The sequence below is a fragment of the Butyrivibrio sp. ob235 genome, from assembly GCF_900109475.1.
Lineage (GTDB): Bacteria > Bacillota > Clostridia > Lachnospirales > Lachnospiraceae > Butyrivibrio.
Window position 1 is genome coordinate 1 of the sequence record NZ_FOBE01000036.1, and the last position, 41,589, is coordinate 41,589.

Here is a 41,589-nt window from a genome sequence, read left to right on the forward strand (position 1 = left end):
TTATTGTTGCCCTTACTGCAGGGCCATCCACTCCCACAGGCATATTCACAACCGGCATATCCACTGCGTTTCCATCGATATCTACGCCATATCCCATCTGCTTTATCTGAGGTGCAACTTCTGAAAGCATCTTGGCAGCCTTACTGCTACCGGGCACAATGGTTGGCATATTCCCTGGTCCTATCCCCGACATCGAATGAAGCTCAAGCGGTTTAAATCCCCTGTTCACTACCATTCTTGTATTATTCATGCACATCATGAATAAGTTGATCGCTTTTTCAGCCTGACCATCCTCATTGAAATCAAGCTGATCCAGCAGCCATTGAAGATTCTCGTGATAATCGTCAATTGTGGAAATATTATCCCACAGCTCATTCACTATATCTTCAGCATACTCTGGATCCATAAACAACTCGTCTTTCAGGAACCTGGCCAAATCACGATAACTCTTCTCTGAGGCAAGTGCCAGTGTTCTATAAAGTTCCTCAACCTCATCCTTTGTCGGTAAATAGTATGGTTTGTCCCCCTGAGTAATTCGTAAGTTCTTAAGTTCATCAAGATCATCTGCATAAACATCCGAAACTATAAGCTCTCCAATCCTAGACGACCAGAGCTGATCATAGGGAAACTTGTCAAATATTTCAATAAGCTCCTCAGTATCCATACGCATGCCTTTTTTTATATTAACAACATCAAGAAGCTTTTCCACTGGACAGAAACCATAAAGTTCCTCGACAAAATACAAGCACTTCCACACCCAAGATGATCTTTTTCTGTATTTATCATAGGTATCAGTGCGAAGTTTTTTCCATGCCTCCACAACATCACATGGCACAATAAACTCCCTTCTGCTAACTGCCACATAATCTATCTCATTAAAAAGGCATATCGTGTCATACGCGTCATCATCACCACTTACATCACCCTTGCCATTAAAGCCGCGTTCGAATATTTTAATAGCTTCATCATCAAATATAGACATTCTGGAAGCCATAACTTCCGGCTCAAGCAGCTTATTGGCTAACAGCTCTGCCAACTCATCCTTCTTGAGCTTGGATATTCCTGCTATGTTATAGCCCTTCGCATATCTTTTAAGTGTTTCTTTATCATATTCCAGTATTCTTTCTTTTAAGGTCAAATCCTTAGTAAATAAAACCATGCGTCGCTTCCTTTCACATTAATCAGGCGCCATTTATTATGTCTCTACTCCCGGTTAAACTGCTTCAAAAGAATTATCATCGCACCATTCTCTGGCAATCTCCTTATAGGCCTCGTCCTTATAGTCATACCAATTCTGCAAAAGTCCCATTCTTTCTATGTTATCCCTGAATCTCCTAAAGGCTCCGCTTCCCCTAATCGCTCTTTCTAATCTGTCCTGGTCTTCTCCTGCAGGCAGGTCATATACAAAATGCTCCATAATCCTATATTCATGAATATCAAATTTAGTGGGAAGTCTGAAGAAGCGCTCATTAAATCCTTCTTCTATAAGCTCAGAGAGCTCCTCATCATCTTCATCAAAATCTCCAAAGTATGATCCATCCGGAATACTGACAATCTCCATCTTTTCCAAATCAAGAAACTGATCCCATTCATCGCAGGCCATTTCTACTGCATCCACTATAAGCTTAATCGGAACTTTTGCCTTGTATGCTTTCTTCTCGTCTTCTTCGTTATGCATATCTTTCTCAGGATCCTCAAGATATCTTACCTTCTTGCCCTTGGCAATGGCATAATCTATCTCAGACCTTGTACTTTCACCAATGTAGCCATCAACGTTAATAACAAAAATCTCATCTGCCATATCAATCTTACGTTTATGCATATCATCCAGCATTTCCTTGGTCTTGGTAAGCGTTCCTTCATCCATGTTTTCCCAGACTTCTGAATCACCGGAATGCCCAAACAATCCAACGCTGATGACTATATTCCCTTCTAAAGTCAGTTTTTTCTGTACTTCCATGAACTGATCCTTAAATCTTGTACTTCCGCATAAAGTAATAACCGGATAATTACCCTGCATCTATGCCAATCTCCTCTCCATCTTTAAATTAGAAATTAAAAAACCATCAGTTGTCTCGCAATCCAAGCTCCGTACACAGAGCATCATATCTTTTCTGTTCTTTCTCCTTTACAGGCTTGGAAGCATCCTTAAAACAGTGGTCAATAACATCTGCGTCCTTCAGAAGTTCATCCATCGGACCATCTATAGTAGCCTTATCATCGTGATGATAGATTGCTGAACAGATGATATCTGTCTCCTCTGGAGTCGTAAGACCAAGTTCTCCAAGTATCTCTTTTGCGAGATCAGCTCCGAGATGAGCATGATCATCATATGATCCTGTCTTGTAAGCATGCATGTCATGAAGCATCCCAGCCATAGCTGCAAGTTCCTGATCAAGATATCTCTTCTTTGCCAGCATCTGCGCAGCCAGAGACACACCATACAAGTGAGCTGTAGCGCTTATACGCTTATCCTCATCTTCGATTTTGTTTAATTTCTTGTCTATATATGTGCGCAATTCCTTCAATCTACCCGTTTGCTAAACCTCCTTCATGGCTGTTTGATGTTCTTCGTTCCCCTTTTTATGTTTGCTCATTACTCCGCATCCTCTTCCATAGTTTCAAGTAAAAAGCTCACCGGCCTGAAGCCATCATTGCATGATATCATTGCCGACTTAGGATTTTTCATCCATCCGTCATAGAAATTCTGTCCCCCATGGGCAAGTGTCATAACAAAAGAAGACATGGTGTCCCAGGCACTATCGCAGAATCCTTCCGGCTTAGCCCAGCCATTAGCAATAAATGTCTGTCCAACCTTCATATGACATGCGTGTTCTATAGGATTTTCATATTTCTCCATGAGATCTTCATAGGTCGTTATCTTCATTACAGATATTTTTACTTTTTTCATCAGATAAATACTCCTGTTGCAGGCTCGGACTTCTGTCGTAAAAAGAACTGATCTCTGACTATCTTCTTAACCATTCTCGTTCGCCTTATCCTTTCCCTCATGTATCATATAAAGATTATATCCCACATGTTGTCCGTATTATAGATAAACAGCAAAAATTCACATCAAAAAAAGCTCTCCCCTCCGCATATTTACGAAGAAGAGAGCCAACCCCCAAATGATTTGCCAGCCTCTATCAGCATAGCCTCTCATACTATTTATTCGGCAGATCTAAAACAGCTTTCTGCCAATCCAGATGCAGATGCATGCACCAATTACCGGCACAATCAAGCTTCCAATCCATCCTGTAGCTGTAAACCCAATAAGTCTAAACAGATAATGCCCAATTACGCTACCAAGTACACCAAGAATCATATTCTTAAGTGTTCCTGACTTTTCGCCCATTATCTTACTTGCAATAAATCCTGCAAGCATTCCCCAAAGCAAACTCAAAATCAAAAGAATCAACATACCACTTTCCTCCACGTCTTTCTTAGTTTTCCTGCACTATTACGATGCCACCATATATAATAGTTTTTTTCCATCCAGATCAAACCTCCCAGACGTCTGCTTATATGTTCAAGTCATTTTGAACCATTCCGCAAACAACTGTCTGTTGATGATATTAGTATATTGCCGGTTCATGTCATAATACATATTCATGGTTGCAATATCGATAACCATATTCTCCATAAGTGGTAAAATATAGAAAAAGATTTCTTATGCGAGCTAGTGAAAATGACAAATGAGAATAATAATCACGATAATAATACGGAAAAGAAAGATAATAAGGACATGCTGATCGGTGCTGGTGCTCTACTTTCAGTAATAGCAGTACCATTCACCATTCTTGCTGGGCTTCTCTTGAATGACAGGCGGAAGAAATAGCCCTTTTATGTTCGCTTAAGTTTCGGATGTTAATATACATCCATCGGGAGATGAAAATCTTCTGGAAATTGAAAGCAACACACTTTTCTTCATTTACTATACGCCCGGAACTTACCCCAGTTCCGGGCAACTCCAAAAACAATGCCGTGGAATTTGCTAATAATACAAGTTCCACGGCTTTACTTTCTTACCAATCAATATGCCCCAAGATAGATATGACTTTTCAGCAACATCTTCAGCTTATTATTATGAAAATTGATTCTAGCCCGCTTCTTCATATTTTCTCGACACAGAGTCCACAATATACAATTTCTGGTTACCATATGGATCCCCATTAGAATGAGTCGAAAAAAGATCTAACGAAAGCACCCCGCACGAATCAAGCGGCTCTTCAACAAGAGTATGTCCCACAACCTGATAAAAAACGTCGTCCCTGAACATCCGATAAAAGTCCTGCTGTGGCCTTGCCCATATAGGCGAACTATTTTTCCATAGTTCCTGCTTTCCCATGCGATTGACTCTTGCAAGTATTTCATCGATATCCTTTACATGATATCCACAAGAATGAAGAGTAAAAGTCTCCGTCAATCCAGCGTGGCTAAAGAGAGTATCATCAATTCTATGAACAAACTTGTATCTTTCCTCAAGAATACGCTCAAGCTTCGTTACCCCTTCTATAACTGTTATTCTTGCCTGAATTGAATAGCCTGATTCCATAGCGTCCCAAAGATATGAAACATCATGATTCCCATAACACCATAATGACCGGTCATAATCTTTTGCGAACTTGGCAGCTCTGTCCAAAGTCTCCTTGTATAAATCAAGCTCATTACTTTTTCCCCAGTCATCAACCAGATCGCCCAAGATAACGATATCATCATATCGTTGTTTATCAACCTCTTCAGCTTTATCAAATATCCAGGGTTTTAAGTGCACATCTGGAATTACCAACACTTTGCTCATACATTTATCTCACTAAAGACTTATATTTTCCTTAAATTATCTCTCTATATTGTAATAATAATCGCTTTAGCTGTCATTTAACTAACACTTGAAAAAAGGAGGCGTAATCCGCGCCTCCGCATATTTTTCGTTATAGCTCATTCGGAAAAACACTAACTACTTCAACTTCTCTAAATGAGTTCCAATCCTCAGGATCATCCAAAGAGTCATCTCTGACTTCCCCTACTGACACCTCATGATTTTTAAGATAATCCTCTGACATATCCGCCAACTTATTTACAGCCATCTGATCCGCTTCTTCTCTTGTATCATAAAACCCAAGAGATTCTGATTCATTCATCTCTCCATCCTTAAGAGTATCTAATAAAACTACATACTTAAGAAGGTTCAAAACAGGTTTTATGAAAAGTATAAGGATACACTTATTGCAGAAATTGCCCCTAGGCATCCCAGCAATAAAAATCAGCGTAAAACAGCTTTTTCCTGGTATCAGCTATCACATTTCCGCAGCATGCGGCGTGTCTCTTATTATTTTGCTGACCTTGGAATCAAGGACCTGTATACTCTGTGCGAGGAAAATTGCGGTTTGGAACTCAAAGCACCTCCCGATAGCCAACAGTTGGTAAGGATTAAGCTTTTAGAAGAGGTTGCTCAGAAGTTCTTTTCCCATATCTACTGCTACGATAAGTTGCCAACCTGCAACGTTCTTGTGAATAAAAGTACAGCTGCGCTAGGTGAGGCATATACTCATAAAACAGACAAGAACATTAGGAATTCACTGGGAGTAAAGATAGCCAGCGATATCAGCGAGATTTATCTGGCAAAAGAAACTTTGGACAGCATGTCTTTTTACAGTGCTCTTCCTATATATATCCATGAGTTGCTTCATCAATTCGGAGGGGACTCCAGTACGGTGTTTCACTCCATGCTTTTTGAGATGAACAGAATAATATTGGAAAACAGAAGGGAACTAAGTGAATATGCAAAACAATGGTAAAAGCTGTGTGGATATCCCTTTGGAGCTAGTAGCTGACTACCCCATAAAATGGGATTTTAAGAAGGTTTTGAGGGATTTTATCCAAAATTTCTATGATGCTCTGGATCCCGACAAATTCGGCACAGAATTTGGTTATGACTATGACAGAGATGAGTATTTTTACACGCTAGTCATGAGAGTTAAAGGTCAGCCCTTTTCCCATGAACTACTGTCCTATATCGGAAGCAGCACCAAGTCCAATGACGGCAATACCATCGGGAAGTATGGCGAGGGCTTTAAAATGGCATGTCTAAGTGCGTACAAGATGGGCATAAGAATTTCCATGCATTCCGAGGATTGGGAAATAGTCCCTGCAACATATACTGAAACTATAGATGGCCGCGAGATTGAGATGTTTGGCTATATGCTAAATCATGTAGAGGCTGATGGGATCACCTCTCTGACAATGAAGCATATCCCACCTAAATATTATAGTGAACTGGAGCAAGGATTACTTGACTTCTTTTACCCTGAAAATCCGCTATTTGGTGAATTGATTGGCAAAGGAGACAACTACACCATTTACTCACGTAGTTCCATGGCTATTCCCTGCTATCAGTTTGCACCAAAACTTAAAGGCATTCTATACATAAACAATTTGGCCAGAGGACGTCTGCCTTTTCCACTTATTGTAAACTTCAAGACTAAGTGTTACAGCGATTTAAGAAGCAGACCCACCTTGGACGAATTGGATACATACCGTGAGGTTTATGAATGTATGGAGGAATGGACTCCAGAGCAGTCAGCAACAGTGCTCAGGATGCTGCAAAACAGCTGGGGAGACGTTGCTTCAATGGAATACAGTGACAATACAAATTACTACTATGTTTGTCAGCTTGTTAGAAATGTATCGAGGGATAACGAATTGATCAAGACCTTTGCTGAAGACATGAAGAACTACTGCTATTATGAGAAAAAGACTGGGGATACCATTCGCAACACTTACATCAATGAAGCTCAGCGTTGGTGGAAAAGCAATCCAAATGGCAAGAAGATAATAAACCCCATTTTCAGGCTGCTTGGCGCTGAAAACATGGTTGAAACTTATCTGCAGTCCAATTCAGGTAGCTTTCGAAAACCCACAAAGCAGGAACAGGACAAGTATAATATTTTATCTGCATGCATAACTTCCATTATTCCGTTTCTGTCTGATAAAGATGTACCCCCTGTGGAAATTGATTCGGAGGGAAAAAATGTGTATTCGCCTTTACAATTTGCTTCCAGGGTTTATAAGAAGAAGTCCTATGGCAAACGTTACAAGATAGACAAGCTTATACTACGGGAGCAGGATTTTGACGAAACTGCCTTCTCTTCGACTCTTTTGAAGCTTTCTGAATACATACTTCAAATCTACGGAAGTAACAGAAGCGCAAAATACAATGCTGTTTTTACCAATCTTGGAGCGTATCTGCTTAGAAGAAGCGACATAGTTGACATGGCGCAGCGCGCCTGGGAAGAAAGGTCCAAATATGCTTGAATATGATGAACAAACCGAACAGAGAAGCAATAGCTTTTATAGCCAAAGTTTCGCTTTAGGATACGCGGAATCGAATTTATTTGCTAAATTCCATTTGCTAAAGATCCTAACAAAGGAATATACAGATGATCAGATCAGAAGCACTGAGCCTCCCGAAGGCGAACATTCTACATTACTTAAAATGTGGGATAATTCCGATCTTTGCAATATACTGGATTTCTATCGCAAATACGAGAATCTTAGTGAGAAGAGGCTAGTCAATCGGTATATAGCGGAGAGCGAGTATTTGCCTTGGAGATCATTTTGACCCCCTCTACGAAGGTAATGTATTCAGTCCCCAACTTGGGGACTCGATAATAAAAAAAGTGGTTTTGTAAGGACATGATAATTGGCTACACATGTGTAGCCAATTCATCTGACGAATGGCATCATAATTTATGCATCACTTCATATATTTTCTTTGCCTCTTTCAAGTACTTAAGGCGACCTATATTCACGTCAAACATTTTATTAATGACGTCAGCGATTATTCCTGATATTTCCTCAATGCTAGTGCCTGCCTTTATCTGTTCAACAATCATTTCTGCCTCTGTGTCAAATTCATCATCAGAGGCACCATGCTCTATCAGACTGTACATGTCAATTTCCTTAAGTACATTCTTCACAGCGTCAAGAACATCCTTAGATACAACTCGTCTAATTTTTATTTCTTCATCCATTTTCTCTTCCCAATTCGTAGGAGATGCCCAGCTCATCCAAATCTTTTGCCTGTGTTCCTCGTCTCTAGCCAATCTCGCAATAATGTCCTCACATGCCATCCAAATATATTCATAATCATACTCTTTAGGGTTATACAGGACTTTTCCTTTCACCTCAGCAACTAACAATTTACCATCTTTCTCAAAAATACAAGTTTTCCCATTTCTTTTCTGGCCAACGCAATAGCCACGAACTCTGTGGGATTTAAACGCATTTCTCAAATAATCGAAATACACCTTTGCCGGTACCATCACTGTTTTCTCCTATATTTTTTCTCATGTACTATTTGATCTATAGAAGAGAGCAAAAAAACTTGCATTGCTGCAAGGCTTTTCGCAACTCGGCCGCTTAACTCGAGTAATAGAGGCGTTTCATATGATAAAATCCTTTTACTATTATGTGCCTACAACACAGCCATAGTAATTTTCTTACCTAGCGGATTATATAGGTTTAAGATTGTCCCCATAAAAATCGAATTCAACCGATGTCCATGTATGTACAACAGAAAACCAATCTACTATTTCGTTTTGGTGTATCAAGTCATCCGTATAATAAACAGGAATCTCAAAATATCCCATTAAAACAACCTCCGAGAATCATTCCCAACACCGTTTAGGTTTGCATCTATATTTCCACTATAATTATCTTACCTCGCACACAATAATACCAATAAAAATATAATAAAAATTGGCCAGACATTGTCTGACCAATCCGATAATATTATTTCTTTGTTCTACTTCTCTTCTTGACTTCCTTTTCCACACCTCTAATGCTCTTTAAATACTCTTCCTCTACTGGAGACAACGTTATCTCTTGATACTTGCGATATTCTGCCTTTGCTTTCTGCAAAGCCAGATCATGGCTTACACTTCCAGCCCCCACAAGTAGCTTTCTGTTTCCTGAAGACAAGACAGAATCTAGTTGTTCCACATAATCGCTCATATACATGGGCTTGTGCTCAATAGCATTAATCTCTGCAAGATCAAAATAACCTGATACAAGATTGTTAAGAATCTTCAGTTCATCTTCTTTCAAATAATTTTTCGCAACACCAATATCTTTAAGCGCTGGAAGTTCACCTGAAAAAGAGGTAAGCCCCATAAATGGTTTTTCTGCATCTGCTCTTTCATATATGACTTCGGCTGCGGTATGTCCATGAGCAGCATAATGCAGCTTATTTTGAACAATCTTGAAGAATTTTATAGATTCCTCACTTTTGGGATTATAGTCAACACTCGTAGCATATAAGTCTAGAACCTGACGATATAGCACCTTCTCAGATGAGCGGATGTCCCTAATTCGATCCAGAAGTTCTTTCCAGTAGTTTCCGCCGCCATTCCCCTTTAGCCTATCATCATCCATTGCAAAGCCTTTGATGATATATTCCTTTAAAACAGAATTTGCCCATATACGGAACTGAGTTCCGCGGATAGATTTCACACGATATCCGACAGAAATAATTACATCTAAATTATAAAAGTCTACATCATAGACTTTTCCATCAGCGGCAGTGTAGGCAAATTTTGCCCACACTGAATCTTTCACCAACTCTCCTTCTTTAAAGATATTACGAACATGCTTACCTATAACACTTCGGTCTCTTTGAAACAGCTCCGCCATCTGATCGATTGAAAGCCATACTGTTTCATTTTTTAAGTTGACCTCAATTTTGGAAAGTCCATCATCCGTCTGATATATAATAATCTCACCAAATTCATCCATATCTTTCGCACTCTCCTCAAAACCCAAAACTTTTTTCTTTACCATTTATTTACAATTCTATTTTATCATTTTTCAGCTTCTTCCAACGAAATGATTATGACTGGTTAAGTCCTTGTAATAGTTCCACCCGTTTACAATCTCCTCTGGCGAATGTGCATCATAACCGAATATGACTAAGTCCTTTGGTACCTCTTCCCAAAATTCTTCCTTGAAATAGCCCGGTTCAATACGTGAAGCATAATTGTATTCAAGTCTTATGGGATAGTTACTTTTCTTTACAGCGGTAATCAGCTTATCTGCATACTCTCTTTCAATTGCTCCAAACTCAGGTCTCTTTCTATATGAACGATCTGGATGTGCAACCACATCAAATAGTCCGCTTTCAACACCCTGTACCATTGCATCAAGCTGTCCCATAAACTCATTTGATCTGTCCTGATCATAAATACTCAGGCTTCCGTCAGTATGTTCAAAAAGATGCTGACCAAGGAGCATCACATCCAAGCCTTTCATGTCTCTAAGCTCTTTATAGTATTCAATATAGCTCGGGAAGTATTCAACCTCTAATCCACACTGAATATCGATTCGGCCCTTATACTCTTCTCTTAGCTGATTTATTGCTCCAATATATTCCGGCAACTGCTCATATGGCATTCTATTGCCAAGAGGATTTCCCGGAAAAGGAGCATGATCAGTAAAAACAATTCTGGTAACCCCTAAAGCTATCGCTGTCTCAACATATTCCCTATCCTCATAATTCCCTGCATGCCCACATCTTTTTGTATGAACATGGAACACTTCTTTTTCTATTGGTACATACATTATAATATCCTCTGTTTCTCAGCCTTTTGCAGATCATCAAACGAACATGTATAGACCTGATTATCATCTAATCTATAGATTATTCCGCCTCTAATCTTCTTATTTTTGCCATCATGACGAGCACATCCTCCATCAATATCTATAATGTTTTCTGTAATGAATGAAGAAAGTTCTTTAAATTCTTTATTTGCATACCAAACCGGAACATGTCCAACAATAAAGGTCCAATCCTTCAATGAAGTGTATTCCTGTTTATCCACGTATAAGTCACGCCTAAATGGTGTGAGCCATACTGTACTCCAAGCCGTTTGATAATCAATCTCATTATATGGAACATCAATTTTATCCAAATCAAAGAATGAATGCGTCAGAAAAAACTTCTTTCCATTTACTTCAACAAGCTTTGTTAATGATCGAGTTTTAAGCCATTCAAGTAATTCTACGCGTTCCTCAATCTTATAACGTCTATATCTAAAGTAAGTCTTGTTCCCACCGTTTCCGAAAATCCATAGCTCTCCATCCCTTCCAGGAAGCTTTTCATAATCATTGGTCGTGGTCCCATCTAAAGCAACGGCGTTAAGCATCATAAACTCATGATTCCCTATCAGCATATCCATATTAGTAGCATTCTTCACGTGCTGAAGAATATTTAAACCTTCAGGGCCTCTATCGATTGCATCGCCAAGCATATAAAGCTGATCATTTTCAGAAAAATCCACCATCTCAAGCAGCTTTAAAAATATTCTATACTGCCCATGTAAGTCTGATACGACATATGTTGCCATAGCTATTCTTCCTCCTTAGTTAAGTCCATTATTCCACGTTAAAAGTATATGGCTATACATTAGTGCTGTCATTAAACGGACAGTTCAAAGTGCAAGCTATTCCAGTTCCCCATCTCTGTGACAAATCTCATAATATTCGCACATAACGCAAAAGTGCTTACAAAACTTATTCTTCCCCAATAAGCATTTTCTAACCCAATACAACAGTCTCTTCATACACAGTTCCTCCTTACCAGCCCATATCATCTTCAAAATCGAGCCATGCTTCCAGGCGATCATCTTCTCTGTCTCGCCTAAACTCTTTCTGTTTCCGCTCAAAATCCTTGCGCTCTTTCTTAGACATTCCGCCTACAAGACTCTTATACTGAGATTCTGTAATTCTTACATCTTTATCCTTTTCTCTTTTTCCAAAAAACATATTTGGTACCGCCTTTCTATGAATCAATTTGAAGTTCCACCCACAAATCACTTTGTTTCATCTCTCCTGATGATAGAATTGTCTCACTCGACATATCCTATAAAAAGGACAGTTCGCCGAGTCAACATCCATACGGGTTACAGGAGTTTTTCAGATCGTTTTCAGAGATCCAACCAGAGATTCAAATGCAAATAGACATAGATATGTGCTATGATCATTTACAAAAACGTTAACCACAGGAGTTCTAACATTATGAAGAGCATCACAAAAGCTGATTGGAAATTGTTCATGGAGAAGGTTCCTGAATGGCAGGAAGCCTACATGGAAAGACTTTTAAAAGAATATGTTAAGATGCTTCAGAGCAAGAAGCCTGCATCTACCAAGTTCTGGGATCTCGATAAACGAATCAAGAAGGACAAAAAGAATCCCGGCGTGCAGATGCAGCTTGATAAAGGTGAAGCCATTTTTGATATTGTGACCATGATAAATTTTGAAATTATCACACAGGAAGATCTCGCCGACTTCAGCAATGATCTGAAAGAATCGGTCCAAGAACTGATAGACCGTAATTATGGGAAGTGGTAAAAAGTTAGAGCTATTGATGTGGTGTAAAGCCACTTCAATAGCTCTTTTTCCAATTGCTTAGCAAGTATAACTTTGCATATTTTGCGGATTACGGCTGGTTCCTACTATCTTCATTTACCTCTTTTACCGGATATTTTCGTAAGCAGCACAAATACTGCAGCTCCACCGGCTATGAATGGTAGTAACGGCTTATCATTGTACTCACCATTTTTGAGAAGCGAACGGACTGTATCACCATGCCTCTTCTCATCATTCTTTACGACTTCGACTTCAGGATATTTCTCCATCATCTTTTCATACTTTGGAATTGCATTGTACTCAAGCCTTGTAATAAAAGGATAGAGGATTCTCTTTCCAAGAATGCGATAGAGAATGGCCACAGCATTTGCCATAAGCTTCCCCGGAGTCAGCACTTTTTTTGTATACTCCTTGAAGACATTGACATGTCTTCCCTCATCAGCTGCCAGTTCCTTGAATATCCTGGCATCAGTCTCATTACTTGTAACATCTGCCAATTTAAGGTATGTTTCTACTCCATCAAGTTCTGACTGCTGCGACTGCAAAAGTTGCTGGCGCTCCTCAGTGGTCATTATTGCTTTCCGAGCCTCAGATCCGCCTTTTGTGAGTTCCTCACTGTATTCAAAAAGTTCTTTTGCCAAATTCTCATCCTCTGCACTCTTGGAAGTCTTTGCTATCTTGCATCTGTAGAAATACTCCCCGGTTATGTCTTTTACTGATTCATCTGTAGCAAGAAAGATTGCTGTCCTTGCTCCATCCTCTGGAGTTAAGAAAAATGGCTTCAGCATTCCAGTGATAGTCTTTCCAAATCCGGTAGTTCTGTCCACACCCATATTTGTGGCAACAGCTCCCGGGTGGCAACAGTTCACAGTTATTCCGCGATCTTTAAGGCGTCTTGCAAGCTCTTTTGTAAACAGAACATTTGCAAGCTTACTCTGGGAATATGCTTTTACAACATTGAATCCCTTACGCAGGTTTATATCCTCGAAATGGATCTTGCCAACTTTATGTGCACCGGAAGCCACGTTTACAATCCTCGAGCCTTCACCCATGATATCAAGCAGTTCCATAGTCAGAAGAAAATGCCCAAGGTGGTTGATTCCAAACTGCATTTCCATTCCTTCTTTTGTTTCCTGTCTGTCTAGAGCTATGAATCCTGCATTGTTCACAAGGATATCCAGATGATCATATTTACGTTTTACCTCTGCAGCAAAGGCTCTTATAGAAGAATAATCCCCCAGGTCACATAGGATGAGATTAAGGCTGTAATCTCCCTGATCCTTCAGCTTATCCAGTGCTGCTTTTCCTCTCTCGCTGCTCCTGCACAGCATTATCACATGTGCACCAACTTCAGCCAGTGCCTTAACTGTTGCAAGGCCCATTCCGGAATTAGCTCCGGTAACTATCGCAGTTTTTCCATTAAGTTTAGTCATCGTATTACTCCAATCCTAGACTTTGAAAGTAGACTAAAAGTAGACTTTAGCATATTCTGATACTTGTAATAATCGCAAGTTATACAAAAATAGAAAAAACCGATTACCCTAAAACTTAAGGTAATCAGCCATTCTTTTATCATCCAAACTATTCAAATATAATGTTCCCATCGGCCACAATTCCCATTATAGCCTTTTTGTTTTTCTCATGAAGATACACTTCATTCAGCTTTGATTTTCTATACTGCAAATATGTACCCTCAGTCTTAGTCCTGAGATAATACTCAAAGAATCGTTCCCAGCTGAAGTACTCCTCCGATGATATGTTGTCTTCAGGATGGTCAAGAACATCCGTTACATCATTTCCTTCAATAATTCCTGATTTCAGGATCAGCCATTCAAACGACTCCGGCAAATAGAGCTTAACATTATCATGTTTCAGCAAAAGCTCATATAGCCTGTTCATTTCAGGTCCTATGGCTGCTCCATCTGCGATCACGCAGATTTCATCGCCCTTATTTTCCAAACTAATTTTGGAAAAAATATTTGATTTACCGCCTGCTGATTGGCACTGTATCCCACATTCTTCTCCAACCGATTTAAAAAACTCATATCCCGAATTGGAGTCCTCAGTAATCAGTATCTTCGGCTTTACAGACAAACTTCCTTCAAGATCCTTAGCATATACCTGATACATTTGCTGATATATCCGGTTTGTATTCTGATACTTGCCCGAAGACCTTATTCCGTAGATTTCCTCAACGCTATATGGGAGATCATATAAATTCTCTCGGGTAATAAGTACAAAATAATTATCGGATTCTTTTACCTGCCCTGCGAATTCTTTTGTATGGATAAAAGCATTTTCCTCATCAATAAAGATTATGTTCTCATGCACAGAAGACAAGATCACTTTCCAATCAGTCCCGGCAAGTGTGCGACAAGTCACATCGCAAATAAGTTCAATTCCACTGGACATGCCGAGATTCTGGTACTGGTTTATCATCTCGATAAGAGTTGTTTTTCCTGTGGCACTATCGCCTTGTATTATAGTGATATTTCTCTTTATCTCGAACTCATAATGAAGTTTATTGTTTTTTACAATAACTCTGTGCTTTCCCCTCATTGATCAGACATACTCCCCTGCAATCTCCACATATTCTTTCATGCTGTTCACAACGATGCCATTATTTAGGATTCTGGCTTTAAAATCCCCATCTCCAAAGTCCATCACATGTCGAAGATTGATAGTTAGATCCTTGCTCTCTGCAATTTTCAAAATCCATTTTGCGCAGTTATTTCCACAGGCAGAAGCATTAAATACTTTGCCGGTTTCGTCAAATGCCATGAGTATCAGAGTTTTTACACCACCCGACAGTTCCTTGGTTGAAATAGGTCCAAGGACTGGACTCTGGATAAGGTGAGGACCAACCACCTCAGACTTATCCACATCCTTTATCATCTCAACTGACAATGGAGCTGTAATCCAGTTATCTTCATAGGTATTGTCAAAATATGTCGGTGGATGATATATAGTATTGTCCGCGTTTCCAAAAAAAATGCTTAACATACGTCCACCTCCCGACTATTGATATAGTAATTATACCATAACGAAAATACGATATAAAAAAAGACAATATACTTCGAAACCACATATATTGTGGTTTCAAAATATATTGTTTTTTATATTTATTTATCTAAACTCTTCAAGGTCGGGATCGCTTTACGCATTTCCCCTACCTCATCCGATTTCGGTCTCATACATACCCTCTAATCTGATGCCTGTTCCCGTCAAAGTCCTACGATAGTACTCCTTTTGGATAGCTTTTGATGTCAGAATACTGTCATTTCGATTTTCTTGCTGTCAAATGATACTGTCTTAGAATTCTCATAAAAAATGAGTCATTCTTTCCAATAACTTTTCTGCGAGAATTGTTTCTTCTATATTATACTCATTAAAACAAATCCGCAAGAGCCTCCGAAAGCATTTCAAATACTTCCTTATTCTTATCACCGGTTGCCTCAGCGTAGACATCCATCGTAGTCTCTATAGACTTGTGACCCATGATATATTGGATGACCTTGAGGTTGGTGCATGCACGACAGAGACGCGTTGCAAATGTGTGTCTCAGAACGTGACATGAAAAATGCGGAAGCAATACAGGATCTCTGCCTTCCTTGGAAGCCTGAAGATCTTCCTCATAATTATAGTAATCGAGGATTCTCTTTATCGCGCGGTTCACTGAACCCTGTCCGAGCACATCACCAAACTTGTTAAGGAAAACAAATCCTGTCATCCCATCAACAACCGGCTGCTCGACTCCTTCATATTTCTGCTCATCCTTTGCCATCGCCAGAGCTTCACTTACCACATCAAGCATCGGAATAATTCTTATTCCACTCTCAGTCTTTGGAAGGTGAATTCTGAAAGAAAACTTTCCAGTCTCTTCGTCTTTATAGTAAACCAGCGAATGATTTATTGAGATTGTCTTTCCCTCAAAATCTACATCTTCCCAACGAAGTCCAAGTATTTCTCCAATTCTTCCGCCTGTCCCAAGAAGCACTGTAAACAACGGCCACCAATGACAAAATATCGGATGGTTAGCTATATATCCCATGAATGACTTCTGCTGTTCTTCTGTAAGAGCGTGCCTGGATCCTCTGTGCTTATCAGTAAGCTTGGTCACTTCAGCAACAACACCATCAGAAGGATTATTTCTCAGAATGTCATCTCGTACTGCAAGCTGAAATGTAGGATGCAAAACACTGTGAACTGAATCAAGTGTACCGATAGCCAGCTTCCTTTCAGTTACAAGATGAAGGTAAAACTGAAGTACATCTGAATACTTAATCTCTGCAATCCTTTTCATACCAAAGGTATCTCGCACAAAATGATCATAGGTGTATATATAACCGCTTTTGGTTGTACCGCGTAAGTTACACTTCAATGAAATGTAACGATCGAATGTTGAATTAAGTGTTGCCTGAGCTCTTGCTATAGTATCCAGTCCATCAAGCTGATCTCTCAAAAGGAGTGCTTCCTTCTTCCTAAGCCCGGGCAGATCTTGATCATAAATAAACTTTCTTCTACCCAATGGATCAGTGTAACTGTACACATATCGCCCATCACTCTTTCTGACGAACTCACCTGTTTTCAACATTCGTCCCCTGCTGTCTTTTCTACTACTTGCCATGTTATCTCCTTTACGTAGAACACGACATGCTTAGAACTGCAAGGAATCATCCTCTTTTATTATGAAGGATTATTCTGTCCCCATCAATAATATTCTAATCATGCCGTGTCTTATTCATTTTTCATATTCTTATTTCACATACTGAAAGCTTTCAATGTACTCACTGAAAATCTTTCTGTTTATGAGAACCATCGATCTCACTTTTCTTTTGGCTCCACATTCCTCCGCCAACTTGTCTATCGTGTCGTCACCTATCTGGAAAAAATAGGAAGCATCTTCCCTTCTGATATATTCCGGTAACCCTTCATATTTTTGTCTCTTTGGTGTTGCCATATTTCATATCCTCCTTATGCGCACATCGCTTCATCTTCTATGAAATTAAGTGCTCTGTTTCTTAGCTCTGACCTGAACCTACAAATTCTGGCCCTTAAAGCATTTGTTGTAATGTTTGCAGTATCAGCCAGCTCATCATTTTTCATCTCACCATTAAGATATCTGTGAAAAAGATTGTCCTCATCCTTGATTCCCTTGAGCTGCGATCTGACAATGCTGTAATCATCTTTCATGAGTTGGAGCGTCTCAATGGCATGTCGGTACGTGGCGCAGTGCTTAGTTCCTTTCGCTGCCAGCTTCCAATCACCATTTTTGATTCCCATACTCACATCTGCATTTGCTGTAGCAGTGTCTCCGGTAATATCACTGATGTTTGAAGTCTGTACTCTCACTCCAAGATCATCACGCTTTCTTCTGAGCTCTTGCTGCTCTCTACGGATCTTCACATACAGACATTCTTCTTCGCCTTCAATCATCTGCTCAAAGACTGAATAGTTGTCCATAATAAAATCCACCCGCTTCGCTGCAGATTTCTTGCTGTAAGTCATAACAACGTTCTCTTTTGCCATCTCCCCTCCTTTGAAATGATGCTTATTGAATATTCATTTTTGTCTTAAGACATTTCTTATTTTAATGTTGCATTGTGCATATCAGCCACAACTGTATTGTTAAGTCTCTTATCTAATTTGTTAACTCTTGAAGTCTTATCAACACACTTAATTGTTCTACAGCTGCATCTCTAAAGCACATTTTTTCTATAGAAGAGAACTTCTGCAACATTTCATCACATCTATATCCTTTCAAAACTCCTACGCTTTTACAGTTATTCCCTTTAAGAATCCAATCTGTTGAAACCATAAATAATTCTGAGTACTTCAGGATTATTTCCGTTGTCGGAATCCGATTTTCTTTTTCATACATAGAGATAACATTTGGATTAGAGATGTGAAATAACTTTGCCAAGTCCACTTGTCTGAGTTTCTTATCCTCTCTCAGTTTTCTCAGTCTATCACCTAATGAATTATCCTCCTTCATAACGTTAAACTCCTTCTGCCATGGCAAAGGAAGAATACCAAAAATTAAACTTTAAAATAAGGGCCATAGTGGTCCTTGTCTTTTAAATCAAATACACGAAAAAAGCACCCAGCTCACCGCCGGATGCCCTTGGTCATTTTTCTTTCCCTAAGCTTATATCCATATTCTTCGCAGCACCTTTCCAACTCATCGAGTCGTTTTTCAGCACTCCAATTTACTATGTCATCAAGCCTAAAGAGTATTTTGTTCAGTGGGTCATAGGCACGTGATTGGGCAGGTATCCCATTATACCAAAACAGGATAAGTGCTTCTTCATATGAAAACCCTAAACCAAATGATACTCTCAAGAGCACATTAGCTTCACTGAACCCTCCTTTTCTCTTTTTGCCCACCAATCTTTTGTATTGTTCTTCATCCATGAGCGTCAAATCACAGAACTCACGGCATGACAGTACCTTTCCAAAATGATCAATGAGCAAAATGTTTAAAATTATCCTGCCGACTGAAAGTCCTTCTACATCGATATCGAATTCATTCAATCGGCATTCTGCGCCAGATACCCAGTGCGGTAACTCATCTTTATGATGAGAAATCGGCATTAACCTATACTACCACACCAGTTCAGACCGGAGGTAACATAATAATGGGTTTATAGATACGTTCAAAACTACAAAAGATACTGAATTCGTTCTTCCCATATTCTGACCTCCTATGAATTGAAATAAACAGTTAACAGTTACCAAAACCGTTACCTCAGTCTTATATCAGGCCTATTACCTCCTTTTACACATATCCAATGCAACTATTGGATATGAGACGATAGCCGTCCAAATTTCATTTTCAGACCTATTCACAGATCTTTACTTATTACACACACAGCGTGATTGCTGCCACTCCTGTTTCTGCAAAGGAACTACTCCTCTGCTTTTTTTAACATGACCGTATTGAAGTCTATCACTTTTAAATAACAATATCAAATGAACTGTCATTATAAGATGCTTAACAATGCTGTAAGCTGTATCATGGCAATTTCTTTATATTTTGAATGTCGTATTTTCTTCATAATGAGATCAAATTCATCTTCGTATTCCTTACTGATATCTCCTTTTAATATCCAATCAGTCGAGACATTAAATTTCTCAGAATACTTTACCAGAACATCTATAGGTAGTGCTCTTTTCTCTGATTCATACATTGATATAACTGGATTGTAATATATGTTGAACTCTTCTGCTAATTGTTTTTGCGTGAGTCCAGCATTTTCCCTTAACATACGTAATCGACCTCCAATTGAATTTGATATTGATTTTTCCATCTCTACTCCTTTTCCGGAGTCTGAAAACGGAAAACTCCACCTGCCCAGTGCTGTATGTTTTTGGCAACAAAAAAGAGAAGCCTGCAAAACGTTAACGAAAACAGACCATAAATAAATATGGTTTCATTTTCCGTTTTGCAGACTTCCCCTGCGTAATTTCAGCTTCCAAGCACTAGGCAAACTCTTGGAGCATGCATGGGCAGGTCAGTCAAATCCCAGCCAGGATGCTGTTTTGCTCTCAAATGCAATGCTCCTCAAAGTATTTAATTTTATTTATCTCCCCTCAAATAAGAAAACTGTGTAACGAATGCACTATATTAATATAGAACAAACCCCAACTATATCATTCGCTAAACCGCATCCAAGCATGTCAGTTTGTCTTCCAGCGAAGGATCGCCCTGTGTCTTCCCACAAGCTTCTTATCCTCGATTACGACAACTTTTTCATCGTTGATGATAACCCTGTAAAGACGTCCGCACTCAGGACATCTCATCCATCCATCAGTGACATAGCCCTCATGCATCGGCACCCCGTCGTAGGTACAGCAAGCCACACGCAAAGTCTGTGCAGTTTCCTTATTCAATTGTAAATCTCCTCCTTCATAAATGATTTTTCTATTTTGTTCCCCAAAACAATCGTATTGTATCACAGCCACAAATAAATGGAATCCCAGAGAGTTCACTAGGAGTTCAGATATCGTACAACTTTATTGTTAATTGTTTGACAATTTTATCAAAGGGATTCTATAGGAGGAAGATCCCTAAGGTTTTCCTGTGGATCCGGCAATTCCTTATACGGGATTATCCCTGCTTCCATCTCCTCTTTCTGGCGACGGAGCGCATATCTCCACATCTTTATTCCAAATAAAAGGATACCGGTTTTACGCTTTGCGTAGAAGTTTGTCTTCTTAACACCAGGTCCCAGAGAATCATATATATCCTTATTTGTCCTGTATACTTCATCAAAGTAACTCATTTTAATGATCATCTTATACGCATAGCCATAACCATAACCCTTAAAATTTGCAACCTGATCAAGGATATAATCAATCTTTTCCCTGAACCATATCAGCTTTATTAACTTATCAATAAGCTGTTGCTGTTCTTCAAGTGACTCTTCAACCGGTTTAGTGAACAGATACAAGAAGAGATCCCTGCATTCTCGTTTGCTTGCAGCAATCTCTTCCGGTGTCATTTCCTTAATCTCATTATCTTCCTTTGCTGCCAGATAAGTATCCCTGTATATAAATAACAACAAACGGCAGAGAGTATAAACACGGTTTTCTGAAAAACCTGATTCTCTGCATAATCTGACAGCTTCTCTGTAATCATCTGAACTTTTTGTCATGTAATCACCCTCTCTCATAAAACAAAAAAGAAGCTGAAAAACTGGCATATCTCCAATTCTTCTGCTTCACCATCAGTTTCATATTTATTCTTTTTTCCAGGCCTAAACTGTTCTGTTAGACCAATCTTCCTCCTGGGCATCAGTCAACGCCTGAACGTAAATCATAAGCTTTTCAAAATTCTTATCATTGAGCAGTTGCGCATATTTTAAAAGTCTTACATTTCTCCCCGTAACTGCCATTTCCTCAGAAGGTGTAATGTCAAAAGAATAAAAATCGCCAAAAGAAATATCGAAAACACCACATATCTTTATCATGGTTTCAATCTTAGGATATGAATCTCTACCAAATATATCCGTTATAGTTGATTGAGGTACTCCTGCAAGCTTCGCTAAACGATAACAAGTCATGTCATCGTTTTTAGTCATAAGGTCTCTTATATAATTCTGCGTATCTTCTGGCTTCATGGATTTATCTCCTTCCGTAAAGAAAGTGATTACTCCATTATTCTAAAAGAATAGTAGCTTGCAAAAAATCATTTAGGCACTCCTTATAGTTGTGTCTACACAACTATATCTATATATGACAAAAGACCTCTTTCGAGGCCTTTTGCTTGTTATAAACTATAATCCACTTTTATTGTTGTTCTGTTCCGTTATCAATTGCATCCTTTTTCTTCTTACCGGTGATCAGTGCCACAACTGCAAGTCCTGCATTTATAAGACACCAACCTGACCAAATTGCCAGATCTGAATAACTTCCATAGTTAGCAAAACCAATGAGAGCAGCCAGACCAAATATCACAATCAGTGCTATGCTTCCACCTTTGCCCACGGACTTTCTGACAACTATTGATACAATACCTCCGGCTATCATTGCGATTGCAACCAGGAATCCTGCAGAACCCGAGACTTCCCCATTCTCAGAAAGCGCATTTGAAACGCCTGCAGCACATGACTGTAATAAAACAATCATGCTGAGTACAATTGACAAAATACCCGCTACTAATCTCCAAATCTTCATTTCACAAACCTCCTACTGGTTAAAACTTTATAGTGATAACATCCGAGTCAAAGATCTCATCCCATGATTTCTGATCAAATATATGGAAATAGAGCTCGACATCGGTTATATCCGTAATTCCATTCTCCTCCAGACTTGAGCTGAAGAAAGTAACAGCGCTTATAGCCTTTTTACCGGCTACAACATCCTCTGACATTGATGTATCAACCATGAATCCGTTGACGGAAACATCCCTTACCTGGATAGTAATATCCTTGTCCGAATTATTCTCAATATACAGAATGACTCCGGGACCAAAAACAGAATTCTTATCAGACAATCCCTTTCCTACAATCTTCACATCATTTGTATCAACAAGCACTTCGCCTGAATCGTCATAATTCTGAACATAACCATCTGCAATAGATGTCTCAATCTTTATCACATCTGTATCGACAATCTCATCCCATGTCTCTGAATCAAAGATATGGAAGAAGAATTCCATAGTTGCGATCTGCTCAATACCACACTCCTTAAGCCCTGATGTCTGGAATGTCAGACCATCGTTAGACTTCTTACCAGCTGACACATCTGCAGACATCATGGTATCAACCATGTAACCGTTTACATTGGCATTCCTTGCCTGTACAGTTATTCCCTTGGCGGAATTATTCTCTATAAGAAGAGTAAGTTTTGTTCCTGCCCAGGAATCCTCCATACCGGTAGCGGTGATCTTGATATCATTCTCATCATAAAGAACCTGCTCTTCTATCGTTGCTCCGGATGCTTCCTCTTTTACTTCTTCCTTAGATTCTTCTGTCTTAGCTTCATCAGAGCCCTTATCCTCAGAATCAGAAGATGTTGTCACACTTGATATCTTCTTATCTCCATCAGAACTGGAAGATGATCCACTTCCAATCGCCATGGATGCAAAAAGCACAAGGCACAATACCACCGATAACCATTTCATTTTGTTTCGCATATATTCCTTGCCTCCTCATAATGTGTTTTTATAATAAGAGCAGCAAAAGTCTCAGCCAGTACCTCGACCAATATATCTAACAGATCAAAATATCCTGGTATTATTGGAAAAAGCTGAATCGCTTCCATGACTGTGGAAAACAGAACAGCAATCATGAAAGCCATTTTAAGTTTTGCTGCGTTATTACCAATAGAAAAGTACAACGCAAAAAACAAAGCATATGCCCAAAGAACATCAAGCAGGTAATATCTTATAAACTTCCAGATCCCCCTATGCACTGTTCCCTGTTCTGACAACACGGGCATTCCCCATAATGACCTAACTGCCTCCATAAAAATCACATCCGGTGATGTGAGACAATAAATGACTGCTCCTAAGAGAAGCGGAACTATGATATTAGCTACAAAAAATATTCTTCTCTTCATGACCGCCTTCTACACAAAAACAGCGCATAAAAAAGCTCCCTGCTACAACGAGTCTTACAGAATATCGTAACTTGTAACTCATTATAGCAAGGAGTTTTTCTCTCCGTTGCCCCTGTAACGGTGGCAAAATATTTGGCTTAATCCTGTACTCCGCTGGTACGCAGTGGTGCAAGTCCATGTTCTTTCAGCATCGTATTGACCTCGATTATACTGCCGGGCTTTTCGTTGAACGCTATCATCACAAGAGCGTCCCTTTCATCCTTGGCATATAATTCAGCCATTCCATATTTCTTCAAAGCTCTCTGTGTTTCCTGGAGTGTAAAGTCTGCAGCATAGCAGATCCTCAATATCACATCCCTCTGCTTGGTGTGCTTCTCCCCGGAAAGCAGCTTATATCCATATCTCTCAGGAACATCCGCTTTCAGGAATACTGTCTGCTGGGTTATCCCCTTCTCCGACATCTTTTCCTTTACATATGTTGAAAAAGAATTGGAATCTGAAAGCATGCTGTCCTTGTTCTTCTGAACATAGGAATCATAATCAGACAAGTGTGTTTTGCCTAAAACCTTCTCCAATTCATTCGTGTCTTTTTCCTGCATACGCACCTCCAAACCGTGTTACAATAAATTATATCAATTTTTAATGAAAGAGGATGTAATCGTGGATTTATCTCAGCGCCTCTCAATTTCATATTACAAGACAATTGCTACGATCAATGAACCTCATAAAATATACCTGGCCCAGCACCAGGAAACCGGTAAGATCTACGTTAAGAAGGTCCTTGATGTCTACTCAATCGAAGTCTACATGTATCTTAAATCCAATCCCATCACAGGCATCCCTCGTATCATCGATTTCTGTGAAGAGGATAATACCCTTACTCTGATAGAGGAATATGTTTCAGGGACCACTCTTAAGGAAAAGATTGAGTCCGGTAAACTCACCGCAGATCAGATTGGAAATTATATGATCAATCTGTGTGAGATACTTGAAAGGCTTCACTCACATACTCCTGCTCTGATACACAGGGATATCAAGCCTTCAAACATCATCATAAGCAGCTACGACAATGTAATGCTCCTTGATTTCAATGCCGCAAAATGCAGTTCCGGTGATATCAATCATGGTGCTGATACTGTGCTTCTTGGTACTCAGGGCTATGCAGCGCCCGAGCAGTATGGTTTCGGAGAGTCATCACCACAAACCGATATCTATTCCCTTGGGATTATCATGAGAGAAGCTTCAGCATCACTTATGATAAAAACTCATAAATTTGATTCCATCATCAGCAAGTGTACCCAGATGGATCCTTCAAGACGTTACCGCTCTGCAAAAGAACTAAAGGTTGCGCTCATGAAAGTTCTTGGGAAAGACCTTGCAACCGAATCCGACCAGGTATCATTAACTTCATTCCTGCCACCCGGATTTAGAACAATGACACCCCATAATATGATTGTTGCCATCCCTGTTTATATTCTGGTCTTCGCTCTATGCTTCTCACTTGAAGTTAAGGATACTGCAGGTGCAGCACTGTGGCTTGAACGGATAGCCCTGCTGATCATCTTCCTTGGAGATATCTTTATCGGATATAACTACCTAGGAATACAGCGGATATTCCCGCCATGCAGAAGCAACAACAAGTTTGTCCGTGCAATTGGAGCTACTGTGCTCATAGCCATATATTCCATCGCGATGTTCTTCCTACTGATGTTTCTGGAAATCATCATCTTCCATGCCGGTACTTGAAATATAACATAAACCATTAAAAAAAGTTGCCACCACTACAGTGGCAACTTTTCTGTTCATTACTACAATCTCACCCACGTACAGTCTGAACTATTGTCTGTATATCCATATTTCATCATGAATGGCTTTATGCTATAAAAATGATTGTCCTTTCGATTTAGCACACACGGTGGATAAGTATATTTTCCATTTTTTTGGAATTCAATAATCTTGTCATATAGGATACGTTCAAGTTCCTCCAATCTTGAAGTGATTTTTGCCTGAATCTCAGCATTTTCATATTCATTCTGGAAGTCCTTTTCCTTTGATCTATATAGCAAATCCCAAATCACACTGTAAATTTGTGATAATTCCTGCTCTCTCTCACTATTTGATCGACAATATTCAAATAAAGTATCATAAAGTTTTTCATAATATACTTTTTTAGATTCAATGAAAATCTCAAAAAAGTCTATGGGCGATTCTGATTTTAAAATTTCTTGTGTCGTTTTGTCTAATAAATAAAAATATGGGTTTCGAAGATCTTCACTGATGCAATAATTCCCGGATTCTGAAATATATATAAGCGGATATTTTGTCTCACTCACAAATCTATCATATGCTTCATCTAAAGTAATCATGCTCTGCTCCTTTTTATCCTACATTTCTTTTATAGGGATTTTTACTTTACAAGCCATTAATTCATCATCATTCAAGGTATCCATATTATCCCAGATAATTCCACAATCCCTGATTACTTTTCCATCTTTCTTGGTTACTGCATAATAATCTAGTGCTCCGCCATGACTTACTCTTTTGTTTACATACCAGAACACAAACATATCTGGCATATCAAAAGTCAACTCTATTATTTCATAATAGTCTTCTATGCTATCTCTAAGAATTTTATATGCTTCTTTATAATCTAAAATCAATTCACTTACTCCTCGATATAATTGTAACAATACGGATACTCTCTCCTAACAAATTTCTAGTTGCAAGCGTTTTGATCAGATAAGAACATCCTGTCTTTTTCATGCTAACAAGATTCTTCTGTCTTTTGAACCGGCTGGGATCATCCTTCCTTTTCCCATCCATATATTATTCAAGAAGTCATCTACTTGTGATGATTCTTTAATGCCTGTTTTGCACCATAAAGCAAAATGCTCACAATTATTAAATGCCAAATTATATTTATCTTCACCAAGTCTAGACTTAGCTCTCTCAACTGTTTCTTGAGCTGAATATAAATGATAGCCCTTAAGATTTCTTATCTTTGTTTTTATACCTGCAAGCACATTTACTCTTTCATATAAGCTATTTTCACCATCAATTGTTAAATTTACACACTCATGTATAGGATCTGAGCCATCTTCAGGAAAATGAATAATATCATACTTTGTTTCTGTCAAAATAAACTCTGAGAAATCCGCTTTGTGAATGTAGCAGTTTTCTGATTTTCCGTTTATTATTTCTGGCGCGAAATGAATAACTTTCCCATATCCAATATAGATTGCGAAGTGCGAATATAGCCCTCCAAGTCGTTGTACAGCCAGAATATCTCCAATCTTACATCCTTTCCATGGCTTAATAAATCTATCAATTGCTTTACTCATATCTTGAAATGAGCCCGATGCCAACCGGATTCCATCCTCATTTAAAATGCGTGCGCGTCCAGTTATATTGTTTTTTTGAAGTTTCCATCCTTTTTCCCATTGAATGGTTTCCCATAGCAAATCATTGTCAAATGCTTTTATTGGAATATTATTCATAATCATATTCTCATCTCCATGATTTGTTATCTAATGAATTTACGATAATAGTATAAAAAATGTGGCAGACAATAATTGTCTACCACACCAGAATAATATATTCCAAAACAAGGTTCCAAAACAAGTTATTATTTTTTATGCTTTAAAAATTTTTCATACGATAACTATTGCTCATCATGAAAATAGCATATACAATCCATAGCAGATTATTCACTTAATGCTTTCAATTCTCTTTCTGCTAATAAAAAATCTGTTAATAATTCGTTTTCTGCCTCAGACTTGCGAGGCTTATTCTTAAGTACATCAATTACTTTTTCATAGGAATCCAGTAATCTTTTGTATTCATCTTGATTTGATTTACAATCCTTTTTTTTCTGTAAGAAATCATCAGCTTGATTTTGCAGCTCTTTTTTGATTTTTTTTAGCGATTCAATATAACCAAAATCAGGTCCTTCATCTATAAGTGTTAAAACCTTATCTAGCAATACTGACCCACCAACGGGGCCAGTAGTCAAATAATTACGTGTTTTTAAAGCTTCCTCATTCATTTTTCTTATATGCCTAATTAAACCCATTCCAATATCTCCTATGCTGGCTTATAAATTAGAACCCGCTTCCATTATTTTAAAGCATTGAAATTTAGAGGCTTAAGATATTATTTCCATTATTTCCTTAGTCAAAGCAACATACTTATCAAGCAATAAAACTAAATTATCTATCACACTTTTGTCCACTCCAACTCCGGATGCTAAGTTTTCTACAAAATTTTTTTCTTCATCATCATAGGTTCCATCAGCATACATTAGTCCAATAGTTTCTAACAATACTATTTTCTTATTTGCTTCGGTAGACTCAGCAAAAGAACGTGTTATTTCATCAAGACTCTTAACGTTTCTAGCATCAAAATATGCAATTCCCATTTCTTTACAGTATTCTTCAATCATTGCATATTCTTCATCGACAATAACATGATTTGCCTCTGCAGCATGTATTGCTAAACTAATAAAAGATTCTTTTTCTGAAAGACTAAGTTTATTTAGAAACATATATGCACCTCCTATTATGCTACACTACTGTTAATATCTTCCATTACTACATCTGCATTTCCAATAGCCTTTTCTATACCTTCATGATTAACTTTATTTAAATCGTTTTCATCATCCTGTTTCTCGACAAGCTTCACTTGACACATTTTATGAAGAAGTCCTACTAGTAATACTGCATTTTCAGTTACCTTTTTTTCCTTTTCTGAAAAATCTACCCACTCAGTTTTCTCTTCAAAATTTATAATATGGTCCAAAGTATCAAAATGTTTTCTATATACTTTGTCAACACATTCTAGACTTTCTGAAAAATTCGTTGCAGCAGGTATTAATTCATCAAAGTATGTAACAATCTTATTAACTTCCGATTTAGTCCTTGTTGCCTGAGAGTATGCTTCATCAGCCTTTTCGGATAATTTTGTTCCGGTAATATTAAATATTACACCACCTACCAGTAATCCTACGCCTAACGTTGCTCCTCCTAGAACTGCGGTTCCCAATGCCATCCCTCCTGCTGTAGCAGACGAACCTATAGCTCCACCACCTAAAGCAGCTAGAGTAGCATTAGTAGCTGCTGCTCCACTTAATGTTGATATAGCTGTTCCAGTCGAAGCAGTACCTAATGCCATAACAGCAGAAGTTGTAGCTCCAGCAGCAGCAAACCCTCCAGCTGTTCCTGCAGCTGCACCGCCTACTCCACCGAGAAGTAGACCGGCACCAGCAGATACTTTCTTTAGCTCTTCAGCTTCATATTCAGGAAGATCAATACCTTCTCTTCTATAAGCTTTAAATTCTGGTCTACCTTGTATTTTTTCAATCAAATCAGAAAAATCGTCAAATGTAGAAAGTATTTCAAGTTCTCTCTTTCCAATATCATCTAGTAATGTTGTTACCTCTTCATTTTTTGTATTGAAAAGATTGATTGCTCTTTGTTGCATACTCTTAGCAGCTTCCATGGTATCACTGGCCTCTTTCATTTTTAATCCGCCATGAATTCCAGAGCCTAATCCAGCAACACCAGCTACTGCAGCTATTCCACCAATAATAAATGGTAACGGCATATTATTGTCCTCCTTTTTGTAGTCTCTCACATGCTTTTTGGTTCAAATCTATGTATTCTTCATATGTATATATTTCTTTAAAAAAAGCATCATAACTATCGTTAATTCGGCATAGTAACGGTCTTTTTTCATAGATAGAACATAATGTTCCATCTAAATAAATGCAAACACCATCGCCTCTATCTAGTTCTTTATATAATGATGAATTATTTAGATGTCTACAACACTCGCCACATTTTGTACACTCAAACATATTAATCAAATACCAAATGGTTATTCCTATCAGCCATAAAGCTATCAAAGGATCCTTCCCATGGGATTTTTATGCCCATACTGTTAAATGCATTCATGAGAACATTATTAAGCTCATCTTCGTTTTCACACTTCACAATGTCATCTGAAATCTTTGTGTATTTTTCAGTTTCTTTTTTAAATGAAGCAATATCAATATTAGCTATTTTTGCAGCAAGTGCTTCCATGGCATCTGCTATTTCCTTATAGTTGTTAGCCTCAGAAGGTATACTATTTAATCTAGATATTATGGAATTAATAAACTCACTTCTATCCAGAAATATCAAGAAACTGCATGACAACAAACCACTTACTAAGCTTGAAGAAAAAACACTAACTATATTCCCAATAACAGGAGTCATCCCTATTGGTGTCTTGGAAATAATTTCACCCACTGCACTACCAATTAAAACACTTGCGCCTGTCGCTAAAATAATCGTAGTTTTCTTTACCCTATCCCCTAACATTAAGTTTTCAGGATTAAATAACAAAACTTTTCCTGCTTGAACTATAGATGCATATATTTGCCTTATACTTTTTACTATATTTTTGGCTGTTGTAAAAAATATATTGCAAAGAGTTGTAGTCAAACTAGCCAATGCACCTGCTGCAAAGCCCTCTTCTATTTTGGAAATCACCTCCTTATATTTTGCCTTTGCATTTTCTACACCTTTTCTAATTCCTCTTTCTATTGAGTAAATGATTTCTTCTAGACTAGATCCCGGTGCTGTTTTTTTTATTTCATCTCTAGCTGCCAACCATATCTCTATAAACACAAACCCCAAGGCTTGCCTAAGCGCCATTTCAGCCCCACGTTTCCCGGCAGATACTGCAGTATCTTTAGCAAATTTAGGGCTTGTATAGTATGCACGAGCCACTTTTGCCTCATACGCGTCATGAGCTCTCTTATATTCTGACCTCAGTTTTTTCTTAACATCTTCAGGAAGCGGTTCTCCTTTTTTACCATTATAATTTACTTGTTCGGGATGCTCTTCACACCATTGAATATATTCCTCGACACTTTTGTCACGCATATTATTGTTTAACTTCATATTCGTAAATATCAAGTTATCTTCATTATTCGCTAAATCCGAGCCATTTAACTCAGCCAAAACCCTCCCTCTATCATCATGAATATTTTTGGCTGAAACAATATGATCATATTCTGCTCTGTTCTGATCCGGCAGAGCTTTATTATATGCAACTTTATTTCCGCTTACATAACCATCTTCCATCCAAATACCATTTTCATTAAACTCCCTTTTGGCATTTGCCGTATGCTCTTTATAAAATAGATTTTTTTCATGATATTCATGTCTATCATATTCCCCTCTTTCATCATAATTGACGGCATTATTGGCATTTTTATACTTCATGAGAGGATCATCATCTATTTTTCTAACATTATTAATGGTATCTACATCGCCACCATGTTGATCATGGACAAGAAAATCCAAGCCAAACGAAGTAACTAAGCTTTCCATTAAAACTCTCTCATATTCTCCAAGTATCGTATTAAAAACATTTTCATTTGGATCAATTGGGGCTCCATTTTTTAATTTCCCTACAAACGCCGTTCCATCCATACTATTTATCCTTTCATAAACCACAGCCACAATTTCTATATAGCATTTATATGATTTCTATCGTATCCCCTTGACTTCTCAACCACATTTCTATTCCATTTCCAAATACCTCTGCGCTAACTATTTGGCCTTCCGCGGAAGTCTTAATGATTTTTGCTGTAGGTAGTCTATCTAGGATTGCATCTATATCCATACCCTTGTACAAAAACTTCACTCTATTAATCCGACCGCCATACATAAACTGGACTCTTTTTCTAAATTCACCCTCTTCGAATCTACTACTATACGGAATATGAAATTTTTCTCCAGTACTTACAATTTCTTGTATTCTGTCAATTCTATAAATTGTCGGCGATGAATCATTTATAACGTCAAAATCCTTTCGTGTTTCGGCTTCGTCTATAAATGCCATCAGATAGAAATAATACTCAGAAAACATTATTCCTAGGGGTTGTATTCTTCTTTTTACTGTCTTTTTTTCTTTAAGTCTTTTGTAAGATATTTCTAAAACATCACCATCTCTTATTGCGCAACCAATATTCCACAAATTGTTTATAACATGCTTGTTATGTCTTGGCGGAACATAATGGAATTTCTCGTTACTGATAAGGTCATTCACCATTTTCTGGTTTTTCTTGGGAACACAGCAGTCCATTAGCTTATTTAATATAGTTTCCATATCATCTTTCCTAAAGGCTCTGCTATCTAAAAGGATTTTGCAAATCGCTAGCACCTCATCATTCGTAAACTTCATTTTATTGGTCTGTTCCAGGCGGAATCCTTTTTGTTTAGCATCATAAACAAGGTCATTCTCAATTCCTGTTTCGATAGTGCTTTCCTCTATAAAACTACGGATGTCAGCAAGATCTCGCTGTATAGACCTGACATCAACACCGTACTTTTCAGCCATTTCAGCCTTGCTTATTGTTTTACCATTCAATAATTCTGTATAAATACTTAGGACACGTCTCTCTTTACCAGTATCAGCTTTACTCATTATTAATCCTTTCACTTTTTGTAATTAATATCATATCCCCTAGACATAATATGTCTCTATTAACATTTTTCACCACTACTACAAAAAGTCGGTTAACGTAGATATAATCTGAAAAAACGCCTAGATTAATTCTATCATTGCAAAATGTAATCACCATTAAATAACTATAAACTTCTGATAAACTATTTGATTTTCTGGGCATAAATAGTCCATGCAAAAAAAGACGTCTACTTACCTGAGGAATGACGCCTTTTTCCAGTTATTACTAACTGGCCTGTTCTTCAGTTGTGTTAATTATCTTTTCATTCTCTGAAATGGCTTCATTAAACGCATCAAAAGCCTTTCCAATCCCATAACAAATAGCATTTCCTACTATTACAGCAGCTATAGCAATGCCAAACTGTACTGCGATATCAGCAATTATATTTCCAGATTCGATAGTAGTCTCTGAATACTCAATCTCCATTACTTCATATTCACCCATAGTGTATACCTTCCTTTCTCTACAATATGGTTTCCTGTTTCTGATTATAGGTTAGCAAACAACACAGACATAATATGTCTATCGCAATAAAAAGAGACGTATCTCACATATAAAATACGTCTCCTCTTGCTTTAAATGGTAATCTGCATCCTGAAGGAAGAATGTAGGCATGTGTCCTTTTAATATCCAGGTGTTCCTCGATCCAGCCATCTGTAATTATAAGTATCGGTCCATCTTTAGGAAAATCCTTGGCGTTCTGTAAAAGATTTACTGCTGGCTGTAACTTAGTGCCGCCTCGTCCGATGACATTTACCCTGCCAGCTATTTCATCCACCGTCATATATCCTGCATCATATGCATTAGCATCACAGAATACCACTCTTGCTGCGGGAACTTCCCTTGCAGCAGCATAGCTTGCAACAGCCCCAAGTGCTTTCCCTATTTCCTTAGGATCCATGGATCCAGAAGTATCTATGATTACTCCAAAAGTCCTTGATGCATCATCTGAATCAGTTACAACATATCTTGCCCTTGGAATATCCGGGGTACAGCTCTGCCTTCTGCTTGGATGAGCATAGCTTCTGTGCTTCTCCAAAGGTCTTATATGTGCATTAAACCATTCTGCCAGTCTTACATCCCATGGAATAGGCGGAACAGCAAGAGCTCTTATTTCTTCTACAAGTCCTGCTGGGATGAATCCTCTGCCCCTGCGCATTTCTTCATATTCAAGTCCCTGGGCGAGAGCATTTCTATAAAAATCATCGAGAGAGACACCTCTACTTGATCCGGATATCCTTGTTTTTCCGAGTATATCGCCTTTTCCATTGCCTCTGAATGTATTTAATTTCATATATGTTCTCATATCACTAAGAATCAGATCATATATTTCCTCAGCTGATTTATTCTTGAGCTTCTCATCGTAGAGAACATCTGCCGGCATTGATCCCACGTTCATCTCAAACAGCCACCCGTTTATTACATAATCAGTTGCTATATTCCACAGGTAATGGTCACGGCCTTCGCATCTCTGGTGATGCATAAGAGCAGCGTGCAAAAATTCATGTGCGAGTACAAATTTCCACTCTTCTTCAGATAAGTGTGCTGATGTATTTATATAGATTTCCCCATCCCAGGCATTTACAGCTGCAACTCTTATATCATTTTCATGACAGATATTTATGTCCTCAATGATCTTGAAAGATGCCGCAAGTGCTCCCAAAAGCGGAAAGCAGTTTATAAACCATTCTGCAGCCCTCTTTCCGACACTATAGCGATTATTGTTATCTTCCTGTCCGGAAACTTTAGATACAGCACCTCTTACCGCACATGAAATTGTAACTGCAAAGTCAGCTGCAAACTCGTTTCTTTCCTGATATCCCCATTTATCCGCTTTATATTCTATAGGCTTATCAAGTCCTACCATATCCATAACATCAGGTGCGCCGACTCCATATATATGGTTATCTTCATCCCAACCCTCTCGGATAAGATATTCATATATCTTCACTTCATCAGTCATAATTCCCTGCGGTATTCTTCCGACAGGATCAGGGCCTACAGGATCTCCGAATTTGATATCATGCAGGAATTTGTCTACATAGATATCGCACGCTATATTCCACAATTTTGGATCAAATGAAGCCTTCTTTGTTTTTTCACCATTGAAATCTTCAACCATATATCCCGGTACTTTGTCCAAATCATAGTGTCCAAAGCAGTTATGAAGAAGGCAGTGGGCAATGGCATATGCCCACTGTCTGGGACTAAGCGCAAAATCCTTATTGATCAGAACTTCTCCATCCGCATAAGAACATGCTGCTGTCTTTTTTCCCAGTTTTTCCTTACCACAGATTCCAACACGCCGATAGGCAAAAAGTCCGAATATATCGTTACTTGTAACAATATCGTATCCTGCTCGCAACTGTTTTTCATTTTGGCTTATCTTCTTTTCATGCTGTTTTGCCATCTTTATTATTCTCCTGTACTGCAAGTCTAGGGAGATCCCTTACGATTTCAACCATAAACCATTCCGGAAGCATTTTCCCATCATCAGAAGACACCACCATCTGGGCAAGCTCATAGTTTACCTGTGCAAGATCCTTTATTAGTGCTTTTGATCTGTGTGCAAGATACTGTGTCTCCTTATTAAGTTCTGTCTTCTGCTTAGGAAAATCGTGAATCAGCTGGGCTCTGAATGACTGTGCAAGGAAATATAATACATCCCTGTCTTCAGGCCTATCAGGCCATCTTGCTTCACCTTTTATAATGTCTGATAGAAGGTATCTGTTACTCATCTGTTTAACAAATGCTGCAAACATGCCTGCATGGCTTGCGGAAACACTTCCATATGCGAGCATTCTTACGGTTGAATCCGGAATATCCTTTTCACCTGCTCCAAATTCCTTAAGTGCATCGCTCAGCATATGCCATGATCTTGGTGTAGAAAACGGCTCTTCTGTTTTGGGCGGCTCTGAGAAAAGATGATCCGGTCTCTGATTTATGTAATCAGTAACCCACGGATGAATCCCATTTCCATAAGCCCATGTGAGCCAATTCTTAACGTCAGGCTTTAGCTGAACATGAAACATTCTGTTAATTAGTGCGCTGGACATAGTCTTAACTATTGCACTGTCCTGGCTTCTGTTACCTGCTCCGATAACAATGCTACCCTCCGGAAGATGATATTCTCCTACCCGTCTCTCATAAATGAGACTGTAAAAGGCTTTCTGTACTTCCTGTGAGCAAGCATTAAGCTCATCAAGGAATAGTACATATGGCTCTTTTCTTGCAATCATCTTTGGTGGAAGAAATTCTGAAGTCTCACCCCTAATCTGAGGAATTCCTATAATATCCTCTGGTGCCAGCTGGCTTCCGAGAAGTGATACACATTCAAGACCAACCTCTATAGCGAACTCTTCAACCAACGCTGACTTTCCGATACCGGGTGCACCCCATATAAATACCGGACGGCTTGGTGCAATATTCAAAAGTATGTCCAATAGTTCTGTCTGATTAACTGTTATTGGTAAATTCATATATTATTGTTCTCCTCATTTTTCTTACAGAAAGTGAGTCTAAAATCCTCACCTTCGTATATTCTTACAGGGTTTCCCCTTACAATCTGTGCATGCTTACTCCATGCATCATTTTTCTGTCTGTTCCTGCCATCAGTATTTGTCTGCTTCAAAATTGCGGAAAGCTTCTTAAGTGCATCCAGCTTATTCATGAACTGACTACGCTCCCTTGTTGAAGAGACTGTTATTCCTGTAGGGATATGTATTACACGGATGCCCGTTTCAACCTTGTTAACATTCTGACCTCCCGGTCCTCCTGAGTGGAACTTCTCTATATGTACATCATTCATATCCAGTTTTTCATCAATCTCTTCGGCTTCATGGATAATGCTGGCATCTACAAACCAGTTTTTTCTCTTATGCCCTGGTCTATACTTACTTTTACATATCCATTCCATTGTTCCTTCCAGTCCTGAAAGATCTGCTTCTGATGACAGGAGTATGGAGGAATAAGATTCCTCCACCTCTCCTTTGGTCCCGGTAATTACCTCCATATCCGGGAATTCTTCCAATAGTTTTCTATATATACCTCCGACAGCGACCCTGCATTCCACAGGACCCATGCCGGAACTAAGCTGTAATATCATTATTTTTAACCTCTTTTTTCTTTCTCTTCTTGTTCTTATATGCCAATGTATAGTTAGCATTTTTTATCTGTCTTTTTGTCTTCGTTGTATCGTGATCATCTAGCACGAGCTTTTTCTTCTCTGGCTTAGTAAAAACAGGTGCCTCAGCTCTCTTTGCTTCTTCATATTCCTTAGCCTTTATAACGAGTGCAGGATCGTAAAACATAAAGCAGTAACAGAATTCTTCATAATAGCTCTTGTTATATCTTCCTGTCAGTTCATAGGTAAGAAAGATCTCATAGGGTGGATATTCCCTGTTCTTTATGAAGCTCTGTTCAAGCTGCTTGTCTGCAAATTTTCTAAGCTCATGGTACCCTTTTGAATATGCTTTGCTATCCATTGCCACAAACCATGTTTCAAACTTGTCCTTCTCGTACCCAACAACTGCACGCTCTCTCTTTTTATACTCATGCCACTCTTCATCTTTTGGTGCTGAAAGTTCATCTATTCTCTTTCTGTCATAAGAGAACTCATATGTCTCAGGCTTCATTTTTGTCATGATATGTCTGTATTCCTTCCAATCAGCAACATGAAAATTTGATTTATTGCAGGTAAAAACAACATCATGGCTATAATCCCAGAAAGATTCATTAAGCTTCTTGTTCTTTCTGATAGGAAAGTAGATGAGCTTTCTTTCATCAAACATAAGTACAGCACAAGTGTACATAACAGCATAAAGTGCTGACCTGTCTCCGATAAGTTCATTTCCCCAGTCAGAACCTATAGTATTCCACTGAAGAGTATCGATTCCTTTGGGAACGAGAATCGTGTGCTCGGCTTTACCAAGACAGATCCGATACTTATCGAATTTTATATTCAATTATTTCCTCCTTTGTAGTTATAAACAGGCTTAAGGATCTTATCGATCATTACTGTGTCCTTTACAGCCTCCCTGATATAACCAGTTCTTCTGTATGCAAAAGGTGCTTCGTCAAGAGTTTCTGTGCCAATACAGGATGTGTATACTCCTTTCATCTCTGCCTTGAATTCTGATACAGTATGACTGTGTCTTACTTCATCCCGTGATGTGATTCTGCCACTGCCATGTGGAGCTGATCTGTTCCAGTCGGTGTTTCCAAGCCCCTTCCCAAGGATTACACCATCCTTCATATTTATAGGGATAATGACATTCTCCCCTTCTTTAGCGGATATTGCTCCCTTTCTCAGAAGAGGGATATCATCGGAAAAATCCACATAGTTATGGATACAGGAAATACGCTCTTTCTCCTTCCATTTCATACCCTTTAAGATTTCTGTAGCAATAACCCTACGGTTTAGGTCTGCATATTCCTGCACTACCTCAAGATCATGGAGATAATCTTCCATAAGATCATCTGTTAAATATGTCATCTCGTAGGGCACATCCTTTATTCCATTTGTTTTAAGCGCCTTCTGTCCAGCCTGCATGTAGTATTCTGCTACTTCCTTGCCAAGGTGACGGCTACCTGTATGAATTACAAGGTAAACTTCCTTGTTTTCATCCTGATCCAGCTCTATGAAGTGGTTACCACCGCCAAGTGTACCAATACTAAGAAGAGCCTTGTCTTCACGGATGTGCCTAAAGCAGCGAAGCTGTTCAAGGTCAATATCAACGTCTCTATGCACAGTGCTTCTTATTTTGAAGCCAACAGGGATATTTTCCCTAATAACACTGTCAAGCTTCTGGTAATCATTTCTGATCTTTCCGACTTTTACTGCAAGCATCCCACATCCTCCATCAATGCCCACAAGTGAAGGAAGAACCCTTTCGTTAATGGTCATAGTAAGTCCTATCGGTCCTACTTTTCCGGGATGTACATCAGGCATAACTCTGATGGTTGAGCCCTTTGCTGCTTCGTTGTCGCAGATCATCTGAACCTGAGCGATTGCATACTGGTCAACGTCTGCACCGTTAAGTTCCTGTCTGCACATAATCTGTGCATCAGCAAATTTTCCATTTATAGGTATCAAAATAAAACCTCCGTGTAGGTGTCATACGCATTTTTGAGCGCAAAAAAGACACCTCTTCAATACCAGAGGCTTATACCTGTCCTACCTTATCTTTGTTCCATGAAATGTCTGATTGAATTATCAGGAAAATAGACGGCGGACAATCATGCCTCTGTCATTTTTATAGTTACCAGTTTCAAAAGTCGTCATGTGTTTCATGATCGTCCTCCTTTCTGCTCGTCATGAGCAACTTGAATTTCTTTGTTACATTTAGAAGTATATCACATCAGCTGGACAAATATAGTCTAACTGAAAAATATTATTACTTAAGTCTCATTTTTTCTTAAGAAATCATCAAATTCTGGCATTTCTCCAAGAATATCCTCTAACATTCTGGCTCCTTGCTTACTACAATTATAAGAAGAATCCCACAAATAATCTGGTTTTAATATACGATATGCGCTATGCTCCCACTTATATTCGTCCACCTCTTCATCACTTAACTTACTTAATAAGTCATATAGAGTATCGTCTTTATATGCTGCTATGTCTGTTTGCATAATAATAACAGTTAGCAAATCATATAGCATTGAAAGATTTTTATCTGACACGGTCGCAGATACTTCTTCAAGATGCTTTACTCGCGCAGAACAAACATATTGAAATGCATCTGCTATCCATCTTGCTTCTGCTGAATCATAATCATTTTTTTCCAAGCCTTCTATAAATTGTTGGATAAGTTTTTTTAAAGAATCCTCTTCTCTTATTAAATCAGAGACGGCTTCGTCCTTAGAATAGTCATTTATTTTTTCCAGGAAGTCTCGTGCATTCTGTAAAACAATTTCTTTCTCAACACGCATTATATTATTGCCCCTCATTAACCATATAATCACAGAATAGTGGATAACCACATAAATTGATATCACTAAATTCACTTTATTATAGTCTCTATAACACGTCAATAAATAGCCTTTTATTCAATAAGGACCTCGTAGGATTCGCCCATATATTCAGAAACCACATATTGTATCATCGGCATATATCTCTTTTCGACATACTGATTTTCTGTATCTGAAAATGGAGAATGTAAGTTCATTATCCCGCCTTCACAGCTTACTATATATAATGGCGCAATCCATGTTTCATAAGCTATTATCGTCATGCCCAGTTTTTCTTTTATTATGGGTGCTATATTTTTCCATAATTCTTGATTATCTCTCATATTTTCCATTTTTGTTTCCTTCTGCCTGCTTCAACTCTTCTTTAACACGACATGTAAGTTCACATGTATCCTGTGTATATCTGCCATTTTTTATTAGGAATTCAATTATCGTTTTCAAATCTCTTATAGAGTAGCCTTCGCACAACAGATTTCTGAGGATTACCTCAAAATCATCGAATCCAATGATATCTGGTATCAGGTTGTTTATAAGCTTTGGGTCCTCCTCTTCAATATTCGTGAGTAATAGCTGAACATCTTTTTTGGTTAACAATTCCAATATATGACTGCTAATAACTCTTTCAAGATGAGAAGTCATCAATTGGCATTCTTTTACATCTGTCGTTCCTGGTTCAATAATCCCTTCACCATATTTTCTTCCATGAATTTTTATGATGTACATATTGTCTTCATTCTCAGGATTTTCGTGGATGGTAAAAATAGGAATTACTACCCCTAGTTCTAGAGACATCTGATGTCTCATTTTTACAACAGCATCAAGTAATGTGTCATTTACCTTATAATCAGAATACTTTTTAAGTCCTGATCCCAATATCAATTCTATTGCCGGTGGTCCTTCTTTATCGTGTCTATAGCATTCATTATAAAGTGCCTCGATAACAGAAATCATATCTTTAGGTAAGTGTTTTTTGCCTTTTTCTTTGACTTTTTCCGGCAAACCATAGAATGCTTCAGCTATTCCTCCGGTAATACACCCCATAGTATCTGCATCTCCACCAAGAGATATAGCTGTCTTTACACAATCAACATAATCTTTTCCATCAAGAAATGCCCTAATAGATTCAGGAACACTTCCCTGACACGTACAATAAAAGCAGTATTTAGGTCTTATTTCATCACAGCTTTCCGAAAGGTCATATCCAAATTCTGTTTCTATAAATTCTTTGATATCAGCCTTCGAGGAACCATGCCTTGCAAGCCATATAGCTGATGCTGTAGCTTCTGCACCTTTTATACCTTCTGGATGATTGTGCGTAACTTCGGCAGACCATTTTGCCACTTCACGTACCGTTTTCAACTCATCATAATACATAGCTATTGGAGACACTCTCATTGCTGATCCGTTACCATAACTTCCATATGGCATTGGATTATCACATGTGAGCCATTCATAAAAAAGGCCGCCATACCCAGCATTTATATATTTATTTCCCCAATATCTCATAGAATCAACAATAGCCTTTTTGATTCTTTCTTCATTAGGGAGACATCTATCAAATCTCAGAATGGCATCAGCAATTGCTACAGTCATTACTGAATCATCCGTAAATCTTGATTCTCTTGAAAACAAGCGAAAAAACTTATTCTTTTTTGTTTTTTCAAATTCGTATGGAAATCCTATAATATCTCCTATTATTGCTCCAAACATATTTATTCCTTTATCTAAACTATTTCCTTGCCAGAGCTCTTAACATGAACACGGATACTTCTAGAAATATACTTTGGCAGCCAAAATTTTAAACATCCCGGAAATCCCTTTCTCATAGGATTTATTGTTAAGAAATCAATGGTTTCAATATGTTTTACCTTATTCATATTGTGCTTCCTCTTTATATCGTGAATATTCTCATTTCAAGCCTTTTTTGAACTATACTCGATGTACTTTGGAAGCCACCACTTCATTGCTCCTATCAGTCCTTTTCTTTCAGGATTATTCATCAGGTACATATTGTTTTCCTTATTTTCATCCATTCTGCACTGCTCATAATACTGGCAGGTTCCGCAAAAAGACTTGCATCCCCGGTTATCTTCAATAAGACAGTTTTTGATCCAAAACCATATTCTCTTCATAGTGAATACCTTCCTTTCACAATACGAAATTATCAGTTCTCCCCCACTAATCCGAGTAACAAATATCATGATGTATCTTTTGTAAATTCATGATAAATTATGGCATGGACCAAATATGTCCACCTTTAAATTTTTTATTATAAAAAATCAAAAATACTGATCTGGCTGGACTGTGGCAGGTTCCCTAGCAATCCCATCTCATCCATAGCTTCAATTACTCCCTGTGGGCACTTGGTACGCTGACGGAAATCATCCTTTGAAATAAAAGGACCATCCTTAGCAGCCTCTACTATTTGATCTGCAGCCTTTTCTCCAAGCTTATTTATGCTCACGAGGCTCGGCATTATCCTGTCTCCAACTACGGAGAAGAGCCGCGACTGTGCCTTAAAGATATCTATGGGTTCCACCTCTATTCCGCGTTCATACATCTCTTCAGCTACTCGCATTACATAAAGTTCATCTTTCTCAGTATTAGAGAGTGTA

54 protein-coding genes are annotated in these 41,589 nt (G+C 38.4%); 5 read left to right on the forward strand and 49 right to left on the reverse strand.

Annotated elements, in window-relative coordinates:
* The 5 genes from BMW61_RS18480 to BMW61_RS18505 form a co-directional block, all read right to left on the reverse strand.
* The coding region (locus tag BMW61_RS18480) for a hypothetical protein (protein WP_139176447.1) at positions 1-1,159 on the reverse strand (1,159 nt) is incomplete at its 3' end.
* Positions 1,160-1,213: 54 nt separating this feature from the next.
* Positions 1,214-2,020 carry a UPF0158 family protein gene (locus BMW61_RS22625; RefSeq protein WP_242876814.1) on the reverse strand — a complete coding sequence of 269 codons (807 nt, stop codon included), beginning with the start codon at positions 2,018-2,020 and terminating at the stop codon, positions 1,214-1,216.
* A gap of 46 nt (positions 2,021-2,066) precedes the next feature.
* The gene (locus tag BMW61_RS18495; RefSeq protein ID WP_242876816.1) at positions 2,067-2,519 is read right to left on the reverse strand and encodes an HD domain-containing protein; all 453 of its coding nucleotides are present in this window, start codon (positions 2,517-2,519) and stop codon (positions 2,067-2,069) included.
* A 77-nt stretch (positions 2,520-2,596) separates the two neighbouring features.
* On the reverse strand, positions 2,597-2,911 hold the full coding sequence (locus tag BMW61_RS18500; RefSeq protein ID WP_091825039.1) for a TIGR04076 family protein: 315 nt from the start codon (positions 2,909-2,911) through the stop codon (positions 2,597-2,599).
* Between the two features lie 270 nt (positions 2,912-3,181).
* Complete coding sequence (locus BMW61_RS18505) at positions 3,182-3,421, reverse strand: GlsB/YeaQ/YmgE family stress response membrane protein (protein ID WP_242876819.1); 240 nt, start codon at positions 3,419-3,421, stop codon at positions 3,182-3,184.
* Positions 3,422-3,688: 267 nt separating this feature from the next.
* Between BMW61_RS18505 and BMW61_RS22145 the strand changes: the two genes are divergently transcribed.
* On the forward strand, positions 3,689-3,838 hold the full coding sequence (locus BMW61_RS22145) for a hypothetical protein (protein ID WP_175475293.1): 150 nt from the start codon (positions 3,689-3,691) through the stop codon (positions 3,836-3,838).
* A 261-nt stretch (positions 3,839-4,099) separates the two neighbouring features.
* Here the strand turns inward: BMW61_RS22145 and BMW61_RS18510 are convergent, their stop codons facing one another.
* Together BMW61_RS18510 and BMW61_RS18515 are read right to left on the reverse strand one after the other, a co-directional pair.
* Entirely contained in the window at positions 4,100-4,801 is a 702-nt protein-coding gene (locus BMW61_RS18510) for a metallophosphoesterase (protein ID WP_091825042.1), read from the reverse strand.
* Between the two features lie 130 nt (positions 4,802-4,931).
* Positions 4,932-5,141: a hypothetical protein gene (locus BMW61_RS18515; protein WP_175475294.1), complete on the reverse strand. Its 210-nt coding sequence runs from the start codon at positions 5,139-5,141 to the stop codon at positions 4,932-4,934.
* A gap of 246 nt (positions 5,142-5,387) precedes the next feature.
* Between BMW61_RS18515 and BMW61_RS18520 the strand changes: the two genes are divergently transcribed.
* Positions 5,388-5,798, forward strand: a complete 411-nt coding sequence (locus BMW61_RS18520; RefSeq protein ID WP_091825047.1) for a hypothetical protein — start codon at positions 5,388-5,390, stop codon at positions 5,796-5,798.
* A complete protein-coding gene (locus tag BMW61_RS18525; RefSeq protein WP_175475295.1) occupies positions 5,776-7,314 on the forward strand; it encodes a hypothetical protein in 1,539 nt (512 codons plus the stop codon). The genes BMW61_RS18520 and BMW61_RS18525 overlap by 23 nt, the downstream gene beginning before the upstream one ends.
* Positions 7,315-7,742: 428 nt before the next feature.
* On the opposite strand, the gene BMW61_RS18535 is transcribed toward BMW61_RS18525, so the two are convergent.
* From BMW61_RS18535 to BMW61_RS18555, 5 genes are all read right to left on the reverse strand, one after another.
* On the reverse strand, positions 7,743-8,324 hold the full coding sequence (locus tag BMW61_RS18535; RefSeq protein ID WP_091825066.1) for a hypothetical protein: 582 nt from the start codon (positions 8,322-8,324) through the stop codon (positions 7,743-7,745).
* A gap of 469 nt (positions 8,325-8,793) precedes the next feature.
* Complete coding sequence (locus tag BMW61_RS18540) at positions 8,794-9,795, reverse strand: virulence RhuM family protein (protein ID WP_026498974.1); 1,002 nt, start codon at positions 9,793-9,795, stop codon at positions 8,794-8,796.
* Between the two features lie 72 nt (positions 9,796-9,867).
* Positions 9,868-10,617 (reverse strand): PHP domain-containing protein, encoded by a 750-nt coding sequence (locus BMW61_RS18545; protein WP_091825068.1) that lies wholly within the window; start codon positions 10,615-10,617, stop codon positions 9,868-9,870.
* Positions 10,617-11,402 carry a metallophosphoesterase gene (locus BMW61_RS18550; RefSeq protein ID WP_091825071.1) on the reverse strand — a complete coding sequence of 262 codons (786 nt, stop codon included), beginning with the start codon at positions 11,400-11,402 and terminating at the stop codon, positions 10,617-10,619. The genes BMW61_RS18545 and BMW61_RS18550 overlap by 1 nt, the downstream gene beginning before the upstream one ends.
* Positions 11,403-11,631: 229 nt before the next feature.
* Positions 11,632-11,820 (reverse strand): hypothetical protein, encoded by a 189-nt coding sequence (locus BMW61_RS18555; RefSeq protein WP_091825073.1) that lies wholly within the window; start codon positions 11,818-11,820, stop codon positions 11,632-11,634.
* Positions 11,821-12,072: 252 nt separating this feature from the next.
* Here BMW61_RS18555 and BMW61_RS18560 point away from each other — a divergent pair, with 252 nt between their 5' ends.
* Positions 12,073-12,405, forward strand: coding sequence for a multidrug transporter (locus tag BMW61_RS18560; RefSeq protein WP_091825076.1), 333 nt, complete (start codon positions 12,073-12,075; stop codon positions 12,403-12,405).
* A 110-nt stretch (positions 12,406-12,515) separates the two neighbouring features.
* On the opposite strand, the gene BMW61_RS18565 is transcribed toward BMW61_RS18560, so the two are convergent.
* The 16 genes from BMW61_RS18565 to BMW61_RS18640 form a co-directional block, all read right to left on the reverse strand.
* Positions 12,516-13,856, reverse strand: a complete 1,341-nt coding sequence (locus BMW61_RS18565) for an SDR family NAD(P)-dependent oxidoreductase (RefSeq protein WP_091825079.1) — start codon at positions 13,854-13,856, stop codon at positions 12,516-12,518.
* Between the two features lie 148 nt (positions 13,857-14,004).
* On the reverse strand, positions 14,005-14,982 hold the full coding sequence (locus tag BMW61_RS18570) for a translation initiation factor 2 (protein WP_091825082.1): 978 nt from the start codon (positions 14,980-14,982) through the stop codon (positions 14,005-14,007).
* A gap of 3 nt (positions 14,983-14,985) precedes the next feature.
* Positions 14,986-15,426 carry a DUF4869 domain-containing protein gene (locus tag BMW61_RS18575; protein ID WP_091825084.1) on the reverse strand — a complete coding sequence of 147 codons (441 nt, stop codon included), beginning with the start codon at positions 15,424-15,426 and terminating at the stop codon, positions 14,986-14,988.
* 385 nt (positions 15,427-15,811) lie between these two features.
* Complete coding sequence (locus BMW61_RS18580) at positions 15,812-17,050, reverse strand: site-specific integrase (protein WP_022761999.1); 1,239 nt, start codon at positions 17,048-17,050, stop codon at positions 15,812-15,814.
* A 129-nt stretch (positions 17,051-17,179) separates the two neighbouring features.
* The gene (locus BMW61_RS18585; protein ID WP_022761998.1) at positions 17,180-17,383 is read right to left on the reverse strand and encodes a DUF6462 family protein; all 204 of its coding nucleotides are present in this window, start codon (positions 17,381-17,383) and stop codon (positions 17,180-17,182) included.
* A gap of 14 nt (positions 17,384-17,397) precedes the next feature.
* Positions 17,398-17,952 (reverse strand): hypothetical protein, encoded by a 555-nt coding sequence (locus tag BMW61_RS18590; protein ID WP_091825087.1) that lies wholly within the window; start codon positions 17,950-17,952, stop codon positions 17,398-17,400.
* A gap of 112 nt (positions 17,953-18,064) precedes the next feature.
* Complete coding sequence (locus BMW61_RS18595; RefSeq protein ID WP_091825090.1) at positions 18,065-18,418, reverse strand: helix-turn-helix domain-containing protein; 354 nt, start codon at positions 18,416-18,418, stop codon at positions 18,065-18,067.
* Positions 18,419-18,531: 113 nt separating this feature from the next.
* Positions 18,532-18,957 carry a hypothetical protein gene (locus BMW61_RS18600; RefSeq protein ID WP_139176449.1) on the reverse strand — a complete coding sequence of 142 codons (426 nt, stop codon included), beginning with the start codon at positions 18,955-18,957 and terminating at the stop codon, positions 18,532-18,534.
* 449 nt (positions 18,958-19,406) lie between these two features.
* Positions 19,407-19,733 (reverse strand): helix-turn-helix domain-containing protein, encoded by a 327-nt coding sequence (locus tag BMW61_RS18605; RefSeq protein WP_091825095.1) that lies wholly within the window; start codon positions 19,731-19,733, stop codon positions 19,407-19,409.
* Positions 19,734-20,103: 370 nt separating this feature from the next.
* Positions 20,104-20,316, reverse strand: coding sequence for a hypothetical protein (locus BMW61_RS18610; protein WP_091825098.1), 213 nt, complete (start codon positions 20,314-20,316; stop codon positions 20,104-20,106).
* Positions 20,317-20,465: 149 nt separating this feature from the next.
* Positions 20,466-21,080 carry a hypothetical protein gene (locus BMW61_RS18615; protein ID WP_139176451.1) on the reverse strand — a complete coding sequence of 205 codons (615 nt, stop codon included), beginning with the start codon at positions 21,078-21,080 and terminating at the stop codon, positions 20,466-20,468.
* 102 nt (positions 21,081-21,182) lie between these two features.
* A complete protein-coding gene (locus tag BMW61_RS18620) occupies positions 21,183-21,545 on the reverse strand; it encodes a helix-turn-helix transcriptional regulator (RefSeq protein ID WP_091825102.1) in 363 nt (120 codons plus the stop codon).
* A gap of 169 nt (positions 21,546-21,714) precedes the next feature.
* Positions 21,715-22,101: a hypothetical protein gene (locus tag BMW61_RS18625; RefSeq protein ID WP_091825105.1), complete on the reverse strand. Its 387-nt coding sequence runs from the start codon at positions 22,099-22,101 to the stop codon at positions 21,715-21,717.
* A 19-nt stretch (positions 22,102-22,120) separates the two neighbouring features.
* Positions 22,121-23,062, reverse strand: coding sequence for a hypothetical protein (locus tag BMW61_RS18630; RefSeq protein WP_091825107.1), 942 nt, complete (start codon positions 23,060-23,062; stop codon positions 22,121-22,123).
* On the reverse strand, positions 23,047-23,487 hold the full coding sequence (locus tag BMW61_RS18635) for a hypothetical protein (RefSeq protein ID WP_091825110.1): 441 nt from the start codon (positions 23,485-23,487) through the stop codon (positions 23,047-23,049). Before BMW61_RS18635 ends, BMW61_RS18630 begins: the two co-directional genes overlap by 16 nt.
* A 137-nt stretch (positions 23,488-23,624) precedes the next feature.
* Complete coding sequence (locus BMW61_RS18640; protein ID WP_091825112.1) at positions 23,625-24,086, reverse strand: hypothetical protein; 462 nt, start codon at positions 24,084-24,086, stop codon at positions 23,625-23,627.
* 61 nt (positions 24,087-24,147) lie between these two features.
* On the opposite strand from BMW61_RS18640, the gene BMW61_RS18645 reads away from it, so the two are divergent.
* Positions 24,148-25,233 (forward strand): serine/threonine protein kinase, encoded by a 1,086-nt coding sequence (locus tag BMW61_RS18645; RefSeq protein ID WP_175475296.1) that lies wholly within the window; start codon positions 24,148-24,150, stop codon positions 25,231-25,233.
* A gap of 62 nt (positions 25,234-25,295) precedes the next feature.
* Here BMW61_RS18645 and BMW61_RS18650 read toward each other — a convergent pair whose 3' ends face one another.
* The 21 genes from BMW61_RS18650 to BMW61_RS18745 form a co-directional block, all read right to left on the reverse strand.
* Positions 25,296-25,853 carry a hypothetical protein gene (locus tag BMW61_RS18650; protein WP_091825118.1) on the reverse strand — a complete coding sequence of 186 codons (558 nt, stop codon included), beginning with the start codon at positions 25,851-25,853 and terminating at the stop codon, positions 25,296-25,298.
* Between the two features lie 18 nt (positions 25,854-25,871).
* Positions 25,872-26,147 (reverse strand): hypothetical protein, encoded by a 276-nt coding sequence (locus BMW61_RS18655; protein WP_091825121.1) that lies wholly within the window; start codon positions 26,145-26,147, stop codon positions 25,872-25,874.
* 99 nt (positions 26,148-26,246) lie between these two features.
* Positions 26,247-26,990, reverse strand: coding sequence for a lecithin retinol acyltransferase family protein (locus tag BMW61_RS18660; RefSeq protein WP_139176453.1), 744 nt, complete (start codon positions 26,988-26,990; stop codon positions 26,247-26,249).
* 200 nt (positions 26,991-27,190) lie between these two features.
* Entirely contained in the window at positions 27,191-27,559 is a 369-nt protein-coding gene (locus BMW61_RS18665) for a hypothetical protein (RefSeq protein ID WP_091825123.1), read from the reverse strand.
* Positions 27,560-27,631: 72 nt separating this feature from the next.
* Positions 27,632-28,030, reverse strand: a complete 399-nt coding sequence (locus tag BMW61_RS18670; protein ID WP_091825126.1) for a tellurite resistance TerB family protein — start codon at positions 28,028-28,030, stop codon at positions 27,632-27,634.
* A gap of 14 nt (positions 28,031-28,044) precedes the next feature.
* Entirely contained in the window at positions 28,045-29,088 is a 1,044-nt protein-coding gene (locus BMW61_RS18675) for a hypothetical protein (protein WP_091825128.1), read from the reverse strand.
* A gap of 1 nt (position 29,089) precedes the next feature.
* Positions 29,090-29,341 (reverse strand): YkgJ family cysteine cluster protein, encoded by a 252-nt coding sequence (locus BMW61_RS23105; RefSeq protein WP_091825131.1) that lies wholly within the window; start codon positions 29,339-29,341, stop codon positions 29,090-29,092.
* 1 nt (position 29,342) lies between these two features.
* Positions 29,343-30,965, reverse strand: a complete 1,623-nt coding sequence (locus BMW61_RS18685; protein WP_091825134.1) for a hypothetical protein — start codon at positions 30,963-30,965, stop codon at positions 29,343-29,345.
* Between the two features lie 46 nt (positions 30,966-31,011).
* Positions 31,012-31,962: a helix-turn-helix transcriptional regulator gene (locus BMW61_RS18690; RefSeq protein WP_091825168.1), complete on the reverse strand. Its 951-nt coding sequence runs from the start codon at positions 31,960-31,962 to the stop codon at positions 31,012-31,014.
* Between the two features lie 265 nt (positions 31,963-32,227).
* Positions 32,228-32,446, reverse strand: a complete 219-nt coding sequence (locus tag BMW61_RS18695) for a hypothetical protein (protein WP_091825136.1) — start codon at positions 32,444-32,446, stop codon at positions 32,228-32,230.
* Positions 32,447-32,549: 103 nt separating this feature from the next.
* Positions 32,550-34,412, reverse strand: a complete 1,863-nt coding sequence (locus BMW61_RS18700) for a vWA domain-containing protein (RefSeq protein ID WP_091825138.1) — start codon at positions 34,410-34,412, stop codon at positions 32,550-32,552.
* Positions 34,396-35,481 carry an AAA family ATPase gene (locus BMW61_RS18705; RefSeq protein WP_091825141.1) on the reverse strand — a complete coding sequence of 362 codons (1,086 nt, stop codon included), beginning with the start codon at positions 35,479-35,481 and terminating at the stop codon, positions 34,396-34,398. Before BMW61_RS18705 ends, BMW61_RS18700 begins: the two co-directional genes overlap by 17 nt.
* Entirely contained in the window at positions 35,478-36,107 is a 630-nt protein-coding gene (gene prfH, locus BMW61_RS18710) for a peptide chain release factor H (RefSeq protein ID WP_091825143.1), read from the reverse strand. Before prfH ends, BMW61_RS18705 begins: the two co-directional genes overlap by 4 nt.
* A complete protein-coding gene (locus BMW61_RS18715; RefSeq protein WP_091825146.1) occupies positions 36,091-36,966 on the reverse strand; it encodes a hypothetical protein in 876 nt (291 codons plus the stop codon). The genes prfH and BMW61_RS18715 overlap by 17 nt, the downstream gene beginning before the upstream one ends.
* Positions 36,963-38,057, reverse strand: a complete 1,095-nt coding sequence (locus BMW61_RS18720) for an RtcB family protein (RefSeq protein ID WP_091825170.1) — start codon at positions 38,055-38,057, stop codon at positions 36,963-36,965. The genes BMW61_RS18715 and BMW61_RS18720 overlap by 4 nt, the downstream gene beginning before the upstream one ends.
* 344 nt (positions 38,058-38,401) lie before the next feature.
* Complete coding sequence (locus tag BMW61_RS18725; RefSeq protein ID WP_091825149.1) at positions 38,402-38,935, reverse strand: hypothetical protein; 534 nt, start codon at positions 38,933-38,935, stop codon at positions 38,402-38,404.
* A 113-nt stretch (positions 38,936-39,048) separates the two neighbouring features.
* The gene (locus tag BMW61_RS18730) at positions 39,049-39,306 is read right to left on the reverse strand and encodes a hypothetical protein (protein WP_091825152.1); all 258 of its coding nucleotides are present in this window, start codon (positions 39,304-39,306) and stop codon (positions 39,049-39,051) included.
* Positions 39,287-40,684 carry an ADP-ribosylglycohydrolase family protein gene (locus BMW61_RS18735; protein WP_091825155.1) on the reverse strand — a complete coding sequence of 466 codons (1,398 nt, stop codon included), beginning with the start codon at positions 40,682-40,684 and terminating at the stop codon, positions 39,287-39,289. The genes BMW61_RS18730 and BMW61_RS18735 overlap by 20 nt, the downstream gene beginning before the upstream one ends.
* A gap of 14 nt (positions 40,685-40,698) precedes the next feature.
* Positions 40,699-40,851, reverse strand: coding sequence for a hypothetical protein (locus BMW61_RS22150; RefSeq protein ID WP_175475297.1), 153 nt, complete (start codon positions 40,849-40,851; stop codon positions 40,699-40,701).
* 36 nt (positions 40,852-40,887) lie between these two features.
* Positions 40,888-41,106: a hypothetical protein gene (locus BMW61_RS18740; protein ID WP_091825158.1), complete on the reverse strand. Its 219-nt coding sequence runs from the start codon at positions 41,104-41,106 to the stop codon at positions 40,888-40,890.
* A gap of 137 nt (positions 41,107-41,243) precedes the next feature.
* Positions 41,244-41,589 (reverse strand): helix-hairpin-helix domain-containing protein (locus tag BMW61_RS18745; protein WP_139176457.1); only part of this gene is annotated, 346 nt, incomplete at its 5' end.

Excerpts from the sequence above, each read along its gene's own strand:
- BMW61_RS22625 (WP_242876814.1), bottom strand. The coding sequence starts at position 2,020 with ATGCAGGGTAATTATCCGGTTATTACTTTATGCGGAAGTACAAGATTT.
- BMW61_RS18500 (WP_091825039.1), bottom strand. The coding sequence starts at position 2,911 with ATGAAAAAAGTAAAAATATCTGTAATGAAGATAACGACCTATGAAGAT.
- BMW61_RS18505 (WP_242876819.1), bottom strand. The coding sequence starts at position 3,421 with ATGTTGATTCTTTTGATTTTGAGTTTGCTTTGGGGAATGCTTGCAGGA.
- BMW61_RS22145 (WP_175475293.1), top strand. The coding sequence starts at position 3,689 with ATGACAAATGAGAATAATAATCACGATAATAATACGGAAAAGAAAGAT.
- BMW61_RS18510 (WP_091825042.1), bottom strand. The coding sequence starts at position 4,801 with ATGAGCAAAGTGTTGGTAATTCCAGATGTGCACTTAAAACCCTGGATA.
- BMW61_RS18515 (WP_175475294.1), bottom strand. The coding sequence starts at position 5,141 with ATGAATGAATCAGAATCTCTTGGGTTTTATGATACAAGAGAAGAAGCG.
- BMW61_RS18535 (WP_091825066.1), bottom strand. The coding sequence starts at position 8,324 with ATGGTACCGGCAAAGGTGTATTTCGATTATTTGAGAAATGCGTTTAAA.
- BMW61_RS18540 (WP_026498974.1), bottom strand. The coding sequence starts at position 9,795 with ATGGATGAATTTGGTGAGATTATTATATATCAGACGGATGATGGACTT.
- BMW61_RS18545 (WP_091825068.1), bottom strand. The coding sequence starts at position 10,617 with ATGTATGTACCAATAGAAAAAGAAGTGTTCCATGTTCATACAAAAAGA.
- BMW61_RS18550 (WP_091825071.1), bottom strand. The coding sequence starts at position 11,402 with ATGGCAACATATGTCGTATCAGACTTACATGGGCAGTATAGAATATTT.
- BMW61_RS18555 (WP_091825073.1), bottom strand. The coding sequence starts at position 11,820 with ATGTTTTTTGGAAAAAGAGAAAAGGATAAAGATGTAAGAATTACAGAA.
- BMW61_RS18560 (WP_091825076.1), top strand. The coding sequence starts at position 12,073 with ATGAAGAGCATCACAAAAGCTGATTGGAAATTGTTCATGGAGAAGGTT.
- BMW61_RS18565 (WP_091825079.1), bottom strand. The coding sequence starts at position 13,856 with ATGACTAAACTTAATGGAAAAACTGCGATAGTTACCGGAGCTAATTCC.
- BMW61_RS18570 (WP_091825082.1), bottom strand. The coding sequence starts at position 14,982 with ATGAGGGGAAAGCACAGAGTTATTGTAAAAAACAATAAACTTCATTAT.
- BMW61_RS18575 (WP_091825084.1), bottom strand. The coding sequence starts at position 15,426 with ATGTTAAGCATTTTTTTTGGAAACGCGGACAATACTATATATCATCCA.
- BMW61_RS18580 (WP_022761999.1), bottom strand. The coding sequence starts at position 17,050 with ATGGCAAGTAGTAGAAAAGACAGCAGGGGACGAATGTTGAAAACAGGT.
- BMW61_RS18585 (WP_022761998.1), bottom strand. The coding sequence starts at position 17,383 with ATGGCAACACCAAAGAGACAAAAATATGAAGGGTTACCGGAATATATC.
- BMW61_RS18590 (WP_091825087.1), bottom strand. The coding sequence starts at position 17,952 with ATGGCAAAAGAGAACGTTGTTATGACTTACAGCAAGAAATCTGCAGCG.
- BMW61_RS18595 (WP_091825090.1), bottom strand. The coding sequence starts at position 18,418 with ATGAAGGAGGATAATTCATTAGGTGATAGACTGAGAAAACTGAGAGAG.
- BMW61_RS18605 (WP_091825095.1), bottom strand. The coding sequence starts at position 19,733 with ATGGAAAAATCAATATCAAATTCAATTGGAGGTCGATTACGTATGTTA.
- BMW61_RS18615 (WP_139176451.1), bottom strand. The coding sequence starts at position 21,080 with ATGACAAAAAGTTCAGATGATTACAGAGAAGCTGTCAGATTATGCAGA.
- BMW61_RS18620 (WP_091825102.1), bottom strand. The coding sequence starts at position 21,545 with ATGAAGCCAGAAGATACGCAGAATTATATAAGAGACCTTATGACTAAA.
- BMW61_RS18625 (WP_091825105.1), bottom strand. The coding sequence starts at position 22,101 with ATGAAGATTTGGAGATTAGTAGCGGGTATTTTGTCAATTGTACTCAGC.
- BMW61_RS18630 (WP_091825107.1), bottom strand. The coding sequence starts at position 23,062 with ATGCGAAACAAAATGAAATGGTTATCGGTGGTATTGTGCCTTGTGCTT.
- BMW61_RS18635 (WP_091825110.1), bottom strand. The coding sequence starts at position 23,487 with ATGAAGAGAAGAATATTTTTTGTAGCTAATATCATAGTTCCGCTTCTC.
- BMW61_RS18640 (WP_091825112.1), bottom strand. The coding sequence starts at position 24,086 with ATGCAGGAAAAAGACACGAATGAATTGGAGAAGGTTTTAGGCAAAACA.
- BMW61_RS18650 (WP_091825118.1), bottom strand. The coding sequence starts at position 25,853 with ATGATTACTTTAGATGAAGCATATGATAGATTTGTGAGTGAGACAAAA.
- BMW61_RS18660 (WP_139176453.1), bottom strand. The coding sequence starts at position 26,990 with ATGATTATGAATAATATTCCAATAAAAGCATTTGACAATGATTTGCTA.
- BMW61_RS18665 (WP_091825123.1), bottom strand. The coding sequence starts at position 27,559 with ATGGGTTTAATTAGGCATATAAGAAAAATGAATGAGGAAGCTTTAAAA.
- BMW61_RS18670 (WP_091825126.1), bottom strand. The coding sequence starts at position 28,030 with ATGTTTCTAAATAAACTTAGTCTTTCAGAAAAAGAATCTTTTATTAGT.
- BMW61_RS18675 (WP_091825128.1), bottom strand. The coding sequence starts at position 29,088 with ATGCCGTTACCATTTATTATTGGTGGAATAGCTGCAGTAGCTGGTGTT.
- BMW61_RS23105 (WP_091825131.1), bottom strand. The coding sequence starts at position 29,341 with ATGTTTGAGTGTACAAAATGTGGCGAGTGTTGTAGACATCTAAATAAT.
- BMW61_RS18685 (WP_091825134.1), bottom strand. The coding sequence starts at position 30,965 with ATGGATGGAACGGCGTTTGTAGGGAAATTAAAAAATGGAGCCCCAATT.
- BMW61_RS18690 (WP_091825168.1), bottom strand. The coding sequence starts at position 31,962 with ATGAGTAAAGCTGATACTGGTAAAGAGAGACGTGTCCTAAGTATTTAT.
- BMW61_RS18695 (WP_091825136.1), bottom strand. The coding sequence starts at position 32,446 with ATGGGTGAATATGAAGTAATGGAGATTGAGTATTCAGAGACTACTATC.
- BMW61_RS18700 (WP_091825138.1), bottom strand. The coding sequence starts at position 34,412 with ATGGCAAAACAGCATGAAAAGAAGATAAGCCAAAATGAAAAACAGTTG.
- BMW61_RS18705 (WP_091825141.1), bottom strand. The coding sequence starts at position 35,481 with ATGAATTTACCAATAACAGTTAATCAGACAGAACTATTGGACATACTT.
- prfH (WP_091825143.1), bottom strand. The coding sequence starts at position 36,107 with ATGATATTACAGCTTAGTTCCGGCATGGGTCCTGTGGAATGCAGGGTC.
- BMW61_RS18720 (WP_091825170.1), bottom strand. The coding sequence starts at position 38,057 with ATGTGCAGACAGGAACTTAACGGTGCAGACGTTGACCAGTATGCAATC.
- BMW61_RS18725 (WP_091825149.1), bottom strand. The coding sequence starts at position 38,935 with ATGCGTGTTGAGAAAGAAATTGTTTTACAGAATGCACGAGACTTCCTG.
- BMW61_RS18730 (WP_091825152.1), bottom strand. The coding sequence starts at position 39,306 with ATGGAAAATATGAGAGATAATCAAGAATTATGGAAAAATATAGCACCC.
- BMW61_RS18735 (WP_091825155.1), bottom strand. The coding sequence starts at position 40,684 with ATGTTTGGAGCAATAATAGGAGATATTATAGGATTTCCATACGAATTT.
- BMW61_RS22150 (WP_175475297.1), bottom strand. The coding sequence starts at position 40,851 with ATGAATAAGGTAAAACATATTGAAACCATTGATTTCTTAACAATAAAT.
- BMW61_RS18740 (WP_091825158.1), bottom strand. The coding sequence starts at position 41,106 with ATGAAGAGAATATGGTTTTGGATCAAAAACTGTCTTATTGAAGATAAC.